49 protein-coding genes and 6 tRNA genes (1 of these 55 running past the window's edge) are annotated in these 57,671 nt (G+C 58.9%); 7 read left to right on the top strand and 48 right to left on the bottom strand.

What is annotated here, in order from left to right; genetic code table 11:
* The 20 genes from carB to aspS form a co-directional block, all read right to left on the bottom strand.
* Positions 1 to 3,012, bottom strand: partial view of a carbamoyl-phosphate synthase large subunit gene (gene carB / locus ACUY2T_RS03875; RefSeq protein ID WP_448307639.1) — the 5' portion only. Its footprint begins 354 nt before the window's first position; 3,012 of the gene's 3,366 nt are visible here — the first part of the coding sequence; the start codon lies at positions 3,010 to 3,012; its stop codon lies off the left edge, out of view.
* A 58-nt stretch (positions 3,013 to 3,070) separates the two neighbouring features.
* Positions 3,071 to 4,210: a glutamine-hydrolyzing carbamoyl-phosphate synthase small subunit gene (gene carA, locus ACUY2T_RS03870; protein ID WP_448307638.1), complete on the bottom strand. Its 1,140-nt coding sequence runs from the start codon at positions 4,208 to 4,210 to the stop codon at positions 3,071 to 3,073.
* Between the two features lie 71 nt (positions 4,211 to 4,281).
* On the bottom strand, positions 4,282 to 5,637 hold the full coding sequence (locus ACUY2T_RS03865; protein WP_448307732.1) for a dihydroorotase: 1,356 nt from the start codon (positions 5,635 to 5,637) through the stop codon (positions 4,282 to 4,284).
* Between the two features lie 78 nt (positions 5,638 to 5,715).
* Positions 5,716 to 6,651, bottom strand: coding sequence for an aspartate carbamoyltransferase catalytic subunit (locus ACUY2T_RS03860; protein ID WP_448307637.1), 936 nt, complete (start codon positions 6,649 to 6,651; stop codon positions 5,716 to 5,718).
* A 3-nt stretch (positions 6,652 to 6,654) separates the two neighbouring features.
* The gene (pyrR, locus tag ACUY2T_RS03855) at positions 6,655 to 7,242 is read right to left on the bottom strand and encodes a bifunctional pyr operon transcriptional regulator/uracil phosphoribosyltransferase PyrR (protein WP_448307636.1); all 588 of its coding nucleotides are present in this window, start codon (positions 7,240 to 7,242) and stop codon (positions 6,655 to 6,657) included.
* Positions 7,243 to 7,311: 69 nt separating this feature from the next.
* Positions 7,312 to 7,935 (bottom strand): transcription antitermination factor NusB, encoded by a 624-nt coding sequence (gene nusB / locus ACUY2T_RS03850; RefSeq protein WP_448307635.1) that lies wholly within the window; start codon positions 7,933 to 7,935, stop codon positions 7,312 to 7,314.
* Between the two features lie 21 nt (positions 7,936 to 7,956).
* On the bottom strand, positions 7,957 to 8,520 hold the full coding sequence (efp, locus tag ACUY2T_RS03845) for an elongation factor P (RefSeq protein WP_293791514.1): 564 nt from the start codon (positions 8,518 to 8,520) through the stop codon (positions 7,957 to 7,959).
* Positions 8,521 to 8,583: 63 nt separating this feature from the next.
* A complete protein-coding gene (locus tag ACUY2T_RS03840) occupies positions 8,584 to 9,672 on the bottom strand; it encodes a M24 family metallopeptidase (protein WP_293791516.1) in 1,089 nt (362 codons plus the stop codon).
* Positions 9,673 to 9,718: 46 nt separating this feature from the next.
* A complete protein-coding gene (aroQ, locus tag ACUY2T_RS03835) occupies positions 9,719 to 10,171 on the bottom strand; it encodes a type II 3-dehydroquinate dehydratase (RefSeq protein ID WP_448307634.1) in 453 nt (150 codons plus the stop codon).
* Positions 10,172 to 10,219: 48 nt separating this feature from the next.
* On the bottom strand, positions 10,220 to 11,326 hold the full coding sequence (gene aroB, locus ACUY2T_RS03830) for a 3-dehydroquinate synthase (RefSeq protein ID WP_448307633.1): 1,107 nt from the start codon (positions 11,324 to 11,326) through the stop codon (positions 10,220 to 10,222).
* Between the two features lie 63 nt (positions 11,327 to 11,389).
* Positions 11,390 to 11,950, bottom strand: a complete 561-nt coding sequence (locus ACUY2T_RS03825; protein ID WP_448307632.1) for a shikimate kinase — start codon at positions 11,948 to 11,950, stop codon at positions 11,390 to 11,392.
* Positions 11,947 to 13,206, bottom strand: a complete 1,260-nt coding sequence (gene aroC, locus ACUY2T_RS03820) for a chorismate synthase (RefSeq protein WP_448307631.1) — start codon at positions 13,204 to 13,206, stop codon at positions 11,947 to 11,949. The genes ACUY2T_RS03825 and aroC overlap by 4 nt, the downstream gene beginning before the upstream one ends.
* 54 nt (positions 13,207 to 13,260) lie before the next feature.
* Positions 13,261 to 13,746, bottom strand: a complete 486-nt coding sequence (locus ACUY2T_RS03815) for a prepilin peptidase (protein WP_448307630.1) — start codon at positions 13,744 to 13,746, stop codon at positions 13,261 to 13,263.
* Between the two features lie 100 nt (positions 13,747 to 13,846).
* Positions 13,847 to 14,731 carry a shikimate dehydrogenase gene (locus ACUY2T_RS03810; RefSeq protein WP_448307629.1) on the bottom strand — a complete coding sequence of 295 codons (885 nt, stop codon included), beginning with the start codon at positions 14,729 to 14,731 and terminating at the stop codon, positions 13,847 to 13,849.
* A 61-nt stretch (positions 14,732 to 14,792) separates the two neighbouring features.
* Positions 14,793 to 15,929, bottom strand: coding sequence for an endolytic transglycosylase MltG (mltG, locus tag ACUY2T_RS03805; protein WP_293791531.1), 1,137 nt, complete (start codon positions 15,927 to 15,929; stop codon positions 14,793 to 14,795).
* A 97-nt stretch (positions 15,930 to 16,026) separates the two neighbouring features.
* A complete protein-coding gene (gene ruvX, locus ACUY2T_RS03800) occupies positions 16,027 to 16,494 on the bottom strand; it encodes a Holliday junction resolvase RuvX (RefSeq protein ID WP_293791532.1) in 468 nt (155 codons plus the stop codon).
* Positions 16,495 to 16,514: 20 nt separating this feature from the next.
* Entirely contained in the window at positions 16,515 to 19,178 is a 2,664-nt protein-coding gene (alaS, locus tag ACUY2T_RS03795; protein ID WP_448307628.1) for an alanine--tRNA ligase, read from the bottom strand.
* Positions 19,179 to 19,256: 78 nt separating this feature from the next.
* The gene (locus ACUY2T_RS03790; protein ID WP_448307627.1) at positions 19,257 to 20,651 is read right to left on the bottom strand and encodes a replication-associated recombination protein A; all 1,395 of its coding nucleotides are present in this window, start codon (positions 20,649 to 20,651) and stop codon (positions 19,257 to 19,259) included.
* Positions 20,652 to 20,672: 21 nt separating this feature from the next.
* Entirely contained in the window at positions 20,673 to 21,935 is a 1,263-nt protein-coding gene (locus ACUY2T_RS03785; protein WP_448307626.1) for a phosphotransferase family protein, read from the bottom strand.
* Between the two features lie 10 nt (positions 21,936 to 21,945).
* Positions 21,946 to 23,748 carry an aspartate--tRNA ligase gene (aspS, locus tag ACUY2T_RS03780; protein ID WP_448307625.1) on the bottom strand — a complete coding sequence of 601 codons (1,803 nt, stop codon included), beginning with the start codon at positions 23,746 to 23,748 and terminating at the stop codon, positions 21,946 to 21,948.
* A 134-nt stretch (positions 23,749 to 23,882) separates the two neighbouring features.
* Here aspS and ypfJ point away from each other — a divergent pair, with 134 nt between their 5' ends.
* Positions 23,883 to 24,842 (top strand): KPN_02809 family neutral zinc metallopeptidase, encoded by a 960-nt coding sequence (gene ypfJ, locus ACUY2T_RS03775; RefSeq protein ID WP_448307624.1) that lies wholly within the window; start codon positions 23,883 to 23,885, stop codon positions 24,840 to 24,842.
* A gap of 29 nt (positions 24,843 to 24,871) precedes the next feature.
* On the opposite strand, the gene ACUY2T_RS03770 is transcribed toward ypfJ, so the two are convergent.
* The 4 genes from ACUY2T_RS03770 to ACUY2T_RS03755 all read right to left on the bottom strand — a co-directional run bounded on the left by ACUY2T_RS03770 (position 24,872) and on the right by ACUY2T_RS03755 (position 32,149).
* A complete protein-coding gene (locus tag ACUY2T_RS03770) occupies positions 24,872 to 27,655 on the bottom strand; it encodes an ExeM/NucH family extracellular endonuclease (protein ID WP_448307623.1) in 2,784 nt (927 codons plus the stop codon).
* Positions 27,656 to 27,739: 84 nt separating this feature from the next.
* On the bottom strand, positions 27,740 to 29,878 hold the full coding sequence (locus ACUY2T_RS03765; protein WP_448307622.1) for a bifunctional metallophosphatase/5'-nucleotidase: 2,139 nt from the start codon (positions 29,876 to 29,878) through the stop codon (positions 27,740 to 27,742).
* A 242-nt stretch (positions 29,879 to 30,120) separates the two neighbouring features.
* Positions 30,121 to 31,440, bottom strand: a complete 1,320-nt coding sequence (hisS, locus tag ACUY2T_RS03760; protein WP_448307621.1) for a histidine--tRNA ligase — start codon at positions 31,438 to 31,440, stop codon at positions 30,121 to 30,123.
* A gap of 22 nt (positions 31,441 to 31,462) precedes the next feature.
* On the bottom strand, positions 31,463 to 32,149 hold the full coding sequence (locus ACUY2T_RS03755) for an MBL fold metallo-hydrolase (RefSeq protein WP_448307620.1): 687 nt from the start codon (positions 32,147 to 32,149) through the stop codon (positions 31,463 to 31,465).
* 112 nt (positions 32,150 to 32,261) lie between these two features.
* Between ACUY2T_RS03755 and ACUY2T_RS03750 the strand changes: the two genes are divergently transcribed.
* Positions 32,262 to 33,125 carry a peptidylprolyl isomerase gene (locus tag ACUY2T_RS03750; protein WP_448307619.1) on the top strand — a complete coding sequence of 288 codons (864 nt, stop codon included), beginning with the start codon at positions 32,262 to 32,264 and terminating at the stop codon, positions 33,123 to 33,125.
* 75 nt (positions 33,126 to 33,200) lie between these two features.
* Here ACUY2T_RS03750 and ACUY2T_RS03745 read toward each other — a convergent pair whose 3' ends face one another.
* The 24 genes from ACUY2T_RS03745 to ACUY2T_RS03630 all read right to left on the bottom strand — a co-directional run bounded on the left by ACUY2T_RS03745 (position 33,201) and on the right by ACUY2T_RS03630 (position 56,847).
* Positions 33,201 to 35,468, bottom strand: coding sequence for a RelA/SpoT family protein (locus tag ACUY2T_RS03745; protein WP_448307618.1), 2,268 nt, complete (start codon positions 35,466 to 35,468; stop codon positions 33,201 to 33,203).
* 94 nt (positions 35,469 to 35,562) lie between these two features.
* The gene (locus ACUY2T_RS03740) at positions 35,563 to 36,144 is read right to left on the bottom strand and encodes an adenine phosphoribosyltransferase (RefSeq protein ID WP_448307617.1); all 582 of its coding nucleotides are present in this window, start codon (positions 36,142 to 36,144) and stop codon (positions 35,563 to 35,565) included.
* Between the two features lie 28 nt (positions 36,145 to 36,172).
* Positions 36,173 to 37,873, bottom strand: coding sequence for an ABC transporter substrate-binding protein (locus ACUY2T_RS03735; protein WP_448307616.1), 1,701 nt, complete (start codon positions 37,871 to 37,873; stop codon positions 36,173 to 36,175).
* 48 nt (positions 37,874 to 37,921) lie between these two features.
* Positions 37,922 to 39,283: a protein translocase subunit SecF gene (gene secF / locus ACUY2T_RS03730; protein WP_448307615.1), complete on the bottom strand. Its 1,362-nt coding sequence runs from the start codon at positions 39,281 to 39,283 to the stop codon at positions 37,922 to 37,924.
* Positions 39,284 to 41,242 carry a protein translocase subunit SecD gene (secD, locus tag ACUY2T_RS03725; RefSeq protein WP_293791546.1) on the bottom strand — a complete coding sequence of 653 codons (1,959 nt, stop codon included), beginning with the start codon at positions 41,240 to 41,242 and terminating at the stop codon, positions 39,284 to 39,286. It abuts the gene before it with no gap.
* Positions 41,243 to 41,395: 153 nt separating this feature from the next.
* A complete protein-coding gene (gene yajC / locus ACUY2T_RS03720; RefSeq protein ID WP_293791547.1) occupies positions 41,396 to 41,734 on the bottom strand; it encodes a preprotein translocase subunit YajC in 339 nt (112 codons plus the stop codon).
* 35 nt (positions 41,735 to 41,769) lie between these two features.
* Entirely contained in the window at positions 41,770 to 42,888 is a 1,119-nt protein-coding gene (ruvB, locus tag ACUY2T_RS03715; protein WP_293791548.1) for a Holliday junction branch migration DNA helicase RuvB, read from the bottom strand.
* 51 nt (positions 42,889 to 42,939) lie between these two features.
* Positions 42,940 to 43,575 carry a Holliday junction branch migration protein RuvA gene (ruvA, locus tag ACUY2T_RS03710; RefSeq protein ID WP_293791549.1) on the bottom strand — a complete coding sequence of 212 codons (636 nt, stop codon included), beginning with the start codon at positions 43,573 to 43,575 and terminating at the stop codon, positions 42,940 to 42,942.
* A complete protein-coding gene (gene ruvC, locus ACUY2T_RS03705; RefSeq protein ID WP_293791550.1) occupies positions 43,572 to 44,135 on the bottom strand; it encodes a crossover junction endodeoxyribonuclease RuvC in 564 nt (187 codons plus the stop codon). Before ruvC ends, ruvA begins: the two co-directional genes overlap by 4 nt.
* A 33-nt stretch (positions 44,136 to 44,168) precedes the next feature.
* A complete protein-coding gene (locus ACUY2T_RS03700) occupies positions 44,169 to 44,921 on the bottom strand; it encodes a YebC/PmpR family DNA-binding transcriptional regulator (protein ID WP_448307614.1) in 753 nt (250 codons plus the stop codon).
* A gap of 116 nt (positions 44,922 to 45,037) precedes the next feature.
* Complete coding sequence (gene pdxT, locus ACUY2T_RS03695; RefSeq protein ID WP_448307613.1) at positions 45,038 to 45,628, bottom strand: pyridoxal 5'-phosphate synthase glutaminase subunit PdxT; 591 nt, start codon at positions 45,626 to 45,628, stop codon at positions 45,038 to 45,040.
* Between the two features lie 4 nt (positions 45,629 to 45,632).
* Positions 45,633 to 46,496: an acyl-CoA thioesterase gene (locus ACUY2T_RS03690; protein WP_448307612.1), complete on the bottom strand. Its 864-nt coding sequence runs from the start codon at positions 46,494 to 46,496 to the stop codon at positions 45,633 to 45,635.
* A complete protein-coding gene (pdxS, locus tag ACUY2T_RS03685) occupies positions 46,496 to 47,398 on the bottom strand; it encodes a pyridoxal 5'-phosphate synthase lyase subunit PdxS (protein ID WP_293791554.1) in 903 nt (300 codons plus the stop codon). Before pdxS ends, ACUY2T_RS03690 begins: the two co-directional genes overlap by 1 nt.
* 85 nt (positions 47,399 to 47,483) lie before the next feature.
* The gene (locus tag ACUY2T_RS03680; protein ID WP_448307611.1) at positions 47,484 to 48,056 is read right to left on the bottom strand and encodes a hypothetical protein; all 573 of its coding nucleotides are present in this window, start codon (positions 48,054 to 48,056) and stop codon (positions 47,484 to 47,486) included.
* Positions 48,053 to 49,216, bottom strand: coding sequence for a glycosyltransferase family 4 protein (locus ACUY2T_RS03675; RefSeq protein ID WP_448307610.1), 1,164 nt, complete (start codon positions 49,214 to 49,216; stop codon positions 48,053 to 48,055). The genes ACUY2T_RS03680 and ACUY2T_RS03675 overlap by 4 nt, the downstream gene beginning before the upstream one ends.
* The gene (locus ACUY2T_RS03670) at positions 49,213 to 50,172 is read right to left on the bottom strand and encodes a phosphatidylinositol mannoside acyltransferase (protein ID WP_448307609.1); all 960 of its coding nucleotides are present in this window, start codon (positions 50,170 to 50,172) and stop codon (positions 49,213 to 49,215) included. The genes ACUY2T_RS03675 and ACUY2T_RS03670 overlap by 4 nt, the downstream gene beginning before the upstream one ends.
* Positions 50,169 to 50,837: a phosphatidylinositol phosphate synthase gene (pgsA, locus tag ACUY2T_RS03665; protein WP_293791559.1), complete on the bottom strand. Its 669-nt coding sequence runs from the start codon at positions 50,835 to 50,837 to the stop codon at positions 50,169 to 50,171. The genes ACUY2T_RS03670 and pgsA overlap by 4 nt, the downstream gene beginning before the upstream one ends.
* 35 nt (positions 50,838 to 50,872) lie before the next feature.
* A complete protein-coding gene (locus ACUY2T_RS03660) occupies positions 50,873 to 51,424 on the bottom strand; it encodes an HIT family protein (protein ID WP_293791560.1) in 552 nt (183 codons plus the stop codon).
* Between the two features lie 14 nt (positions 51,425 to 51,438).
* Complete coding sequence (gene thrS, locus ACUY2T_RS03655; protein WP_293791568.1) at positions 51,439 to 53,442, bottom strand: threonine--tRNA ligase; 2,004 nt, start codon at positions 53,440 to 53,442, stop codon at positions 51,439 to 51,441.
* 164 nt (positions 53,443 to 53,606) lie between these two features.
* On the bottom strand, positions 53,607 to 54,875 hold the full coding sequence (locus tag ACUY2T_RS03650; protein WP_448307608.1) for a Dyp-type peroxidase: 1,269 nt from the start codon (positions 54,873 to 54,875) through the stop codon (positions 53,607 to 53,609).
* Between the two features lie 5 nt (positions 54,876 to 54,880).
* A complete protein-coding gene (locus ACUY2T_RS03645; RefSeq protein ID WP_448307607.1) occupies positions 54,881 to 55,534 on the bottom strand; it encodes a copper chaperone PCu(A)C in 654 nt (217 codons plus the stop codon).
* 91 nt (positions 55,535 to 55,625) lie between these two features.
* Positions 55,626 to 55,949 (bottom strand): hypothetical protein, encoded by a 324-nt coding sequence (locus ACUY2T_RS03640; protein WP_293791563.1) that lies wholly within the window; start codon positions 55,947 to 55,949, stop codon positions 55,626 to 55,628.
* A 51-nt stretch (positions 55,950 to 56,000) separates the two neighbouring features.
* Entirely contained in the window at positions 56,001 to 56,594 is a 594-nt protein-coding gene (locus tag ACUY2T_RS03635) for a copper resistance CopC family protein (RefSeq protein ID WP_293791564.1), read from the bottom strand.
* Between the two features lie 178 nt (positions 56,595 to 56,772).
* Positions 56,773 to 56,847 (bottom strand) — tRNA-Val (locus ACUY2T_RS03630).
* Positions 56,848 to 57,100: 253 nt separating this feature from the next.
* Between ACUY2T_RS03630 and ACUY2T_RS03625 the strand changes: the two genes are divergently transcribed.
* The 5 genes from ACUY2T_RS03625 to ACUY2T_RS03605 all read left to right on the top strand — a co-directional run bounded on the left by ACUY2T_RS03625 (position 57,101) and on the right by ACUY2T_RS03605 (position 57,616).
* Positions 57,101 to 57,176 (top strand) — tRNA-Gly (locus ACUY2T_RS03625).
* Positions 57,177 to 57,214: 38 nt separating this feature from the next.
* Positions 57,215 to 57,286, top strand: a tRNA-Val gene (locus ACUY2T_RS03620).
* A gap of 36 nt (positions 57,287 to 57,322) precedes the next feature.
* Positions 57,323 to 57,398, top strand: a tRNA-Gly gene (locus ACUY2T_RS03615).
* Positions 57,399 to 57,441: 43 nt separating this feature from the next.
* Positions 57,442 to 57,516 (top strand) — tRNA-Cys (locus ACUY2T_RS03610).
* 28 nt (positions 57,517 to 57,544) lie between these two features.
* A tRNA-Val gene (locus ACUY2T_RS03605) sits at positions 57,545 to 57,616 on the top strand.
* Positions 57,617 to 57,671: the final 55 nt, after the last annotated feature.

The raw sequence follows: 57,671 nt of genomic DNA, 5'->3' as shown, positions 1-57,671 counted from the left end.
GGTGGCCAGGATCTTGAATCCAAGGGAGTACAGGCGTTGAATCGGCAGGATCAAGGTGCGTTTGTCGCGATTGGCTACCGACACGAAGACGGTACCCTCGGTCGGCAGATCACCTGTGGCCTCTTGAGTCTTTGCGAATGCAGAGCCAAAATCATCGTCCAGGCCCATGACCTCGCCGGTGGATTTCATCTCCGGGCTCAGCAGAGAGTCCAGTACGTGGCCCTCCGGGCTACGGAAGCGGTTGAACGGCATGACGGCTTCCTTCACGGCAATCGGGTGTCCCTGCGGCAGCGATCCGCCGTCGCGATCTCGTGGCAGAATGCCTTCTTCGATCAGATCCGAAATGCTGGTGCCGAGCATGATGCGTGCGGCAGCCTTAGACAGCTGCACACCCGTAGCCTTCGATACGAAAGGTACGGTGCGGGAAGCGCGGGGGTTTGCCTCGATGACGTAGAGCACGTCGTCCTTCAAAGCGAATTGGACATTCATCAGCCCCTTCACACCAATGCCATAGGCCAGCGCAGTGGTGGCCTTGCGGACCTTCTCAATGTCCTCTGCGCCCAGCGTCATCGGCGGAATTGCGCAGGCGGAGTCGCCGGAGTGAATTCCGGCCTCTTCGATGTGCTCCATCACGCCGGCCAGGTAGACATTCTCACCGTCACACAGTGCGTCCACGTCGATCTCGATAGCGGAATCCAGGAAGCGGTCGACCAGTACCGGGTGATCGCTAGTGATTTCCGTAGCACGCTGGATGTAGTCGGACAGACTGTCATCGTCGTAGACGATTTCCATGCCGCGTCCACCCAGCACGTAGGACGGGCGAACCAGTACTGGGAAGCCAATGCGGGCAGCCACGGCGTGAGCCTCTTCGACACTGGTGGCGGTGCCGAACTCCGGTGCGGGTAGAGCTGCCTTCTCTAGTACATTGCCGAACTCGCCACGGTCCTCTGCCAGGTTGATGGCCTCCGGGGAGGTGCCGACGACCGGCACGCCGGCGTCAGCCAGACGCTGTGCAAGACCCAGCGGGGTCTGGCCACCGAGCTGCACGATCACGCCAGCGATCTCACCGGACTCAGCCTCTGCATGGTAAATCTCCATGACGTCTTCAAAGGTCAAAGGTTCGAAGTACAGGCGGTCAGCGGTGTCGTAGTCGGTGGACACGGTCTCCGGGTTGCAGTTGACCATAACGGTCTCATAGCCCACGCGGGACAGTTCCAAAGCCGCGTGCACACAGGAATAGTCGAACTCGATGCCCTGGCCAATGCGGTTTGGACCAGAGCCGAGAATCAGCACCTTCTTCTTATCCCGCTGCGGAGCCACCTCAGACTCGGCGGCGGGATCCAGCTCATAGGAGCTGTAGTGGTATGGCGTCTTAGCCTCGAATTCAGCAGCACAGGTGTCAACGGTCTTAAACACCGGACGAATGCCCTGTGCCCAACGCAGGGCGCGCACGCCATCCTCGCCAGCAAGCTCCGGACGCAGCGCGGCAATCTGTGCATCCGACAGACCCAAGTACTTAGCTTCGCGGAGAAGTTCCACGTCCAAGACTGGGGCGTCCACAAGACGGGCGCGGAACTCGACCAACCCGGCGAGCTCGTGCAGGAACCAGGGGTCAATGCCAGAGGCGGCATAGACCTCATCGACAGTAGCACCCAGACGTAGCGCCAATTCCGCGTCGTACATGCGACCCTCCGTGGGGCGCTTTAGATCTTCCAGCACGGCTTCCTTGTCGGTGGCACGTTCACCGGCAAACGCCTCGTCTGGGACGGTCCAGAATCCAGCTTGCTTGGTTTCCAAGGAGCGCATCACCTTATTCAGACCAGTGACGTAGTTGCGCCCCACTGCCATGGCCTCGCCGACGGACTTCATGGTGGTGGTCAGCGTATCGTCGGCGCCGGGGAACTTCTCGAAAGCAAAGCGCGGAGCCTTGACGATCACATAGTCCAGGGTCGGCTCGAAAGCTGCAGGGGTGACCTCGGTGATGTCGTTGCGTACCTCATCCAGGGTGTAGCCAATGGCCAGCTTCGCAGCCAGCTTGGCGATCGGGAAACCAGTGGCCTTAGAGGCCAGGGCGGAAGAACGGGAAACGCGCGGGTTCATCTCGATGGTGATGATGCGTCCGTCCTTCGGGTTCACCGCGAACTGAATGTTACAACCACCGGTGTCCACGCCGACCTCGCGGAGAATGGCGATACCCTGATCGCGCATGGTCTGGAACTCGCGGTCAGTCAAGGTCATGCTGGGGGCAACAGTCATGGAGTCACCGGTGTGCACACCCAGCGCGTCCACGTTCTCGATGGAGCAAACGACCACGACATTGTCCTTGCCGTCGCGCATAAGCTCCAGCTCGTATTCCTTCCAACCGAGGATGGACTCCTCGATCAGCACGTTCGCCTCTGGGGAGGCCGCCAGGCCACCGCCGGCGATGCGCTCCAGATCGTTTTCGTTAAAGGCCAGGCCGGAGCCCAAACCACCCATGGTGAACGACGGCCGCACAACGACGGGCAGACCCAGCTCTGCGACGGTCTCGTGTACTTCCTCCATGTTGTGGCAAACACGGGAGCGCGCGGAATCGCCGCCGATCTTCTCAACGATGTCCTTGAACTTCTGGCGGTCCTCACCGCGTTCAATAGCGTCGATATCCGCGCCAATCAGCTCCACCCCGTACTTGTCGAGGATGCCCAAGCGATCCAACTGGATGGCGGCATTCAATGCGGTCTGGCCACCGAGAGTCGCAAGGACGGCGTCGACCTTGTGCCCGGCCTCCTGCTCTACCTGGAAGATCTTCTCGATGTACTTCGGGGAGATCGGCTCGATATAGGTGTGGTCGGCGAACTCCGGGTCGGTCATGATTGTCGCCGGGTTCGAGTTAATCAGCGTAACGCGCAAGCCCTCTTCTTTGAGCACGCGGCAGGCCTGGGTTCCGGAGTAGTCGAACTCACAAGCCTGGCCGATGACGATCGGGCCGGAGCCGATGACGAGTACGTGATTGATATCTTCGCGACGTGGCATTGGTGTCTTCCCTACTATCCCTGTTGCTTAAGGTTGCTGCAGTTTCTTCAGTTGCGGTTTAGTTGCTGTACTTTTCGAGGTTCTCGAAGAACTTGTCGAACAGCGGGTTTGCATCGTGCGGTCCAGCCGCGGATTCCGGGTGGTATTGGACGGAGAATGCGCTGCCATCTACCAGCGCCACTCCCTCAACCACGTCATCGTTCAGGCAGGTGTGCGTCACCTGCGCCTCGCCGAACGGGGTGTCGAAAGTCTCCAAAGCCTTGCCCTTCAGAGCGAAGCCGTGGTTCTGTGCGGTGATGTCAATCTTGCCAGTTCGGTGGTCGATCACCGGCACGTTCGTACCCCGGTGGCCGAACTTCAGCTTGTAGGTATCCATGCCAAGTGCGCGACCAAGCAGCTGGTTACCAAAGCAGATGCCGAAGAACGGAATCTTGGCTTCCAGTACCTTCTTTAGCTCCTCCACGGTTGCATCGGCGGTCGCCGGATCGCCTGGGCCGTTGGAGATGAACACGCCCGAGGCGTTGTACTCCTCCATCAGCTTCTTTACCTCGTCGAAGGTAGTCGTCGAGGGAACGACCACGCTGCGCACGCCGCGCTTGGAGAACTCGCGCGGGGTGTTGGTCTTAATACCCATGTCGTAGGCGATGATGGTGTGCTTGATTCCCCCTTCAGCCTCCACCACGTACAGCTCGTCGGTGCTTACATCACCGGACAGGTCTGCACCCGCCATTGCCGGTTGAGCCTGAACCTGGCTGATCATATCGTCGTCGGAGCTAAGGGCGTCACCGCTAAAGATGCCCGCGGCTACCGAACCCTTGTCGCGCAAGTAGCGAACGATCGCGCGCGTGTCTACGCCCTGGATACCGATGATCTCCTGCGCTTCCATCTCCTCCGGCAGGCTCCGGGTGGCACGCCAGTTGCTTACGGTGCGGGAAAGATCGCGGATTACCAGCCCGGCGACCCAGATGTTCCCGCCACGGGACTCGGAATCCTCGTCGTTCCACCCGGTGTTTCCAATGTGCGGAGCGGTCGCCACCACAATCTGACGGTGGTAAGACGGGTCGGTCATTGTCTCTTGATAACCGGTCATGGCGGTGGTGAAAACTGCCTCGCCCAGGGTGCGCCCCGTCGCGCCGAATGCGCGGCCGCGGAAGATCTTTCCGTCGGCGAGAACCAGTGCTGCTGGCGTGTAGCTCATTGTGCTTGTTTCCTTAACTCTTAGCTGTTGTGTTTGGTTCTATTTCTTAATTGACGCCCACTCGTGGATGCTTAGTGCACCGCTGAGCCATTCTTGCAGGTCACCTTGCCCCGCAACAGCGTGGTGCTCACCTTCACGGGCATGTCCATGCCCTCGTAGGGAGTGTTATTGGCCTTGGAAGCCATGTCGTGGCCGTGCGCGACCCAGGACTTATTGACATCCACAGCGCACAAGTTCGCCGGTTCCCCGACCGCGATCGGGCGACCATGTCCGGGGAGCTTGGTGATCTCGGCAGGTCGCTCGGACATCACCTTGGCTACGAAGCGCCAGTCCTGGTCGCCATCGATAACGAAGATCTTGGTGATGAGTGCCAGAGAGGTCTCGATTCCCAGCATGCCGGGGCGGGCCTTATCGAACTCGCAGCACTTGTCTTCCGAACCATGTGGCGCGTGATCGGTGGCCACGCAGTCGACGGTGCCGTCGATGAGTGCTGCACGGAGCGCCTCCACATCGCGTTGTTCGCGCAGCGGCGGGTTGACTCGGTTCACGCCGTCGTAGGTTTCCAGTCGCTCGTCGGTGAGCAGCAGGTGGTGTGGGGTTACCTCTGCGGTAAGCGGAATGTCCTGGTCTTTCGCCCAGCGCAGCAGATCCACGGTACCTTCCGTGGAGGCGTGGCAGATGTGCAGCCTTCCGCCGTAGTCGCGAGCCATGATGGCATCCCGAGCGACGATGGATTCTTCGGCGACACGCGGCCATCCGCCCAGGCCGAGACGCGCGGCGGTCTCTCCCTCGTGGGCGACAGCGCCGATGGTCAGGCGGGGCTCCTCGCAGTGCTGAGCCAGCAGCACATCCATTCCCTTGGAGTACTCGATGGCGCGACGCATTAGGCGTGGATCGTCGACGCACTTTCCGTCGTCGGAGAACATCCGCACCTTGGCATCAGAATCGGCCATCATGCCAAACTCCGTAAGCTCCTTGCCCTCTAGTCCCTTCGAGATAGAGCCGACGGGGTGAACGTCGCAGAGATTCGTGTTTTGCCCCTTGTACCACACCATTTCTGCGATAGCGGGGTTGTCCGTCACGGGAGCAGTGTTGGCCATAGTGAATACAGCCGTAAAGCCACCCTGAGCCGCTGCTGCGGAGCCGGTGGCAATGGTCTCAGTATCTTCCCGTCCCGGTTCGCGTAGGTGCACATGCATGTCCACCAGCCCCGGCAACAACACTTGTCCGTCGAGATCCAGTACCTCCGCACCCGCTGGAGCAGAGTCACCCAGGTCGCTGCCGATCTCGGAGATTACGCCATCTTGGATAAGCACATCCTGCTTGTCGCCCTCGCCGTAGATCAATACGCCGCGCAACAGGACTGCCTTGTCAGCGCCGGTCGGGTGGCTGGCCAACTCGCCGGTGGCAGGATACTCGGAGGTCATAGTGAATGCTCCTTTGTCGAAAGTCTTATTGTCTGTCTGTGCTGTGTTTGCCATGCTGAACCTCTGTACCCTTCTTCGCTATCCCTCGTCCCCGACCAAAAGGGTAAATAGGACGGCCATACGCACATGCACGCCAGCGGTCACCTGGTTAAGCACCACGGTGTTCGGCAGATCAGCCACGTCGTAGTTAATTTCCATACCCCGCAACATCGGCCCCGGGTGCATGATGATGGCGTCATCCTTCATACGTTCCGCACGTGCCTGCGAGAGCCCGTAACGGGTAGCGTACTCCCGGTGCGAGGGGAAGAACCCACCATTCATGCGCTCAGCTTGGACTCGCAGCATCATAACGACGTCGGCGTCGGCGATCTCACTGTTGAAGCAGTAGCTGACACGCACGCTGTCCGGGTATGCACCCCAGTGCTCAATACCCAGTGGAATTAGTGTCGGTGGAGCTACGAACACCACCTCCGCGCCGAGGGTCGTCAGCAGTTGGGCATTCGAGCGAGCCACGCGGGAGTGCAGGATATCGCCGACAATAATGACCTTCTTGCCACTAATGTCCCCAATGCGGTTGCGCATTGTGGTGGCGTCCAAAAGAGCTTGGGTCGGGTGCTGATTAGAACCGTCACCTGCGTTGATAATGGCCGTATCATCCAGCCACCCCGCGACCTGCCGGGCCGCACCGGAGGACGGGTGGCGCATAATAATCGCATCGGCGCCGACGGCTTTCAGCGTGAGTGCGGTATCGCGGAGGGATTCGCCCTTCTTCACTGAGGAGCTGCTGGCGGAGATGTTAATGACGTCCGCGCTCATCCATTTGCCAGCGGTTTCAAAGGAGGAACGGGTACGGGTGGAATTTTCGTAGAACATCGTGAAGATGGTGCGACCCCGCAGGGTGGGCAGCTTCTTCATTTCGCGACCATCGAGTGCCTCAGCAAAGCGATCGGCCTCATCCATTAGCCCCAGAATCTCGGACTTGTTCAGGTCAGCGATGCTAATCAGGTGCTTCATGGGCTACTTACTCTCTTCCTGTGCGCTCGACCGGCGGAACAGAATTACGTTGTCGACGTCGTCCAGCTCGGCGAGGTTTACCGTCACATCCTCATCCGCAGCTGTGGGAATGTTCTTGCCTACGTAGTCCGCTCGGATAGGCAACTTTCGGTGGCCACGGTCGATGAGGACAGCCACCTGTACGGATTCTGGTCGGCCAATGTCCGTCAGGGCGTCGAGAGCGGCGCGAATAGACCGACCGCTGTACAAAACATCGTCGACTAGCACTACGGTGGTGCCGTCAATTCCTTGCGGTGGAACCTTCGTGGGCTTCAGCGCCCGATGACTTGTGGTGCGAAGGTCGTCTCGATACAGGGTGATGTCCAAAGAACCCTGGAAGACTTCTACCCCCGTGAAATGCTCAATTTTCTCGGCTAGTCGTGCCGCGAGTGGCACTCCCCCCGATGGAATGCCTAGAAGAACCACGCGTTGGGCGTCTTCCCCGTCAAGCGCGGTCTTTTCAATAATTTGGTGCGCGATGCGCGCGACAGTACGGGAAACTTGATCTGCGTCGAGTAAGGTGACGCCGGCTTCCCCAGCCGTCGGGTTCATCGTGACCTCCTTTCCCGCCTCTCTGTGCGGTCTGTTAAAGGATGTCTACATTGTCCGACTCGCAGTCTATCACGCGTCTGCGGAATCACCGGCTTCCTTAACGGAAGCCTCCCCCTCTTCGTTTACGACGTCACCAAGCAGTGAATCCAGGTTGTCGTCGGCCTCGCTATTGGCACGCTGCGCTGCAGCTGCATCGGCGATCTGCAGGTCAGCCTGTACCTGCATGTCCTTGTTGATGCCATCCAGTACTGCGTGAATGTAGCTCGGAGCCTTGTCGTGGGAGTATTCGCTCGCTAGCTCTACCCCCTCAACTACTGCCACCTGAGAGGGGACATCATCGTTGAACTTCAGCTCCCACGCCGCGACGCGCAACACGGCGCGGTCGACGGCTGGCAGGCGATCCAAGCGCCACTCGCTGGAAAGGTGCAAAGCGATGGCTTCGTCCAGCGCATCCAGGTTCGTTGCCACTCCGGGCACAATCTGCTGGGTGTACTCCGGCACCGGCTTGACCTGGTTGGCCGCATCCTTGGCCAGGGAAATGCGCTCTTCGACGATCTCCACCGGGTCAATGTCGCGGAACTCCGCCTCAAACAGAATGTCCACTGCGCGGCGGCGCGCCTTGTAGCGGGAGCCATGGCGCTTAAACGAGGCGCCCTTGCCCGCGTTCGTCTCAGCTGTGCGTTCTTCAGTCATTGGTGAAAAGCAGTCGCTGCCTTAGTTGTTGACGCGAGATAGGTACTCGCCCGTGCGGGTATCCACCTTCAGTACGTTACCGGTCTCAATGAACAGCGGTACCTGAATCTCCGCCCCGGTCTCCAGGGTGGCGGGCTTGGTACCACCGGTGGATCGATCACCCTGCAGACCCGGATCGGTCTGCTCAACCTTCAGCTCAACGGATACCGGCAGCTCGGCGAACAGTGGCTCGCCCTCGTGGAAGGAAACCTGCACGGTGGTGTTCTCCAGCAGGAACTTAGCGCCATCACCCATGAGGTGCGGAGCCAGCTCAATCTGATCGTAGGTCTTCTCGTCCATCAGAACGAAGTTGGTGCCATCGTTGTACAGGTAGGTCATGTCGCGACGGTCAACGGTAGCGGTCTCGACCTTCACGCCGGCATTGAAGGTCTTATCGACGATCTTGCCCGAGACAACGTCCTTCAGCTTCGTGCGAACGAAAGCAGGGCCCTTGCCCGGCTTGACGTGCTGGAACTCCAGGATCTGCTGAAGCTTGTTGTCCATCTTCAGCACAAGGCCGTTCTTGAAGTCTGCGGTAGTTGCCACGAATGGTCTCCTTCTAGCGAGTAAAAAATTTTTGGCTATTGCAGTCTAGCAGCTCGCCAAACCCTAAACGACGATGAGTTCCGTCGGCGAGGCATTAAAGCTACGCGCACCATCGGCGGTAATCACATACGTGTTCTCGATGCGCAAGCCCGTTTTTTCCGGGATATAAATGCCCGGCTCTACTGTTACGGTCATGCCTTCTACAAGCTTTTCTGCGGGATCGACGCCCGCTGCCGCCCGCGGAGCCTCGTGCACATCGAGCCCCACGCCGTGCCCGGTCGAGTGCACAAAGAACTTGCCGTAACCAGCCTCGGAAATAACTTCTCGACAGGCCGCGTCGACATTACGCAGCTCCACGCCTGGGGCCAGGATCGCTTCCCCGGCCTTCTGCGCACGGTACACCACGTCGTAGAGCTCGCGGGATAGTTCATCTGGCTCCCCCACACAAACTGTGCGGGTTTGGTCGGAGGCATAGCCATTGAGGTATACGCCGAAGTCCACCGTCACTAGCCCGGGAACAATCTTCTCTCGAGATACACCCGCGTGCGGCTTAGTGGCATTCACGCCACTGGCCAAGATTGTGTCGAAGCTCAAACCATCAGCCCCGGCAGTACGAAGCTGGAACTCCAACTCTGCGGCAGCCTGAATTTCGGTGATGCCCTCGCGGATACCACCATCTTCAATAAAGGATCGCCATACGCTATCGGCCAGTTCACCAGCCTCGGCAAGAGCTTCGATCTCCAGCTCATCTTTTACAAGGCGCAGCTTTTCCACCACATCCGCCAGTACTGGCGGGTTGCCCAAGCCCTGAGCCTGGCCATAAGCCAGGCTGGATTCAACGGCGAACCTCTCCCCCGCAGTCATCTTGGCGAACTCAGCCGCACGGTCAAAAAGCTTGCTACCAATCTCAATGGCCACGTCATCAGGCTCGCCGGTTTCAATTCGGATCTGCGTGTCGTAGCGTCCGTCCGTCAGCAGCAGATGTTCGCCGTCCTCACGGATAACCAGCAATGCGTTAGAACCGGAAAAACCGGTGAGATAGCGAACATTCTTCAGGTCGCTGATAAGAAGCGCCGCATGCTCGGACTCCTGGATCAGTGCTGTGGCCTTATTGCGGCGGGTGCGGTAGGCGTCAAAAAGTTTCTTAGACATCAACACTCCTTAAAGTTATGGCGTTACGCAGAGATTTAGCTGGGCGCTATTGGGCAAAGTAGCGCAGGGCAGCGACGTAGCCATAAATTCCCAGACCCGCGATGACGCCGCTGGCCAGTGGGCTGAGATAGCTGTGGTGGCGGAACTCCTCACGCGCGTGAACATTGGAGATGTGTACCTCCACGAAACCCGCGCCGTCCGCGATCTCAGCAAGCGCATCGCGCAGAGCAACAGAGGTGTGGGTAAACCCTCCAGGGTTGATGATTACCGCGCCTTTCTCATCGGCGGCCTGGTGAATGCGATCCAGCAATTCTCCCTCATGATTCGATTGGAAGAAGTCTATCTCGATCCCCAGGGATTGTGCCTCGCGGGCTAGCAGATCCTCCACATCGGCCAGCGTGGTGGTGCCGTAGACCTCGGGCTGGCGCTTGCCCAGGCGATTAAGATTCGGCCCGTTAACAACGCACACCTTCGGCGCATGAGGTTGTGCTGGATTCATCGCTGCCTCCTAAGGCTTGGGTATACGTTTTGGGTTTTATGTTCTGGTTCACGCTTCCACGCTAGCGGCATACGCCTCGCGCAACAGCTCCTCACTCGGGCCTTCCAGGCGGGTGGGCGTGCCGATCTTTTCAAGAACAACGAAACGGATCTTGCCGCCCTTATTCTTCTTGTCTCGCCCCATCGCCGCGAGTAGCTCGTCGAGCTCAGCGCCGTTGTAGCTGGTCGCCAGCCCCACAGAGTTGAGGATATCGCGGTGACGCCGAACGTCCTCGGCACTCAACAATCCAGCGGCCTTCGCCAACTCCGCTTCGAAAATCATGCCCACGGCGACCGCCTGGCCGTGGCGCCAGCGATAATCCTCATGGTGCTCCACCGCGTGGCCGTAGGTGTGACCGTAGTTAAGAATCTCGCGCAGGCTGGACTCCTTGAGATCTACCGCCACCACGTTGGCCTTCACTTGGATAGCGCGGGCAATCAACTCCGGCAGGCTACCGTGCGGATCCAGTGCAGCCTGTGCGTCTGCTTCGTAGATGTCGAGGATTTCGGTGTCGGCGATGAAGCCCGCCTTGATGATCTCTGCTGATCCGGCGATCATCTCCTCGCGTGGGAGAGTATCGAGCACCTCCAGATCGATGATGACCGCACTTGGTTCGTGGAAGGCACCAACAAGGTTCTTCCCGGCTGGGGTGTTGATACCGGTCTTGCCGCCCACGGCCGCATCCACCATGGCCAGCAATGTGGTGGGATAGTGAACCACCTTGATGCCTCGCATCCACGTGGCGGCAATGAACCCAGCGAGGTCAGTCGCCGCGCCCCCTCCCAGGCCGATGATGGTGTCGGCACGGGTGAGGCCGACGCGCGCGCATTGATCCCAACAGGCAGCAGCGGATTCAGCTGTCTTGGCGGACTCTGCGTCTTCGATCTGATAGGTATGCGCGCTAAAGCCAGCAGAGGAAAGACGCGCAGCCAGTTCTTTCGCGCGAGCGCCCAGGGCCGGTTGGTGAATGATGAGGTAGTTGGCGGTATTCCCAGCTACGTTGAGGATCTCCTCGGAAGCGAACTCGATCCCTCGGTCAATCACCACATCGTAGGGCGACTGAGATGCCACCCGAATGCGCTTCTGTGTAGAGGTTTGGCGCGGTGCGTCAGACATTTGATGGGGATTCCTCGTCAATCAGTTGTCAATCGGTTGTTGGGGCGTGGGTTGGGATACGTGCTATCGGAAAACCGGGTCGTGGGGCTCGGAACTGCGCTCGGTGAGTCGCTCCAGGCGAATCTCTTCAATGAACCGAAGGATGTCTGTGACCACGCGGCGGGGCTCTTTTCCATCACAGCGAACCATGAAGTTGGACACTTCCTCGTAGTATGCCGAACGTTGGGCGAAAAGCTCCTCGTATTTGCTGCGGGGGTCAGCCACATTCAGAAGCGGTCGCGTCTTGGAACCGGAGGTGCGGCGAACGCCTTCAGCAATAGAAACATTGAGGTAGACCACCGTGTGATCTGCCAACAGGTCGCGGGTGCTTTCTGTGACTACGGCGCCCCCACCGAGGGAAACGATCCCATCGGTGGTCAGAGCCTCTGCGACTACAGTCGCCTCCTGCTCGCGGAAGCCCGGCTCGCCCAGTTCGGCCATGATCTGGTTGCAGGTCTTCCCTAGCTTGGCTTCGAGCAAATGGTCGGTGTCGACAAGCTGTAGGTTCAAAGCATTTGCCAAACGCTTACCGATCGTGGTTTTGCCGGAACCGGGAAGCCCAACCAGCACCGCGCGGGGACTCATCGGATGTCTCCGTCCGCCACTTCCCCATCGGCAGCGCTGTTCGCCTCAGCGGCCCAGTCAAGTCGGCTGTCCACGTACTCGAGGTAGGACTGCACATTGCGCTTCGTTTCTGCCACGGAGTCGCCACCGAACTTCCTCAGCACGGCACGCGCCAGCACAAGGGCTACCATCGTCTCGGCGACGACGCCGGCGGCCGGAACCGCACACACATCAGAACGCTGGTGAATACCCGTTGCGGCCTCACCCGTTGCCATATCCACAGTCTTCAGGGCACGCGGAACAGTGCTAATAGGCTTCATGGCGGCGCGGACGCGCAGATCTTCCCCGTTTGTCATACCGCCTTCCAGACCACCAGCCCGGTTGCTCAGGCGGCGTACTCCGCCTTCCGCACCGGCCTCCATCTCGTCATGTGCTTCGGAACCGCGGCGACGAGCTTCCTCAAAACCATCACCGATCTCCACGCCCTTGATTGCTTGGATCCCCATGAGGGCAGCTGCCAGCTGTGCGTCGAGACGCTCATCACCAGAGACATGTGAGCCCAAGCCGATCGGCAGACCCTTCACCACAACTTCGACGATGCCACCGAGTGTATCGCCGGACTTCTTTGCCGCTTTGATCTCTTCAACCATGGACTCTTCAGCCGCAGAATCGAAGGCGCGTACGGGGGAAGCATCAATAGCCTCAAGGTCAGAAAAATCCGGGCTGGGTCCCGCGTAGGGCTCGGAGCGGCCAATACTAATGACGTGCGACAGCACCTCCACTCCCAAGACCTCTCGCAGGAGCGCCCGGGCGAAAGTGCCAGCTGCGACGCGAGCAGCCGTCTCGCGGGCAGAAGAACGCTCCAAAATCGGGCGTGCTTCATCGTGGTCGTACTTCACCATGCCCGAGAAATCCGCGTGACCAGGGCGTGGGCGAGTCAGCTTTGCGCCACGTCCGCTGGACATTTCCTTAGCGACCTCCGGGTCGGATTCATCCACCGGGTCGGCCGACATGATCGTGGTCCACTTGGGCCACTCGGTGTTACCGATCATTACCGCAACCGGGCTTCCAAGAGTCTTGCCGTGGCGCACTCCACCGACAAAGGTGACCTCATCCGCCTCAAACTTCATACGCGCACCCCGGCCGTAGCCCAGGCGGCGACGTGCCAACTGATAGGAAACGTCTTCCCGGGTGACCGAGAGTCCGGACGGGAGGTTCTCAATCAAAGAAATCAGAGCCTGGCCGTGCGATTCACCTGCAGTAGTCCAACGAAGCATAAGAAGCATAATACAGGTCACGTGCAGGTCTAGCCCCAATGACGTGACGTTTTATTAACGCAGCATTAACGACGCCACCACCACTACTCCCGTTGCCATCAACATCGCAGGGCCATGTGGACTCGCCCGAGCTGAGTTTGCTGTGCATCCCCTACAACCCCACTGCGTCAAACCAGAAAATGAATGGCTGCAGAATGCAAAATAAATGCTGTGCATGAGACCGCTAAGTCCCACGGCAATAATCACGCCCGGCGGGAAGATCACAGCCGCAAGAGTTCCCGTCGTCAAAGCAAGCTTTGCATCGCCAGCTCCCGCAAACAACCGATGATGTATGAGCGGTAATCCGAATGCCAATGCCGACCAGGCCAGCCCTCCGAGAAACGCCCAAGCGTTAGCCCACGGAATCGTCCACGACAACGCTACTGCCACGGGAATGCCCGGGAGGGTAAGCCAGTTGGGCAAGCGGGAGGTGCGGGCGTCAAAAATTAGGAGAGCAACCGCCCACGGCAAAAAGAGAAGAAGAAACGAGGAGTTCGGCACGTCTCGCAGGCTAGCGAGCGGCGCGGACAGCGCCAGCCCAGAGCACCGCCGAAAGTGAGTGCCTTGTGGACAAAAGAGATTTATCCACAACGGCTATGAACTACAGTTGCCCTTTGGCCTGCAGGACGGTATCGAGCATGAGCCCCTCTGGGGCAGACTTGCCGGTGAACAAACGGAATTGCTCCTCTGCCTGGCCTGCAAGCATCCGCAGACCATCCGCATGCGGCACTGCCTTAGCCTGGGCAGCTGACAGCAATGGCGTGGGATAGGGGTCATAAATGACGTCCACGATACCCGCGGCAGCACACAACCCTGCGGAAAGTTCCGCGGCGGCATGAGCCGGGATAGTCGACACGACAACCGCTGCGTCTGCGCAGGTCTGGGCGATATCCGCTTCTTCAAAACGGGACCAAGAAAACTCCATACCCAGCGTTTCTACGACGCTTTGCAGGTTCAGAGCCCGCTCGGAGCGAGCCAGGACAGTCACATGCTCGACCCCAGCGGCGGCCAAAGCGGCGACTGCCGGACGCGCCGTCCCCCCATTTCCAACAATGACGGCGCGTGCTCCCCGCAGGCCAGCAGTATCGCCACCACCGATGTACTCCAAGCAACGAGCAACCCCGTCAACATCGGTGTTATCGGCAAGCCATTGGCCGTCGCCTTGCGGAACCAGGGTATTGGCCGATCCGATCTCTTGAGCGCGGGTGGTAGCCAAATCCGAGAGCTCCAGAGCAGCTTGCTTGCCCGGCATGGTCACGGAGAAACCACGAACCAGACCATCGGACTCTTCCATTAGCCGACGAATATCGCGAGACTCTCCTGCCTCGACCCGCACATAGTCCATGTCCAGGCCAAGGGCGCGATAACCAGCAGTGTGCAGCTGCGGGGATAGCGAATGTTCAATCGGACTGCCCAGCACTGCACAGCGCAGACTGGTCATCCCTAGAAACTCATCGACCGAGATCACGTGGCCTGCGGCGGACATAGCAATTCACCCTATTCGTGCTTCTTCGAGAAAACGTTTTCTTAAGAGTTAAAAGCTGGTGCTACCTGTTAGAGTCCAAAACACCGTTGCGGCGGGATTCCTCGATAGCACGCTCGTGCGCAGCGAAGTCGCGGTTGAAAACGGTGCGACCGTTGCGATCCACCGTAACGAAGTACAGCCAATCGCCATCAGCCGGGTTCTCAATGGCGTGCAGTGCCTGCAGGCCCGGGGAGGAAATCGGGGTCTCCGGCAGGCCCTCCTTGGCGTAGGTATTCCACGGAGTCGGACGATTACGGTCGGCGTCAGTCGTTGCGACCTCGACTTCGCTGAGGTCATAGTTCACCGTGGAGTCGAACTCCAGCTTCTGCTTCTCCGCCAAACGGTTCAGGATCACGCGGGCTACCTTATCGAAATCGCCCTCCGGTGCCTCGCGCTCCACCAGAGAGGCCGCAACCAGCATGTCGTAGGGGTTCAGGCCTACCTTCTGGGACGAAGAGACAAGCCCAGTGTCCTGGTACTCCTCCTTGGAGGTATTGAGCAAGGACTTCAGGATCTCCTCGGGGCTGCTCGTGGGATCAAAAAGGTGAACGCCTGGGGAAATCAAGCCCTCGATACGTTTCGGGTCGTCACCGCGCGCTTTGACCTTTTCCATCGCCCAATCCGCGATTTCCAGCTGCTCCGGCGGGGTCTGCGCCGCAGCCTTTTGCAAATCTTCGACGGACACGCAGGTGTGCTCATCCTGGCAGGTTTGCTGCGAAATCAGGCTGAAGATGCCCTTACGGCTTTCGCCCCCAACCACCTTCACATCGTTGAGGGTCAAACCATTGGGAATGTCGACCACGCCGCGACGGCGATCGTCACTGGACAGCCAATCGAGCGCCTTGTCTGCGGACATTTGCTCTTGCAACGGGTAGTACCCCGCCTGTAGCTCTGGTTCCTTGCGTTCGGCAGCCGACATCAGGGCACGGCGGGATCCGACCACGCCTTTGTCCACCAGCTGCTCCGCCAGGCTATCGACTGAGTCGCCGGGGCTGACCCTAACCATGACCACATTGCCATTACCTTCGCCGGCGAAGTCACGCACGGCAACGACGTCACGCTGGTACCAAACGTATACGCACGTACCGACCAACAGAACAACCAGGGCGAGAGCCAATGCGGCGGCAAGCTGGCGGCGCCGTCGAAACTTTGGCTGCATGTTGCGGGTCGATCCCATAGGTCGTGGGCCCTTTCGTCCAGAGTTCTACAACAATGATTTACAATTCAGCGGTCATTTTCTCACGAATTGATAAATTTTAGGAAAGCACGCGCCGCCGCGTGTCTAACCACCCCTGCAGGATATGCACCGCCGCTGCCTGATCGATCTTTTTTCTGCCCTTTTTACTATTGACGCCAGAGGCGTGAAAAGCCTGGGTAGCAGCCATTGTGGACATTCGCTCATCCACCATGCGCAACGGGATATCCGGCAATTCCTCTTTAACTAGCCGGGCAAACTCCTCCGCATTAATTGTGCTCTGGGTATGGTTTCCACGCAGTGCCACTGGAAGGCCGACGACTATTTCCACGACGAAGTTCTCCCGGCAGATCTCTACGACACGCTGCACATCACCATCGTCTGCGGTGGCCTGCACGGTCTCTACGGGGGTGGCCAGGATGCAGTCTGGATCTGAAATCGCCACCCCGATGCGCACGGTGCCGACGTCGAGGCCTAGCCTCCTACCACGGCCGGGATCGGTAGCTGGGTCTGGCGTTTCAGTATGCATTAAGAAACCTTCGATCCCACTTAACTGCGCAGTGCGCTCTTGACGGCCTCAATACCAGCTGGGATGCCAGCGGCGTCAGAACCAGAGCCCTGAGCCATGGCGGGCTTACCGCCACCGCGTCCAGCGACCTTCTCACCGAACGTCTTGACCAGCTCGCCAGACTTGATGCCTTGGGCCACGGCAGCGTCGTTGGCAGCGGCGACGAAAGGCACCTTGTCTCCATCAACGGAAGCAAACACCACAACAGCGGCTTCAGAGCCGAGGCGGTTCTTCGCATCCATGGCCAGGGTACGCAGATCGCCAGCTGCCACTCCCTCGGGGAGCTGTTGGGCCAGGACCTTGACATCACCCAGCGTTTCGGCCTTGTTTACCAGCTCGCCGACCTGGCTCTGCAGTTGCTGGCCACGCAGCTGCTGGATCTGCTTCTCAGCGGCCTTCAGCTTGGCGGTGAGGCTATCGATACGTTCAGGGAGTTCCTCGCTGGGAGTCTTCAAACTGGTAGCCAGACCCGCAACAAGGGACTTTTCGGTGCTCAGGAAGCGGAAGGAATCCATACCCGTATATGCCTCGATGCGGCGGATACCGGATCCGACGGAGGACTCGCCCAGCACGGCGATCGGGCCGATCTGGGAGGAGTGATCGACGTGGATACCACCGCAAAGCTCCATGGAGAATGGTCCGCCAATCTCCACAACGCGAACTTCGGAGCTGTAGTTTTCGCCGAAGAGCGCCATGGCGCCCATTGCCTTTGCCTCTTCAAGGGAGGTTTCGATGGTGTTGACCTGGTAGTCGCTGTCAACGGCACCGTTGGCGATCTCCTCGATCTGACCCAGCTGGTGCTCGGTGAGCTGCTCACCATAGTTAAAGTCAAAGCGCAGGTAGCCCGGCTTGTTCATAGAACCGGCCTGTACGGCTGTGGGGCCTAGCACCTCACGCAGTGCGGCGTGGATCAGGTGGGTACCGGAGTGCGCCTGACGGGCCTGGTGGCGCCAAGCCTTATCGACAGTGGCCTGGATCTTCTGTCCCACAGCCAGCTCACCACCGCTAACGGTCACATGGTGCACCCACACCTTCTTACCGACCTTCTGCACATCCTCGACGCGGGCGGCACCCGAGGTGGACTTCATCTCACCACGGTCGGCCATCTGACCACCGGCTTCGGCGTAGAACGGGGTGCGGTCCAGAATCACCTGGGCGGCAGCGCCCTCCGGAGCGGTCTCCACGAGCGCGCCGTCACGGATAATGCCCAGCACGGAGGCCTCGTCGGCCAGGTTCTCGTAGCCGGTGAACACAGTCGGGTGATTGTCCACGAACGGGCGGTAGATCGTCTGATCCACGTGGCCTAACTTCTTGGCATTGTTGTCGGCCTTGGCGCGGGCCTTCTGCTCCGCCATGAGGTCATGGAATCCGTCAATATCGACCTTGAGACCAGCTTCTGCGGCCATTTCCTGGGTCAAGTCGATCGGGAAGCCGTGAGTATCGTGCAGGGAGAATGCAACGTCGCCCGGCACGGTATCTTCGCCGCGTTCCTTCGCGCCACGTGCCCAATCGTCGAACATCTGAGAACCAGACTCGAGGGTCTTCAGGAAAGACTTCTCCTCGGCCAAAGCCACTGCGCGGATGCGTTCGTAGTTGTCGGCGATCTCTGGGTAGGACGGGGTCATGGTCTCCCGCACGGTATCCATGAACTTCTCCAGCGTCTCGCCCGTTGCACCCAGCAGACGGGCAGAACGGATAATGCGACGCAGCAGACGACGCAGGATGTAACCGCGCCCCTCATTACCGGGGGTCACGCCGTCGAGCATCAGCATAAGGCCAGTGCGGGAGTGGTCGGCGATGACGCGGAAGCGCACATCGTTGGTCTTATCAGCACCGTACTTCGCGCCTGTTACCTCCTGGGCGACGTCGATGACAGGGCGCAGCAGGTCGGTTTCGTAGACGTTGTCCACGTCCTGCAGGATGCAGGCCACACGCTCGATGCCGAGGCCGGTATCGATGTTCTTCTTCGGCAGCTTGCCGACGATTTCGAAGTTGCCCTTTCCAAGCCCCTCGCCACGTTCGTTCTCCATGAACACGAGGTTCCAAATCTCGATGTAACGGGTGTCGTCGACAATCGGGCCACCCTCCTTGCCATGCTCCGGGCCGCGGTCGTAGTAGATCTCGGAACACGGGCCACACGGGCCGGGGATGCCCATGGACCAGTAGTTGTCCTCCATGCCAAGGCGCTGGATCTTGTGCTCAGGCACACCGATCTTCTTGTTCCAGATCTCTGCAGCCTCGTCGTCATCGGTGTAGACGGTGACCCACAGACGCTCCGGGTCGAGTCCCAGGCCGCCCTCGTCCACTGGATTGGTCAGCAGTGTCCAGGCGTGCGTGATGGCGCCTTCCTTAAAGTAAGCACCAAAGGAGAAGTTGCCTGCCATCTGGAAGAACGTGTTGTGACGGGTGGTGATGCCAACCTCGTCGATATCGAGCGTGCGCACGCACTTCTGGATAGACGTTGCAGTGCCATTCTCGAACGGTGGGTTTTGCTGGCCTAGGAAGTAAGGCTTAAACGGCACCATGCCGGCGTTGACGAACAGCAGATTCGGGTCGTCCAGGATCAGCGATGCGCTCGGGACCTCGGTGTGCCCGGCCTTGGTGAAGTGCTCGATGAAGCGCTGGCGGATCTCATGCGTTTGCACGTTGGCTTTACCTCGTAGATTTTTAGTCGAAAGTTTTAATCGTCGGTCAGTGTAAACCGTAGATGGAACGCATACATTCTACCCCCGGGTCAAAAAGGAGCGAACGATAGCCCTCAGGCTACTCAACCGAGCTGCAATGGTCTTTTCGTGCCCATGGGTGGTTGGCCGGTAGTACACGGCATCCTTCAAATCCTCCGGCAGATATTGCTGCGGGACAACTCCCTTGGGGTCATCGTGCGGGTAGACGTACCCCACCGCATTACCTAATGCCTTAGCGCCTTGGTAATGACCATCGCGCAAATGCGCTGGCACTGCCCCGCCTCTACCTGCCTGAACATCCCCGATAGCGGAGTTAATCGCGGCGATTACTCCATTGGATTTCGGGGCGGTAGCCAGGTGGATTGTGGCCTGCGCCAGGTTCAGGCGTGCCTCCGGCATGCCAATAAAGCCCACTGCGTGGTACGCAGCGACGGCAACCTGCAGTGCTTGTGGATCCGCCATGCCGATGTCCTCGCTGGCATGAATCACTAGTCTGCGCGCGATAAACCGCGGGTCTTCCCCACCCTCTAGCATTCTCGCCAGGTAGTGCAAAGCCGCGTCAGGGTCCGACCCACGGATGGATTTGATGAAGGCACTGGTGATGTCGTAGTGCTGGTCGCCGTCGCGGTCGTAGCGCGCCACGGCCTTATTCAGGGACTTCTTTACTTGGGACGCCACCAGCTCCCCAACTTCATTTTCCCCATCGAACTGGACTCCCTCGGCTGCGGCTTCCAAGTAAGTCAAGCTGCGCCTGGCGTCTCCTGCGGACATGGCAACGAGTTGGTTTAAGGCTTCCTCCGTAACCTGCAAGCGCCCACCGTATCCTCGCTCATCGTCGAGGGCGCGTTGGAGTACGGTGCGAATGTCGGCGTCGCTAAGGGAAGACAGTTGTACGAGCAGCGACCGGGACAACAGCGGCGATACAACAGAGAAGGAGGGGTTCTCGGTCGTGGCGGCAACGAGCAGGACGGTACGGTTCTCGACTGCGGCAAGGAGGGCATCCTGCTGGGTCTTCGAAAAGCGGTGAACCTCATCGATAAACAAGACGGTGTGCTCGCCGAGGAGGAGGCGCTTGCGGGCCTGCTCGATAATGGCGCGGACTTCCTTGACACCGGAGTTCAGGGCGCTTAATGCCTCAAAGCGGCGCCCCGAGGCCTGCGAGATCAGGCTGGCGATTGTCGTCTTTCCTGTGCCGGGCGGTCCGTAAAGAATCACGGAGGTATCACCCTGGCCCTCGATCAGGCGGCGCAATGGCGAACCGGGGCCGAGAACCTTGTCCTGTCCCACTACCTCATCCAGTGTGCGCGGGCGCATACGAACGGCCAACGGCGCATGGGTGCCTGGGTGAAAGTAGGCCTCTGCGGACGCCTGATCGGCACTGCTTTCCTGCCTTTTCTTGTCGCCCTGGCCAGTGTGGGAGAAAAGATCGTCCATAGGTTTTACACCTCGTCGACGCTAGTCCTCGCGCTCGTGAGGGAAAGCCCCCAGTTGCGCCAGAACCTTCAGAAGCATACGTGCAAAAGCGCCGATAGCCTCGAAATCCTTGGAGTCGCGACGGCGAGAGAAACGCTCGATGGCCTCCACTGTCGTGGCGAGGTCTTCCAACTGCTCCTCCGACATATGACGGATGGAGCGGGAAACGTCCTGGTTTTCGGACTCTTCGCCGAAGACGAAAGAGGAATGCTTGGCCACCGAAAGGCGCCCGTAATACATCATGATCAACGACAGGAAAGCCCAGCCAATAAGGGCTGACATCACCCATTCGTGAAACACTTCGTCGTCAGAGATCGTAGGCCAAATCTGCTGAGCTTCGGCACGCCAAGCAGCCAGGAACTCAGTAGTCTCGGGTTCGTCCAGAGCGGGGGTCGTGTTGTCCTGTGGGAAGCCCGCGACTACACACGCCACATCAAATGCAGCATCCCGGAATCCCGCCCACTCGTAGTCGAGCAGCACAATGTTGTTGGTGAGCATCACATTGTCCGGGGCCAGGTCAAAGGGCGTAAAGACCTGATACTCGGACTTTGTCTGGCGCTCCGCAGCTTGGGAGGCGTAGCGGTGTACCACCGGGTCGATGGTCAAACCATTGGAGGTCATGAGCTCCACGCCAGATTGGATGAGCTCACCGACGTTGATATCCGATTCATCGATGGCCTCAGGGCTAATCTGATGACGCTGACACTGGCGTCGCATCAGCGTCGAGTAAGCCGAAGCCCCGCCGAACGTCGCGGCATGCATCTTGCCTAGCGAACGGCCGAGCTTACGCAGCGCGACACCCCTCGCTTTGGAATCGTGGAGAGTCAGCACATCAGTGAAACTCGTGCCGTCTCCAGCGTCGGACAGCACCAGTAGGCGCTGGTCAATGTCATATGCAAGCAGTACCGGACCAGGGCGAACTGTCTCGGCCAGCGTGTTCGTGTACTGATAAGCCACAACCTCGCGCAGCATGCCAAGCGCATCGGGACCGAAACTGGCACTACCACCACTGTCAGTTGGGGCGCCCTCCGTGTTGGACTCTGCACCCTGTCCGGCCTCTGGCGGCAGCTGCTTAATGACCACCGATCGCTCCTGCAGGAAAGGATCGGCAGACACCCTGCAGCGCAAAACCATCGAGGATCCACTGCCGCCCAGGTCCTGCGGGTCGCTGAGCTCTGGTGAGCCTCCGAAGCGGGTAGCCAAAAGTTGCGTGGCTGCCTCGACGGTGGACTCGATAGATTGCACTTTAAATCGCCTACTTTTCCTTCTGGCCCTGCTGGCCCTTCTTAGGCTTGAAATCGATGCCAGATTCCTTACGCTGCGCTGCGGAAATTTCGCCCGGAGCGTCGGTCAGAGGATCCACGCCACCGCCGGACTTGGGGAAGGCAATAACGTCGCGGATGGAATCGAAGCCACCCAAAAGGGAAACAATGCGATCCCAGCCGAAAGCGATGCCGCCGTGTGGCGGGGCGCCGAAGGCGAACGCATCGAGCAGGAAGCCGAACTTCTCGCGAGCCTCCTCCTCGCTGATCCCCATGACCTTGAACACGCGCTCCTGGACGTCGGGCTGGTGGATACGGATAGAACCGCCACCAATCTCGTTGCCGTTACACACGATGTCGTAGGCGTAGGCCAGGGCCTCGCCCGGGTTCTCGTCGAAGTTGTCCAGGTATTCCGGCTTCGGGGAGGTAAAGGCGTGGTGCACGGCGGTCCAAGCGGAGTTGCCCAGAGCCACGTCGCCGGAGGCTGTGGCGTCTGCAGCCGGTTCGAACAGAGGGGCGTCCACGACCCAGGTGAAGGCCCAGTCGCCTTCCTTGATCAGCCCCAGCTTGTTGGCGATCTCACCGCGGGCAGCACCCAGCAGGGCACGGGACGGCTTGGTCTCGCCAGCTGCGAAGAAGATGCAGTCGCCCGGCTTCGCGCCGACGTGCTCGGCGATGCCTGCGCGCTCTTCGGCGGTGATGTTCTTGGCCACCGGACCGGACAGCTCGCCGTCCTCGCCCACCAGGATGTACGCCAGGCCCTTGGCACCGCGCTGCTTGGCCCACTCCTGCCAGGCATCCAGCTGGCGGCGGGGCTGGTCAGCGCCACCGTCCATGACCACGGCGCCGACGTACTCGTTCTGGAACACGCGGAAGGTGGTGTTCTTGAAGAAGTCAGTGCACTCGGTGATTCGGATGTCGAAGCGCAGGTCCGGCTTGTCGGAGCCGTAGTACTTCATCGCATCGGCGTAGGTCATGCGCGGGATCGGAGTGGAGATCTCGTAGCCGATCTCCTTCCAAATGGCTACCAGGATCTCCTCTGCCAGCGAGATCACGTCTTCCTGGTCCACGAAGGACATCTCGACGTCCAGCTGGGTGAACTCCGGCTGGCGATCGGCGCGGAAGTCCTCGTCGCGGTAACAACGCGCGATCTGGTAGTAGCGCTCCATACCAGCGACCATCAGCAGCTGCTTAAACAGCTGCGGGGACTGAGGCAGCGCGTAGAACGTGCCCGGGCGCAGGCGTGCAGGCACGAGGAAGTCACGGGCGCCCTCCGGGGTGGAGCGCGTCAGCGTCGGGGTCTCGATTTCCGTGAAGTCGTGGTTGGCCAGCACACCGCGGGCGGCCTGGTTCACGCGAGAACGTAGACGCAGAGCATCACCTTGGGACTTGCGACGCAGGTCAAGGTAGCGGTACTTCAGGCGAGTCTCCTCGCCCACCTCACCGGAGGTGGAAGGATCGTCAATCTGGAACGGTAGTGCAGCCGAGGCGTTCAGAACTTCCAGCTCGGAAACGTTGACCTCGATGCCGCCGGAAGCCAGGTTTGGGTTCTCCGATCCTTCAGGTCGGGCTTCGACCACGCCGGTGACCTTTAGGCAGTATTCGCTGCGCAGGTCGTGCGCGCGCTCGGCTACCTCGGACTCGCGGAAAACGACCTGTGCCACGCCGGTACGGTCGCGCAGGTCGATGAAGATGACGCCACCGTGGTCGCGTCGACGACCGACCCAGCCAGTTAAGGTCACTTCATCGCCGATGTTTTCTGGGCGCAGCTCGCCCGCAAGGTGTGTGCGCAGCACGTTCCTCAGAGTCCTTCCTCGTTATTGTTCGCGTAAGTGTTAGCTAGTGTTAGCTTTTGAGCCTTTTTCGACCTTACAGCTTACCTTGTCCATATAAGGCTGTATATGTCACCTAGGTATGGCACGATTCACTTGTGACTTTCAACAACAATCTGAACAACTATTCCGATCGTGGCCAGCGCGGAGGATCCGGTTCTGGCGGTGGCGGTTTCGGCCTCGGGGGCGGGGGTGGCAACCAAGGTGGGGGCGGCGGCCTGTTTACCGGCCTACTTTTTGGCGCCCTCGCTCGCCGCTTCGGCATTCCGGGAATCATCGTTGCCGCCATTCTGGTGTTCCTCTTTAACGGCGGACTCGGAATGTTGGGTGGGAACAATGCCTCCGACCAGCGTGCGGGCGTCAGTAATAGTAGGCAGGGTGAAGGCTTCGAGCACTGCAAGACCGCCGATGACGCGAATAAGGACGACGACTGCCGAATCCTGGCGACCGCGACTTCCGTCGACGATTTCTGGGGCCGAGCACTTCCCGAGGAAGCCGGGATCGATTACACCAAGCCTGGGCTTGTGATTGCCGAAGGCCAAACCAGTACCAGGTGCGGATCGGCAAACCTCGCCAACACAGGGCCTTTCTACTGCCCAGGCGACGAGACGGTGTACATGTCCACGCCCTTCTTTAAGGAGCTAAAAAAGATGGGCGGTTCCGATGGACCGTTCGCACAGATGTACGTCACTGCCCACGAGTTCGGCCACCACATTCAGCAGCTGGAAGGGAACCTGGGGCTAAGCGACTACGACAATCCAGGCGAGGACTCCAATGCGGTGAAAATGGAAGTCCAAGCCGACTGCTACGCCGGTGTGTGGGCCCAGAACGCAGATAAGGGCGAGGGAGCTCTCTTGGAGCCCCTCACCCAGGAGCAGGTCGAGCAGGCAATTAAGACCGCCCGTGCCATTGGTGATGACGCCATCCAGTCCAGCGCCGGGCAGGAAGTTAACCCTGACAAATGGACCCACGGATCCTCAAAGATGCGCGTGGACTGGTTTATGCGCGGCTACCAGGGTGGCACTATGAAGTCCTGCCACCAGGACTTCCAGCGCTAAACGCCCTGGATAGTGGCCTAGATACTGCCCTAGCGCTGCGGAGGAAGGAAAGGCCGCAGCCAGCTTGGCACAGCGTGGGCTGGAATCAGGTGGTTGATCCAACCCCATACGCCGGCGCTGCCAGCGCCCAGGGCGATAATGCCCAGGATGATCGTGGTGATGATGCCATCCTTGGCAGAGCCACTGATTTCGCCCTTCTGGTTATCGCTAGAACCCGAAGATCCTGTGGAACCAGGGGTATCCGAGGAGCCAGAAGATCCACCCGGCTTGTCGGGAGTACCGGGCTTACCGGGGTCGCCCGGCTTCGGGTCAGCCCCCGGAGCATTGAAGCCCACCTTGATCGGATCGTGGTCCGACGCGCGGAACACATTCGGCTCATAGAAGTCCACCACGTTGTAGTTCCGGCGCGAATACTCAAACGCCACCGACTCGTCGGCGTTGATGTCCCAGACATCCGCACCGGTGGCCAGTTGCGTTGCTTTTTCATTGGCTAGGACGTGATCCAGGGATCCCAAGCGTCCGCCGAACTGGTAGGAGTGACCCGCCTCGTACTTATCTTCGAGGTTGGTGTAGCCCGCCTCTTCGATGATGCTGATTGCTTCCTCTTTCGCATAAGCATTGAAGTCTCCTAGCACGAACTGCGGCTTGTCCTTGAGATCAGGATCCTCGCGCAACCACTTCACCAGCTCACGGGACATGTCGGCGCGCAGACGGGCGTTGTTGCCCTGGCCATCGCCGGTGTCAGCGTCTCCCCTGGCTACGCTCCCCTTGGACTTGTAGTGGTTGACAACCGCTACGAATGCCTGGTCATCAGCCGCGCCCTTGTTCTTGAACTGCTGCGCCAGTGGCTGACGGGCGATCTCGTCGAAGGCGTTAACGTCGAGAATCTTGGACTCCCCGACCGGTTCTACCTTGTCCGGTTGGTAGATAAACGCCGTGCGAATCACGTCCTCGTTCTTCGCTACCTTGCTCGGGCTTGGCACGTACTTCCAATTTCCGCCAGCTTTGTTGAGCTCATCAACGAGGTGCTTCAGTGCTGCATCGCGGTCCTGGCCGAAGCCAGCGGAGTTCTCAATCTCTTCCAGCCCCAAAACGGAGACGTCGAGGGTGTTGATTGCCTTGACGATCTTGGACTGCTGGTCCTTGAATGCCTGCTCCGAGTAGGCTCCACGGACATTGCAGGAGTCAGTAGCTACGGGGTTGCCTTCGCGATCGTTGTAAGCCTTGCAGCCGGCCTCGCCTTGGCCCAAGTCGGTGAAGTAGTTCAACACATTGAAGCTGGCAATGGAATGGCTACCGCCGACGGCCTCCGGACCCTTTTCCTCTGCCGGACGTGAATCCTCCCAGCTGATCGGCAGGTCAGCCTGGGCAGTGTCACCCGTGATCTGACGTGTCGGCTGCAATCCCCACGTTTTGAAATTGTAGGAAAGCACCACCGGGTTGGCGAAGCTTACCTGATCCCCGGAGCGCAGCGACTTGATACCCTCCGCCGTCTTCAGGTACGGCTGTGGTGTATTTTGCGCATCCTTGTTGCGGAAGTAATTCAGCGTCGCGCCATCGTCCAGGGTAACGACGCGCTTGGCATTACCGGCCTCATAAGCTTGAGCTTCCGCACCGGGCGCCACCATGGCAGTCGCCTGGTACAGGGGCTTGTCACCTTCCACCAGGTCTACAGTGCCGTACTGGTTCAGGTTGTAGTTGTTGGTGACGGTGTACGTCGCAGATGGCTTGAACAGCATGTGCTCATTTGCCTCGCGAGTCTCCTCGTCTAGAGGGATCGAATCAGAGATTGGTTCTGGCTTTTCGCCACAGTCTTCGGCAGGGTTGGTGGATTCGGTGTACTTTGCATAACCGATCTGCGTAGATTCGGCGTGCTCTCCTACCTTGCCCGTAACAACGACGCACTTACCCAGGTCGGCTGGGGTGCCATTCTTGCCGGTGTAGACGAACACAGCTTGGGAGGCCTCTCCCGGCTTGTGCAGCTTGGCTTTGCCTCCCTCCTGAATCGTGAAGCCATCGAATCCCCCGGAAGGGTAGCTAGCGGTTACCCAGCCTGCGGTCTTTACTTCTTTGTCCACTAGCGGGGACACTGCACCCGTGCCCTGGATCTCGGAGATCTTCTTCTGCTCTGCTTCGCCCGGTTGTTCCGGTTTAGTGGGATTTTCCGGCTGTTCCGGTGCCGTCGCATTGGGATCAAGAGCATTACCACCGCTGAAACGTGGAGCTGGAGCGCCGACGGTGAAGTCGACGCTATTGTCGTCGGTATCCTTGCCATCGGCAGCACGAGCTGCTGCCTTGGTGGAGCTCAGAGTCCCAGTACCGGCAATCTCATTCAGCTGCGCATTGCCGTAGCCCACAATGTCGATCGCGGGGTTACCTGCAGCCCATTTGTCGGCGGTGTCGCTCAACACGACGGTGCCATTGGAACCGCTCAGATCCAGGTTGTCCCCGGTGGCGTCCGAAACAAAGTCCTGGGTACCGCCATTACGCGCAGCGCCCTTGATCAGGTAGAACGACTTCGGCTGAATCGTGCCGGATAGGGCAACGGGGTGGCCATTGTTACCTCCCTTTGCGGAAAGATATTGGACGGTCCAGCCGTCCAGGCTGATGGGCTTATCGGTTGGGTTGAAAAGCTCCACATAGTCATTCTTCAAGGTGGCACCGGAGTTTCCGCCACCACCGTAAACAGCGCTGATGACGACGTTATCTCCAGCGGGGGTTGCTCCTACGGTTGGAACAGAAAGGACATTGGCGCCGAGTGCCAAAGCACTGAACGTTGCGACGGAGGTGATGGTCTTGAAACGAGCCTTCATATTTCTTCAAGCTTTCTGGTGAAAACAGCCCCCGCATTAAAGGTGCGAGAGCTGAAATGGTGAATCAGTGTTGATGTCAGGTGATTAGATGTGGAGCAGGTCGCGAGCCCACTTCGGCAGGATATGGGTCGGGATGCCACCGTGGTTCTGCACCCAAGCGATGGCAGTTGCGCCACCGATGATCACGGCGAGGATGCCCAGGATGGTGCCGATGATGCCGCCGGTGGAGGAACCGGACAGGGAGCCTTCTGCACCCGGCTTCTCGTCCGACGTTGCACCGCAGCCACGATCGACATCGAGCTTGCCTTCGACGGAGATCGGGTAGTTCAGCTTAGAGCCAGCATCGGTGGTGATCTGCAGGAACGCAGCCTCTTCTGGAACGGTAAGGTTGACGGTAGCCTTGCCGGTTTCGTCGCGGGAGTCGGTGACCGTGTTGTCCATGTCCGCGGAAGCTTCGCCGACGGTGATGGCCTTCTTGCCCTCGCAGCGCAGGAACTTCGCGGTCGCCGTCTTCGGCTTTGCCTCAGGACCCGTGTAGCTCAGGGAGCTGAGCTTAACGGTCACGTCCTTGTTCGGAGCCAGGATGGTCCCGCGCAGCGCCTCGTCGGTCACCTCAGCCTTGTCCACGCCAGCGCCGGACAGCTGCACGCCCACGGAGGTCTGGTTCGGGCGAATCGAGATATCCGAGTTGTCGTTCAGGTAGAGGTTGAATACATCAACATCGATCTGCCCTGCGTCCTGGAACTTTCCCTTCGCGAAGGAATCGAAACCATCGCCACCGGTGAGCAAGAAGCTGGAGCCCGCCACGCGGTAGGTCTTCGTCGGATCCAGGGGCTTACCGTCGATGGTGACGTAGGAGATGCGCTTACCCTGCTCAGCGTCCGGGTTGTAGGCATACTGCACGTTCTTGGACAGACCCAGCGACAGCATCGGGCGCTTGCCACCCGGCTGCCACTGCTGCTCGAGAGCATTCTTCAGGTCCTCACCAGTGATCTCCACAACGCCCAGGGAGTTGCCGAACGGCTGGACGGCGAATGCCTCAGCGAAGGTCACCTCGCCGGATGCCAGGTCCTCACGCACACCACCTGCGTTCATAACACCGATGTCGGCGTTCAGGTCGGTCAGCTTGTTTACACCGTACAGGGTGGCGTCCGCGATCATGGAGTTCAGGGAGGACTCGGTGCCGCGGTTGGTGCCAGTCTCAGCACCGGCGTCTGCACCACGGTAGAAATCGTTCTTCAGGTTCGTGACAACCTTCTCCCCCTCGATCTCCGAGTTTTTCTTCGCTGCGGTGACGATCTCCGCCACTTCTTCATCCGGCGTGGAGCCACAGCGGTCCATCATGTCTTTAGCGGTGCGGTTGGTGGCGGTAACAGACACGACCTTCTTGGCGGCCTTGTCATAGACGATGTCAATGTCAGCCAGATCCATTCCGTAATTGGCCGGCTGCACCAGAACCGGCTTGCCGTCCAGCTTGCGCAGAACATGAGTGTGGCCAGCGATTACTGCATCCACCTTGTCAGAGAATCCGGTGTTGTCCATGCCCTCGTGAACCAGACCCACGATAACGTCAGCCTCTCCACTCTCCTTCAGGCGCTGTGCCTCTGCATTAGTGGCGGCCACTGGGTCGGTAAAGCTAATGCCCTTGATGCCGTCTGGAGAAACGAGCTCAGAGGTCGTGTCAGTCACGGTACCGACATACCCGATCTTCACGCCGTCCTTTTCGATGACCTTAGAAGGGGCGAGCTGTGCGCCCTTAACGTTCGCGCCCAAGTAGGGGAACTTTGCCAACTTGTCGCCGTTCACACCAACCCGGCCTTCGAGGTCATCCCACCCCTTGTCGAACTCGTGGTTACCTACTGCGGAGGTCTCCAGCCCCATCTTGTTCAGTGCCTCAATGGTGGGCTCGTCCTTCAAAATTGAGGACTCGAAGGGAGAGCCACCGATGTTGTCACCCGCAGAAACAAAGCTGGTGTTCGGGTTCTCCTCGCGCTCCTTGTTGATGTAGCAGGCCATCACTGCCGCGCCGGGTTCCGAGATTTTCCCCTCGCGGTCCTTTGCCTGGGACAGGTGACCGTGGAAGTCGGTAACACCGAGGATGTTGAGACTGACTTGGTCGGACTCAGCTGCATACGCGGGGACATTCAGGCCCGCGAGGGCAAGGGTGGGCGCCATGGCGAAAGTCACGACGGCGCGGGAACTGCGGCGGGACAACTTAAACACTTGGGGCTTTCTCCTCGTTGGAAATCGTCAATCGCAAACAATTGCGTAAAAAGAAGGTGTTACAACGAATGAGAGCTAACCATCGTTACGCGCCTTTGTCCGTGCACTATCCCGAGTCGATACGAACCTGAACTGCAACTTCACGTTAGGTAACAATTCTATTAATCTTTAATTCACCAAAAATACCCCCGCGTGGTGTTACGCGGGGGCAATGGTGTGAACTGTGTGAATTCGACGCCGATTTAAGCCTCGGCTGTCTTTTCCGCCAGCAGTTCCACAACTGCTGCCAGGTCTACCTCGTGTTGCTCGTGGGCTGCGAGATCCTTCACCGTCACGGTCCCCTCGGCCAACTCCTTATCACCCAGCACCAGGGCATACAGAGCGCCAGCGCGATCCGCTCCCTTCATCGCGCCCTTGAGCCCGCGATCGCCATAGGACATATCGGCCGGAATGCCACGGCCACGGAGGTCATTAACGATGTTGACCATGCGGCGCTTAGCCTCTGCGCCCAGTGCCACGCCGTAAACGTCGACCCTCCTGCCTGTGGACGCCTGCTTCTCCTCCGCTTCCAGCGCCAGCAAAGCTCGATCGACGCCCAGCCCAAAGCCGATTCCCGAAAGATCCTGCCCGCCCAGCTGTGCCATCAGGCCGTCGTAGCGTCCGCCGCCACCGATGCCGGACTGTGCACCCAGGCCGTCGTGCACGAACTCGAAGCAGGTCTTTGTGTAGTAGTCGAGTCCGCGCACCATGCGCGGGTTGATGGTGTAATCAACTCCCAAATCATCAAGCAGCCCGGTCACGGTCTCGAAATGCTCGCGGGAGGAGTCACTGAGATGATCCAGCATTAAGGGAGCCTCGGTCAGCATCTCCTGCATCTCTGGACGCTTATCATCGAGCACCCGCAGCGGGTTCAACTGCGCACGGCGTTGAGTCTCCTCATCCAGGGGCAAGGTTGCCAGGAAGTCCTGCAGCTTTTGTCGGTATGCAGGACGGTCATCCCAGTCGCCCAAGCTGGTTAGCTCCAGGCGGAAGCCGGTGAGGCCTATGGAGGTAAAACAGCGGTTAGCCAGCGCGATGACTTCGGCATCTAGCGCGGGATCGTCCACACCAATGGCCTCCACGCCGACCTGCTGGAGCTGACGGTAGCGGCCGGCCTGCGGGCGTTCGTAGCGGAAGAACGGGCCATTGTAGACCAGTTTGACGGGTAGCTGTCCACGATCCAGATTGTGCTCAATAACGGAGCGCATGACGCCCGCAGTGCCCTCTGGCCGCAAGGTCACCGACCGACCGCCCCGGTCGGCAAAGGTATACATTTCCTTCGATACGACATCGGTGGATTCACCTACACCGCGAGCGAACAGTGAGGTCTCCTCAAAGATCGGCAACTCCACGTGCTCGTAACCTGCCGTGTGCGCCGCGGAGGTGAAGGCGTCCTTAACCGCCTTGAACTCCGCCGACGTCGGCGGAAAATAATCTGGCACGCCCTTTGGCGCGCTCAGGGCCTTAAACTTCTGGGGCTTAGGCTTCTGAGCCTTCTGTTGCTTCTTGTCGCTCTCAGTCACAAAGAAACAGTCTACTAAACCGCTACTTTACGGCTGCCAGGAAGCTATTCGTCCGCTTCTCTTCGCCGATGGTGGTGTGCGGTCCGTGCCCCGGCAAGACGATGTCTTCGTCCGCAAAATCCGTAGTCAGCTTCTTCAAGCTCAGCATCATGTCCTCCGGCGAGCAACCAGGCAGATCGGAGCGCCCTACTCCCCCGCGGAAAAGGACATCGCCGCCGATAATCAGCCCATCCACGCGGAACATCACATGGCCTGGGGAATGACCGGGCATGTGGTGGATCTCGAACTCCGTGCCGCCAATGCTTATCGAGTCCTCAAGGAGATGAATATCCTCAATAGCTGGCATATTGGCCACGTCGAAAGGTACCGCGAGCGGGCTGGCTGCCTGATCCATCTCCAACATGAAACGATCCAGCTCGTGAACGAACACCGGCACGCCAAAGGCACCCGCGTCTCGGATGTGGTCAATGTGGCCGTGAGTCAGCACCACTTTCTCTACCTTGAAGTTGTGTTCGGCGGCGAGACCTTGAATATGCTCGTACGCACCTAGCCCAGGATCGATAACGACCGCCGGGAAGTTTTCCCCCGAAGTGGCGTCAGAACCATCAATCAACACATAGCAATTGGTCTCGAAAGGTCCGGCGGCGAAGCTCAAGATCTGCGTGGTCTCCGGCAGGGCTACGGGACGGTCGGAGTAATTGGTGCTCATGCCACTACACCCTAGCGAAAGCTCATCGAGGGGCGTGCCCTTGTGCCCGATTCGTGCTCTCCATAAGGCATAATGGATCACCGTATCTAGCAGAAGAAAGGCTCTAGAAAACGTGTCTGAAAAGAACTACCCGAACGAGGCCAAGCGCGACGAGGCGCTAAAGGAGCTGGAAAAGGCTCTGAAGTCTCGTGAACGCAAGGACAAGATCGCTCCTCTGGGCGTGGTTTTCGCCACCCTCGCCGTGCTGGTCCTTATCGTAGGTGGCATCTGGTTCGCTTCCACCTATAGTTCCGATAAAGATGAGGATCAGGTCGCCGAAAGCAACGAGCAGACCTCCGAGCCGGAAGTGGAAACCGCAGCACTCCCCGAGGGGCCTCTGAAGCCCTACGGCAATAGCGTCAAGTGCGAGTACAAGAAGGATCCGAAGGGCAAGCTCAGCGAGGCTGGTCTGCCGGACGGCAATGACGTTTCTGCACAGGGCACCCAGAAGGTGACTCTCACCATAAACGGCGAGAAGGTTGGTCTGGAGCTGGCAAACGATAAATCTCCGTGCTCGACGAATTCCTTCGCGCATCTGGTGCAGAAGAAGTTCTACGATTCCACCAAGTGCCACCGTTCCGTCAAGTCTGACTCCATGACCATCCTGCAGTGCGGTGACCCGGAGGGCACCGGTGCAGGCGGCCCGGGCTACTCGTTCCCGGATGAGTACCCGACGAACGGAGTTAAGAAGGACAAGGCTGAAACTCCCGTCAACTACAAGCGCGGAACCCTGGCCATGGCCAACAGCGGTCCGAACACGAACGGAAGTCAGTTCTTCCTGGTAACGGGAGATACCACCCTGCCGCCGAAGTACAACATCTTCGGCACTATCGACGAAGAGGGTCTCAAGGCACTCGACAAGCTGATGGAGAAGGCACCGGAGGGTGATGCAGCCCCGACCGAGGACATCAAGATCGAGTCCGCGGTACTGGGTTAACTCCCACCGCGCTAAATCCGACCGCGTTAAGTCCCACTGCGCAAGATGCAACGTGACCGGAGGGGCTAGATCCTTCTAGCCGCCGGTCGTCACGCGGTAGACGTCATAGACACCCTCGACATTGCGCAACTGGTTCATCATGTAGCCCAGCTGCTTCGTGTCCGACACCTCGAAAGTAAAGCGGATCGTTGCCACCCGGTCGCCCGCTGTGTGCGAATTCGTGGCAATAATCGGCACCTTCTGCTCCGATACAACGCGTGTGACCTCGGAGAGCAATCCATTGCGATCCAGTCCTTCGATCTGGATCGTCACCATAAACACCGCGTTGTGGAAGCTGCTTGCCCACGAAACCTCGATGATGCGCTGTGGCTCTTGATGTAGTTTCTCGGCGTTAGTGCAGTCGGTGCGGTGGACACTAACTCCCCCGCCCTTCGTGATGAAGCCGAAGATCTTATCGCCTGGCACTGGAGTACAGCACTTTGCCAGCTTGGCAGAGAAATCCGACTCACCTTGAACTAGGATGCCGGAGCCATCTCCCCGCCCTTCCTGTGGCGTGTTGGCAATCTTCGATGTGGCGGGGCGAGAATGTAAAACGTCATCCGCCTCGGATTCCGGCTCCACCCCGTCAACCAGGCGGTGGCATACGTTCCCCGCTGTGATCTCTCCCCGCCCAATGGCCGTATATAGTGCCTCGACGTCAGAGTAGTTAAGTTCGCTGGCCAGCAATCGCAGCGATTCGTGCGTAAACAAACGGTGCACCGCAAGGCCACCGCGTTGTGCCTCCGCGGCCAGCATATCGCGGCCTTTTTCTGCAGCTTCTTCACGGCGTTCCTTGGCGAACCATTGACGGATCTTCGCCTTCGCCCGTGGGGAGACGACAATGTTCATCCAGTCCTTCGACGGGCCGGAGTTTTGATCCTTGGAGGTGAATACCTCTACTTTGTCGCCCGTCTTAAGCTTGGATTCCAGCGCCACTAACTTGCCGTTGACTTTCGCGCCAATGCAGCGATGCCCAATCTCCGTGTGCACCGCATAAGCGAAGTCGATCGGTGTGGAGCCGTTCGGCAGCGTAATCGCATCTCCCTTTGGAGTGAATACGAAGATCTGGTTGGTGGATAGGTCATAACGAAGCGAATCCAGGAACTCGTTCGGATCCGCTGCTTCCTTCTGCCAATCCAGCAACTGGCGCATCCACGCCATCTGGTCTACTTCCTGCGACTCGCTATTGTTATTGCCGCGAGTTTCCTTGTAGCGCCAATGCGCCGCGATGCCGTATTCGGCATTATGGTGCATTTCATGGGTGCGGATCTGCACCTCCAGTGGCTTGGTATCGGGTCCAATCACTGTGGTGTGCAGCGATTGGTACACACCAAAACGGGGCGAGGAGATGTAGTCCTTAAAACGTCCCGGCATTGGCTGATATAGCGTATGGATCCCACCAACCGCGGCATAACAGTCCTTCACGCTATCCACGAGGATGCGTACCCCGACCAGGTCAAAGATCTCGTCGAAGTCGCGGCCGCGGACAATCATTTTCTGGTAGATCGACCAGTAGTGCTTCGGTCGGCCTTCCACGGTGGCATGCAGAGAGCTGCGAGACATTGCCAACTCGATCTCCTGCTTGACCTTGGCCAGGTACTGGTCACGCTTCGGAGCCCGGTCGGCAACGAGCCGCACGATCTCGTCGTACTTCTTCGGGTACAAAATGGCGAAGGCGAGATCTTCTAGCTCCCACTTCACCGTCGCCATGCCCAGGCGGTGCGCTAGCGGAGCGATCACCTCAAGGGTTTCGCGGGCCTTTTTAGCCTGCTTTTCTGGTGGCAGGAAGCGCATCGTGCGCATGTTGTGGAGCCGATCCGACACCTTGATCACCAGTACGCGCGGATCCTCGGACATGGCGACGATCATCTTGCGGATCGTTTCTGCCTCCGCCGCGGACCCCAGCACTACCTTGTCGAGCTTAGTGACGCCATCTACAAGACGTGCGACCTCTGTGCCGAAATCGCGGGAAAGATCCTCCAGCGAGTAATCCGTATCCTCCACCGTGTCATGTAGTAGTGCTGCGACCACCGTGGTGGTATCCATACCTATCTCGGCGGCAATAGTTGCCACGGCGAGCGGATGGGTAATGTACGGCTCACCCGACTTGCGCTTAACGCCCTCGTGCAGCTTTTCGGCCGTCGTATATGCGCGGTTGAGCAGAGCCAGATCGGCACGCGGATGAAAGCGTCGGTGCACAGAAATGAGTGGCCCCAGAACCGGATTAATCTTCGGTTTCCCGGTGCCGGTGAGGCTGCGCGCGATGCGGGCCGCCATCCATAGCGAACCCTTTTCGTTGCTCATTACCGCTTACATCCTGCCTATGTTTCTCTAGCTTGTTCTATGTAGTTGTGGGTCTTTTGTGGACGCCACCTACGTCTCAAAGCAGCCGAGCGGGTCAGCCAGCGTGATCGACCACATAAAGTGGCAGATCCTTGAGGCGATCGCGGCCGTCCAACGCAGCCACTTCTAGCACCACGCCCAGTCCGCAGACATTCGCCCCTGCTTTTTCCAGCAGTTCCCGAGACGCGCTCAGCGTTCCGCCCGTGGCCAAAACGTCGTCGATGAGGAACACATTCTTGCCTTGCAGCGGAATGGCATTACCGGCGGGGATCTCCAGGGCGGCCGTGCCGTACTCCAAAGCGTAGTCGACGTGGTGGACAGGAGGTGGCAGTTTACCGCCTTTTCGAACTGCTAGAATGCCCACCCCCAGTTCGTAAGCGACGGCGCTGCCGAGGAGGAAACCGCGCGCATCCAAACCACCAATGAGGTCAATGTCGTAGTTGCGGCAGTGATTTGCCAGATCCTTCACCAGGGCTTTGAACGCTGCGGGATCAGCCAGTACTGGAGTGAGATCCTCAAAGACGATTCCGCGCGAGGGGAAGTCCGGAACGATCCTGATGAGTCGGCGGAGTGCTTTGGCGGCAGACTCCGGTTGTTCGGTGCTTGTTGCGGTGGCTGTTTCTTTGGCAGTAGTCAAGCTCTCGGGTCCTCTTCTCTTGTGGCGCTTAGCCGTGCTGCTCGGTTTCGTGGTGCTCACCAGGGTTGGCAGGTTCCGTGGCTTCGGTTCCTACGGCTCCATCATCGTGCTGGTCAGAAGCCCGGCCAGTAGCCACCGGCTCGTCGGATTCGATCCAGCGGTCCATATTCCAGCTCACTCCCGAATCAGAGGTGCTGTCCAACACGTTCGCGGCATGAATCTCAGCCAGGATGGTGCGTGGTTCGGTCACTAGTGGCAGGGTGATGGCTTGCTCGGCAAGAACTGCTTCCGCGGCGCGGATCCCCTTCAACGGAGAAGCCTGGGTGGAGTTCACCTCGGAATTGCGGCCTAATGCCGAGCGGGTATCCAATGCCACGTCGTAATCTACGCCAAGTAGCCCATAGTTTTCAGACTTGCGGGGCACGGCCTCGATCTTTACGCCCGCCTTGGCACACTGAGAAGACAGGGCGTCGACAATCTTTTTATACCGCGGAACGCTATCGAGGAAACCAATCCGAATGGTCTGTCCGTTCAGCAACGTCCGCGCTTGTTCAATGTCGACGGCGGTGTTTGCATCGTTAATGTCGTTGAGGTATCCCCGCAGAGGGTGACCGGGTCTGATGACGCGCAGTCCGGTGGGTTGCACCGCCGCGCCGGTCTCCTTTTCCACTTCCCCGGCCAAAACCTTGCGGTCGATGCAGGCATTGAATGCGCGACGAGCCGCGGGATCCTGCAATACGCCCAAACCGGAAAGGCGGAGTGTATCTGTGCGTTCCGCGTTGGTTTCAACGACGCGGAAATCGTCACTATTCAGCCCTAGGTCGCTTGCTACCTTGCCTGGCTTATCGCCAGCCCCTTGCTCGGTATCTACGACAGAAAGTTGTTTATTGTCCGCAAGCTTCTTAACGTCCGCATCACGCGGCCACAAGTACAACGGAGTCTGGGCGGGCTCCACGCCCTTCCACTCGGGGTTCTTCTCCAGCTTCAGCGACCCATTTTCCTCCTTGCCGCTGATCTTGTACGGCCCCGAAGTCGGCACGTCGGCCGGGTTAGTCTTGTCGAAAGAGAAGACGTCTTGCCACGCCCGACCCAGATCAGTGAGGGTCTGCTCATCGGAAGAATTAAGTGCAGTGACGATATCGTCTACCCCTGCCTTCTTCGCCACGGTATGGGACGGCAAAACCGTGCCGGGGCCAAAGAGTTCGCGGTAGCGCTCTCCGCGCTTATCCGCAAAATGCACGCTAAACTTCTTTGCCCCTGCGGCACATTCCACTTGCTCTACCTGACCGAACAATGGCATATCGGAGCCGAAGAGATCGGGGCGAGTACTGGCCTTGTACGCCAGCAAGAAATCATCGCAAACTACCGGCTTAGCATCGGAGTAGGTCGCTTTCTCATTGATGGTGTAGTCCACGCGCCGCGGGTTGCCCGGCGCAGGCTTTGCAGTGACTAAGTCGCCATTGGGCAGAATCTGACCACGTGGCCCGGAAATGAATGCTCCCGGGTATAGACGGGCGGATACTTTCGCTGCGTCCGTTGCCACGCCAACACCTGTGCCCGCATTGGAGGTGACCAGGTCGCTCGACAGGACATAGCCGAACTGCTCGGGAGTGTTAGCAACACCAGCGTCTTTGCCGCAGCCGGCAAGACCCGCAGCTGCCAGAGCGGCGGATAGAGCCAGCACCATGGTCGCTTTCGTCGACCCGCCTGTGTGCCGTTTGCGGTTCACTGGTCGCCTCCCCGTAGACAAGTTGTGGATGATTGAGGTCAGTGCTAACTACATGCCCGGACGCCAAGATCGCCCGGCGTCCTCGTTCCCGGCTTCGCGCTTGTAGTCCTCCATGGAGTCCTCAGCGCTGTGCGAGCTGCGACGTGCGGACTCCATTCGAGCGTTCGGGCTGGAAACCCCACGCTTGGCAGAACCACTGATCCTTTCGCTGGAGCTAACTGCAGTTGCCGCTGCGGCGTCATCATCTACCGTATCGTGAGCGCTCTCCTTGTCCATGGCGCTTTCAGCTTCCCCAGCTTCTTCGGCAACCACAGCGTCGTCTTCCTCCGCTGCAAGGGAACGAGCGCGCTCCACGCGAGCCTCGTGCTGCTTGTACTTCTTCTGACGCATCTTGAAGGTAACCAACAAAGGTGCGGCGAAGAAGATCGAGCTAAGCGTACCCGCGATCACGCCGATGAATTGCACCAATGCCAGATCCTTTAGCGTACCCACGCCCATGATTCCCACAGCTACGACCAGCAGAGAGGCGATCGGAACCAGCGAGAAGATGGAGGTATTGATGGAGCGCATAATGGTCTGGTTGATCGCCAGGTTTGTTTCCTCGGCATAAGTCGCACGGGTCGAGCCGAATAGTCCGGAAGTATTTTCCTGCACCTTGTCGAACACGACGACCGTGTCATATAGCGAGTAAGCCAGAATCGTCAGCAGGCCGATCACCGTAGCCGGCGATACTTCGAAGCCGATCAGTGCGTAAATGCCGGACACGACCGTAAGGTCAATCAGCAGACAGAGGATCGCGGAGATCGCCATGTCGCGCTCCATGCGCACGGCAATGTACAGGAAGACCACCAGCAAGAACACGCCCAGTGCAATGAGCATCTTCTTGGTAATGCTGTCGCCCCACGACTCGGAGACGGTGGAATCGCTAATTGCGTCCTGGGTTACCTCTCCGGCGTTGTTCTTCGGGTGATACTCGTTGAACAGTGCAGAACGAGCCTCGCGGATCTGCTCTTCGGACAGGCGCTCCGAGGTGATTTCGATGGATTCAGCGTCGCCGCTACCCACGGTTTGAGTAGCCTGCGGGGCAATTCCCGTGGCCTGTTCAAAAACTTCGGCCACGCTGGATTCGGTGGCGCCACCAGCCGGTGGCATGGTCATGCGCGTGCCGCCTTCGAAGTCGATGCCCAGGCTGAAGCCGCGCACCACAATCGAAACCAGACAGGCTACGAGAACCGCAACGAGTACGCCATAGAGGCGCCCGCGGTTTTGTACGATACGGAATCCGCCGTTGCCGTTGTATAGCTTTTCGAAGAAACCACCGGCGTTTGCATCGGGAGCGTCTACTGGTTTGGTCTCTGTGGCGGAAAGCTCCGGGGCATTTTTAGCGCTCAAGGTGTCAGCCTTACTCATTTACTTCCCCTCCTTCTTCTTGGAGGTCGGGGTAACCTTCTCGTCGCTGTCTTTATCTGGTGACGCCTTTACGTCTGTCTCGTCGGCCTTTTCAGCCTCTGTTCGAGTGTCTTCCTGACTGTCCTGCTCGGCGTCCTCATCAGCGGAAGTCTCAGAGGATTTGCTCGAGGTCTTTGCGGCTTTGGAACGGAGAGCGTGTTCGTGCGGCTTGCGGCCGTATTTTCGCTCCGCCGCGCGGTAGGCGGCACCGAGGCCATTGAGCTTCGGCGAGGCGAAGAAACGTCGACGGGACATCAGGATCAGCAGCGGCGCAGTCAACAGGAATGCGACCAAGAGGTCGAACAAGGTCGTCAGTCCCAGGGTGAATGCGAAGCCCTTAACATCGCCGATCGCCAGGAAGTACAGGATCACAGCGGCAATCAGGGAGACGATATTACCGGTAACAATGGTGCTCCGGGCCCGCTGCCAGGCGCGTGGCACAGCCGAACGGAAGGTCGATCCGTTGCGGATCTCGTCCTTGATCCTTTCGAAGTAGATGACGAAGGAGTCCGCGGTGGTACCGAGGCCGATGATCAGACCAGCGATGCCCGAAAGATCCAGGCTATAGCCGATCCAGCGGCCGAGCAGGACGATAAATCCGTACACCAGAGAGAAAGCGGCAATCAGCGAGAGAATTGCGACAAAGCCCAGGCCGCGGTAGTAAGCCAGGGCGTACAACCCCACGAGCACTAGTCCGACCAGGCCAGCGATCACGCCAGCCTTCAGCGATGCCGCACCCAGTGAAGGCGAGATCGTAGTGGTGGTACCACCTGGCTCGCCGTTTTCACCGACGAAGCTCAACGGAAGCGCACCGTAGCGCAGGTTGTTGGCGAGGTCTTGAGCTTCCTTTTCAGAGAAGCTACCGGTGATCTGGGAGACCTCCCCCGGAGGTGTTGGCGACTGGATCTGTGGTGCGGAGATGACCTTGGAGTCCAGGGTAATAGCCACGCGCTTGCCCATCATCTGCTGACCAAGTGCGTACCAGGTCTCGCCACCCGGGGTCTGGTCACCGGTCTTGAATTTGAAGGTGATGGCCATCTGTGCCGAGTTCGGCTGCAGGCCGCCAGTAATCTGCGAGTTCGTATCAATCATTTCGCCGGTCAGGCGCTCACCGTTCTTCTCGTCGGTTTCGCCCTTCAGTAGCGGCGCCGGCCCCAGAACCATCGGTCCCTGGTCACTACACGTAACCAACGGCTTGGCCGGGTCATCGGAGCCTGCCATCGGATCGTTTTTCTCGCAGTCCATCAGGGATCCGGCGGCCTGCTGCTTGTTGCCATCCGTGCTCTGGCGGTCTGCCTTGAGAATTTCTACCTGCTTATCGCGGCGTTCCTGCTCTTCGACGGAATCTTTTGGTTCCGGCAGGGGCTTGGACGTTACCTTCATCTTCTTAGGTGCATCCTTCAGCCCCAGCTGCGGGAAAGCCTTCACCATGCGATCCAGGCGCTCGTTGGCAAGATCCTCACTAATGATGCCTTGCTGCACCCAAGAGTTAGCCATCTTCTGCAGAACCTTCGGGAAGTCCTTGGTTGGTGCACCTGGCTGGGACTCCGGGCGGAACAGCAGCTGTGACGTCTTACCCAAAGTGCGGGCTTCACCCGCATCCTCGCCCGGCACGGTAATGACTAGGTTATTGCCGTCGGTCACCACCGAAGCGCCGGAAACGCCCATGCCGTTCACACGGTTTTCCAAAATGGTTCGCGCTTGATTCAGTTGCTCCGGGGTGGGCGTACCTCCCTGCGGAACCAGTGTCACGCGGGTGCCGCCCTGCAGGTCAATGCCCAGCTTGGGGCCGAAAGACTTATTGCCCGTGAACATGATTAAGCCCAGCACGATGAGGACGATCACCACAAACGCGGCAATCGCCCGCTTCGGCCACGCGAATCCGCTCCGCGCTGCTGTTCTCTTTTTCTTCTTTGCCACCGCTAAATTACTCCTGCAATCCGGCCGCGCATGGGGTGCCGCCGGTGTAGTAAAACATCCAACCCCGTGATACTAGCGCCTTGCCAGGGGTGTTTTAAACACCAGACACTGCTTAAAGCGCCAACTCTTGGGGGATTTTTGCCACGAATTTCCTTAGTCGTCGGTGTGGTTATCCGACTTTTCTACGTGGCGGTCAGTCAATTGAGTTTCCTGCTGGGAACCGGGTTCCACAGCATCCACGGTTTCCAGGATCGAGATCTTTTCCCAGGTGGTCACAACTCCCTTGGCGATCTCCAGATCAACCGTGGTCTCCCCCACGTGCGCTACGCGACCGTGCAAACCCGAAGTCGTCTTTACAACCATGCCCGGGCCCAGCTGCTCTTGGAAGTCACGAACCTGCTGTAGCCGCTTGTTCTGCTTGCGGATCTGAATCAGCGGCAAGCCGACAAAGACCAGTAGGACGAGGACAATAAGAATAATGTCATTTGGCATAGTGACAATCTTGCCATATCGCCCTACTCGTTCGACTACAGCCCGATGGTGCCCTCCGGCGGTTCTAATCCAATGTGTCGCCATGCCGCCGCAGTAGCCACTCGCCCTCGTGGGGTACGGCTCACCATGCCTGCCCTCACAAGGTAGGGTTCGCACACTTCTTCGACCGTGGACGGTTCTTCCCCTACCGCTAGGGCTAGGGTGTTGACGCCCACCGGCCCGCCACCATGGCCCTTCACCAGGGCTTCGATGACGGCTCGGTCGAGTCTATCCAGTCCGGACTCGTCAACGTCGAACACCAGCAAGGCAGCTCGCGCCACCTCCAGGGTGATCTTTCCGTCCGCATTTACGTCCGCGAAGTCGCGCACTCGGCGTAGCAAGCGGTTGGCAATTCGCGGCGTTCCGCGGGAACGCGAGGCAATCTCTGCTGCGGCGTCACCGTTAATATCAACGCCGAGGATCCCCGCGGCACGTGTGACAACACGGGTGAGATCCGCGACGTCGTAAAACTCCATCTGGGCAGTGAAGCCGAACCGATCTCGTAGCGGCCCGGTCAGCATACCCGCGCGGGTTGTTGCGCCGACCAGGGTAAACGGGGCGATCTCAATGGGAATAGAAGTTGCTCCTGGCCCCTTGCCCACGATCACGTCGATGCGGAAGTCTTCCATCGCCATGTACAGCATCTCTTCGGCGGGACGAGCCATGCGGTGAATCTCATCGATAAAGAGAACATCGCCCTCCATGAGGTTAGAAAGCATGGCGGCCAGATCGCCCGCGCGTTCCAATGCCGGACCAGAGGTCATGCGCAGGGAGGTGCCAAGTTCCTGGGCAATAATCATCGCCATCGTGGTTTTGCCAAGACCGGGCGGCCCGGCCAGCAGCACATGATCCGGTGTGACTCCGCGAGAGCGGGCGCCGCCGAGCACCAGATCCAGCTGAGTGCGCACCTTCGGCTGACCGATGAACTCGTCCAAAGACTTAGGTCGTAGCGAGGTATCGATATCGGTGTCCCCAGAGGTTTCCTGGGGGTTCAGATCGGCGTTTTGAACGAAGCCACCTTGTGCTGCGGCTGAATTTCCCGATGCATTTCCGGGGGCTGAGCTCATGCCAATACCTGGCGGTAGTTTGAATTCTGTCCGCTCGATGTCGCTCATGATTCTTTGATGCCTTCCCTATTGTCGGGCTTGTCCAGCTTGTCCGGCTGCCTATTTGATAGCTGCCAGTGAGGCTCGTAGAAGTGCGGAGGCATCCGGAGCCGACTGTTCTGGCCACTGCGCCAATACGTTCTCGACGGTACTCTGCGCCTTCGATTCGGTGAAGCCTAAGCCCGTGAGCGCCTCGATGACCTGCTCACGTACGCCGAAGGAAACCGCTTGCACATCAGCGGCAGCCCCGGTAGCCCCGGCAATACCCGCAGCAATGCCGTCGGCAATCTCACCGAGATCTGCAACCTTGCCCTTGAGATCCACCGCCATGCGCTCTGCCAAGCGCTTGCCCACGCCAGGAGCTTTTTGCAACGTCTTGTGGTCACCATTGGAAACAGCCAAAGCTAGTTCCTGTGGCGAAATCACCGACAAAATGGCCAATGCGAGCCGTGCTCCCACGCCGGAGACGGACTGCAACGTAGCAAAGGCACGTTTTTCGTCGCGATCTTTAAACACGTAGAGGGTTTGGGAATCCTCGCGCACCACCATAGCGGTGGTCACAAACACCTCCTCACCGCGTGGCAAGTCGCCAATGGTTGTGGCCGTGCCCATGCACTCATAGCCCACACCGCCACACTCGATGACTACAAAATCGAGACCTTTGTCAATGACGGTTCCGCGCAGCGATGCGATCATGGTTTCCCCTTTACTAGATGGTTCAACGGTGCCCTCCAGCAGTGGCATACGGCCAGTGCCAATGCATCCGCCGCGTCCGGTGGCTTTGGCGGTTCACTGAGCCCCAGGATGCGGGTAATCATGCGCGTCATCTGCCCCTTATCCGCCCGCCCATTGCCGCTGATGGACTTCTTCACCTCACTAGGTGTGTACATGTGCACTTCTACCCCACGCTTGGCCGCCGCCAGCATCAACACTCCGGAGGCGTGGGCAGTATTCATCACCGTAGACACATTCGACCGTTCAAACACGCGCTCTAGTGCTACAACGTGTGGTTGGTAGTCGTCGAACCATTGTTCTACCGCCTCAAAAAGCTTGTGCAGGCGCCGCTCCAGCGGCATGTCCGCTGGAGTGCGCACCACCCCCACAGCTACGGGATACACAGCCCGCCCCTTCCCCGCTTGCACTACGGAAAGTCCGCAGCGGGTCAGCCCAGGGTCAATCCCCATAACCCGCAGCCCCGCCAGCGAAGTCGGACCGCCGGCGGGACTACCCCAGGCTGAATTGTTTGGAATACTCATCGTGCTACCAAGAATAGCACAGGTGTTCCAAAACTAGTCGTTGAGCTCCGCTAGGACCTCTTCGCTCAAATCCATATTGGTGAACACATTTTGTACATCGTCGGAATCTTCCAGAGCATCAATCAGGTTAAATACCTTCTTTGCGGTGGACGCATCCGCCGGAACCTCCATGGAGGCACGGAAGTCGAGCTCAACCGAGTCGTAATCGATTTTTGCTGCCTTTAGCGCGTCGCGCACCGCGTTCATATCGCTGGATTCACACACGACTTCGAACTTGTCGCCAATGTCGTTAACCTCTTCCGCCCCGGCATCCAGCACGGCCATCAGAATATCGTCCTCGCTGTACTCGCCCTTTTCGAGCACGGCCACACCCTTGCGCGTAAACAAGTAGGACACCGAGCCCGCATCGGCCATGTTGCCGCCGTTTTTATTCATAGCGGTACGTACATCGGTTGCAGCGCGGTTGCGGTTATCAGTCAGACACTCGATCAGCATCGCTACACCATTGGGTCCATAACCTTCGTACATGACGGTTTCCCAGTTCGCGCCACCGGACTCTTCACCGGAACCACGCTTACGGGCACGCTCAATGTTGTCGTTGGGTACCGAGGACTTCTTGGCCTTCGTGATTGCGTCCTGCAGCGTTGGGTTCGCGCTGGGATCGCCACCACCGGTGCGAGCCGCCACTTCGATGTTCTTAATCAGCTTGGCAAATTCCTTACCACGCTTCGCGTCGTTGGCAGCCTTCTTGTGCTTAGTTGTTGCCCATTTGGAGTGGCCGGACATGTTCCTCTTTCGGTAGTCGGGTTTGTCTTTATCGAGTCCATACTAGACCCCTTCCGCACCGGCACTGTCACACGCATCGTATTTTTTGGTGATGTCCCCTCACCGCACCACCACAGTTAGCCTGCTGCGCGGTGTTCCTCGACCATCCGCACAAAGTAGCTGTGCACCCGGTCATCCTCGGAAAGTTCCGGGTGGAAGCTGCATCCCAGTACATGCCCCTGGCGTACGCCGACAATCGTTCCATCTGGCAAGGAGGACACAACCTCGACACTATCGCCCACTTCCTCCACCTTGGGAGCGCGAATAAACACGGCCTCCACGGGCGTGTCGATATCTCCGAACGGCAGCTGCGTCTCAAAGGAATCCACCTGCCGACCGAACGCGTTGCGTCTGACTGAGATGTCCATTGCGTGCAGACTATGGGCGTCAGCACGAATATCAAGAACCCGGTCGGCCAAAAGAATCAATCCAGCACAAGTACCGAACACCGGCAGGCCGTCGGCAATCGCGGCGCGCAGCGGCTCCAGCATTCCACCGAGCTCTAGCAGTTTGGACATGGTGGTGGATTCGCCGCCGGGAAGGATTAGACCATCCAGCCCCTCTAAGTGTTCGGTGCGACGCACAGCGCGAGCCTCATGACCCAAACGTTCAATACTGCGCATATGCTCAACGAAGCCGCCCTGAACGCTTAGCACGCCAATAATCAATGTTCTATTGCTCCTTTAACGGAACCGACTGGGCACCTTCGCGCAGACTGCGGGTCAGACCCTCCTGGGTCACCACAGCCACAAGGTCACCCTGCTGGTTAAAGATTCTTCCGTGGGTTAGTGCTCGTCCGCCGTGTGCGGACGGGGAAATCTGGTCGTACAACAGCCATTCATCAGCGCGGAAAGGCCGCAGGAACCACATGGCGTGATCCAGCGAGGCCTCTTGGAACTCCGCCGGACGGTGCGGTACCAGCGCCGAGGACAACAACGTCATATCCGACATGTAGGCCAGGGTGCACACGTGCAAGGTGTCCACATCCGGCAACCGGGTTTTAGTACGGAACCACACCACCTGCTGGGAAGCCGTGTACTTGTTGTGCTCGTAGTCTTCCGGAGGAACGATGCGAACATCCCAATCAGCCCACTCGTCGCGGAAGAGGCGCTGCACTCGACTCAGAGAATCGGTATCCACCACAATGGACTCCGGATCTGGCACTGCCCGCATCTCGTCGGAGTGCTGCGGACCATGATCGTTCCGGATGTGGAAGCTGGCCTGCATAATGAAAATTGCCTTACCGTCCTGCAACACCTTGACAGAACGGGAGACAAAAGAGCGACCGTCGCGTACGCGGTCAACCAACATCACCGTCGGCACGTCGGGATTACCAGGACCTACAAAGTAGCCATGCAGTGAATGCACGCTGAACTCGTCACTCACTGTGCGAGTAGCCGCAACCAGAGCCTGCGCGGCAACCTGTCCACCATAGGTACGTGCCAACTTCGACGGCAGTGGACTGCCGCGGAAGATGTCACGGTCGATGCGCTCCAGATCCAGGACATCCAGGATCTTCGGACGGTGCGGGCTCATTACCAGCCGCGCTCTGCCAGTCGGTGCGGCTGCGGGATCTCGTCGACATTAATGCCCACCATAGCCTCACCCAATCCACGAGATACCTTGGCAATCGTTGCCGGGTCGTCGTAGTTCTGGGTGGCCTGCACAATAGCGCGAGCACGCTGCTCCGGGTTGCCGGACTTAAAGATGCCAGAGCCAACGAATACGCCCTCTGCGCCTAGCTGCATCATCATCGCTGCGTCGGCTGGGGTGGCGATGCCGCCAGCGGTGAACAGTACTACCGGAAGCTTGCCATTTGCGGCGACCTCGCGAACCAGCTCATAAGGAGCCTGCAGTTCCTTGGCTGCAACGTACAGTTCATCTTCAGCCATGGAGGTAAGGCGGTTAATCTCCGCGCGGATGGTGCGCATGTGTGTCACAGCGTTGGACACGTCTCCGGTGCCAGCTTCGCCCTTGGAACGAATCATCGCTGCGCCCTCGTTAATGCGACGCAGAGCCTCGCCCAGGTTCGTAGCACCGCAGACAAAAGGAACCTCGAAGTCGAACTTGTCGATGTGGTTCTTGTAGTCGGCGGGGGTCAGTACCTCGGACTCATCGATGAAATCGACGCCCAGGGACTGCAGAACCTGTGCCTCGACGAAGTGACCGATGCGTGCTTTAGCCATTACCGGGATCGAAACGGCGTTAATGATTCCTTCGATCATGTCCGGGTCGGACATACGAGAAACGCCACCCTCAGCGCGGATATCGGCGGGCACGCGCTCCAACGCCATGACGGCGGTTGCGCCGGCATCCTCGGCGATCTTTGCCTGCTCTGGGGTAACGACGTCCATAATGACGCCGCCCTTGAGCATGTCAGCCAGGCCACGCTTCACGCGAGCGGTGCCGGTGTTCGCAACAGGAGAATTAGTAGTCACGATGCTTAATGTCCCATCTTTGAAGAGTGTTAGATCCGTTCTAGTCTAACCTGTCTAGTTCCCGATCCCGCTATTGGGGATTGGCTTATTGGCCTTCCCTACCGCCAGTCTCTTTCGAAGCATCCTGAGAAGCGTCTTGTGAAGAGCCCCGTGAAGAGCCTTGCGAAGACGAACCTTGGGAGGGCGCAGGACTAGAGAGTAATGCCTCGTAGTACTCCGGAAGCGGCGCACGACCTGCCAACCGAAGTCCACGCACCAAAGGACGCGTACGCACGCTTAGGGTGTCAGATACTGCGTCATTGTAGAAACGCGCGGCCAGGTCTACCTTTGCGGAGGCCTCCAGAAAACTGGGGTTGGACCATACCTCCTGCTTGAGCACGCCAAGTAGTTCGTTTTCCACCTCACTGCGTGCCCCCATATCGGTAGCTCGCAGAGCCACCCGGTTCACCTTTGCTACTTCTTGCCCCAGTTCCGGCTGCAACGCAGCGATAACGCTAGAACGAGAGTGCAGCGCGCCCTCCAGGCTGACGCGAGCCGAGTCTGTGCGAATGTGCAATCGATTCAGCCTGCTAGCCATTCCGGATGCCCAAATAGCGATGCAGACAACCAAGATCAGCACCAGCGCGGCGATAAATGCCCACACGGGGAGAGTGATCATGCCAAAGTCACCTTTCTGCCTTTGACGGTCACAGTGTCATAGACCTGTTCCACCTGATCGGTCACCGTCTGCCAGTCGAAATCCACCGCTCGCGTCGAACCCGCAGCCACCAACGAATTCCGGGCGGCGTCATCGCGCAGCAACCCCACGGCCTTGTCTGCCAGATCAGCTGCCGAACCATTACTAAATAAGCGCGCGGAAACACCGTGCTGCCCCACGGCTTCAAAAGCGGGGATATCACTGGCAAGCACCGCGGCTCCGGCTGCCATACCTTCAACAAGGACGATTCCAAAGCTCTCACCGCCGGTGTTCGGCGCCACATAAACATCGCTGGCGCTGAGCGCACTGGCTTTGTCTGCGTCACTCACACGCCCGAGCACCCGCACGTGGGCGTCACTAGGCCCAAGCCCTACGGTGGCCGACAGCCCCAAATCCCTCACACGCTCCACCAGGGCATCCATATCTCCACCACCTGCGATTATCAGCTCTACCTGCGGAACTTCCGCAACGATGCGTGGCATCGCTTCAAGCAAAATCTGCAGTCCCTTACGGGGCTCTTCAAAGCGGCCGAGGAACATCAGACGCGGGCGGTGCTCCCCCGGCGAATCCAAACCGGCCAGAGGTTGTGCGCCGCGGTAAACACTGGTTTCCACCCCATTGGGAATAAGCACCGGGTCGCCAGCCAGGTTTTCGACCTGCCAGCGCCGTGCCTCCTCAGACACCGCAATGCCACCGTGGATACGTTCCAGATACGGGCGCAAAAACGGCAGAGCCATTTTAAGAACCTTCGACTCACTGGCCGACGCATGATACGTCGCTACGATAGGCCCTTCGGCCACTGCCATAGCGATCATCGAATAAGACGGTGAATTCGGCTCGTGGATGTGCAGCAAATCAAACTGATTGTCACGGATCCACTGCTTTAGATGTTTCTTTGTACGCGGCCCGAAACTCAAACGCGCAACGGAACCGTTATAGCGGATAGGAATACTGGAACCGCCCAGTTCCACGAAATCCGGCAATCCATCAGCTGACTTACCCGGCCCGATCAGACTTACCTCGTGGCCGCGCTTCCGCAGCTCAGTGCAAAGGTCAATGGCGTGAATCTGCACGCCGCCCGGTTCGTCAAAGGAGTACGGGCACACCATCCCGATTCTCATGCGTCCTCCCCTGGTGCCTCTTCCAACCCGAGACGCTGTCGCCGAGACTGTGAGAGATCCGCAAACCACAGTGGCTGTAGCAGGTGCCAATCCTGCGGATCCTGGGCGATTCCGCGAGCAAAATTATCGGCCATTTCCTGCACTATCTGCTGCAGAGTCTGCCCTTCTACTGCCACCGGTGTAACCTCGTGCTCCCAGGTTTCGGGGCCACCGCGCCGTACAGGAGTGGGATCCGTCGAGCCCCCGCGGAAGGCAACTCGAGCAGTGAACAGATTCGCCCCGGTGCGCTGTGCCAACAATGCAGCACCAGCTGGCATGGAGGTCTTTTCCCCAAAGAACTCCACTTCCACCCCGCGCCCAGTCAGATCCCGTTCCCCCATGAGGCACACCGTCCCACCGCCGCGCAAGACTTCCTCCATCTGCTCCAGCGGCGGCACCGCCGATCCGGTCAGCGCAATGATCTTAAACCCAAGAGATTCGCGGTACTCCACAAATGCCTCGAAGAGGCTCTCCGGCTTCAGCCGTTCTGCCACGGTTGTGAAGGTGCCATAGTGGTGGACCAGCCATACTCCGGCCATATCCCAGTTACCGGCGTGTGGCAGTGCGATCACCGTCCCGCGTCCCGATTGCGCGCTGGCATGCAATAGTTCAAGGGACCCCGGAACGAAGTTGCGGTTGAGTTCCTCGGCCAGCTCGCGCCCCGCCATCGCAGGCAATTGGAAGGCTTCGCGCCAATAGCGCATATAACTGCGCATGGAGCGGCGAACGAGGTCGCGCGTCACGTTTTCTGGTCCGACGACGCGGGCGAGGTTGCGGCGGAGTTGTTCTGGCCCCTTGCCTTTTTTGGACGCCACGTCTGCGCCCCATTCAAACAAAACTTTCGCCAATGGCTTCGGCAACCTGGAGGTCACCTTCCAACCCGCGATATATGCCGCGGCAGTGAGCTTCTCCTTCACTTGTTTCCACCCCCATCCGACGGAAACTCTCGGGCTCCCTCGGGTGCGGCGATGGTCTGAGATGCGGCGTCGGAACGAGCCACGATAACCAAACGCTCGATGACCGTATACAGCGAGCCGGCAGCTAGGATCCACAGTCCCCACGCCAATACATGGGGTATCCCTAGCCCGCCGAGGCCCACGGCCACCAACGAGATGATGAGGCGTTCCGGCCTCTCAACAAGGCCGCCAACAACCTTGATCCCGGAGGCTTCGGCGCGCGCCTTTACATAGCTGGTGACTTGGCTGGCAACGAGGATCACCAGACAGACAGCCATCATGACCTCGTTGGTGGGATCCTGCAGGCCAAACCACAGCACCAGTGCACCGAAGATGGCGCCGTCGCTAAGACGGTCACAAGTGGCATCGAGGGTAGCGCCGAAGCGGGTACCTCCCCCGCGCATGCGCGCCATAGTGCCGTCCACCATATCCGTGGCGACGGTGAGCCCGATCAGAACCGCGGCCGCGAAGTGGTGATCCGTTGGGATGAGCCAGAGTGCGAAACCAATCGCCAAGAGGGTTCCGAAGATTGTCACTGCATTTGGGGAGATCCCCAGCTTGTGCAGCGTCCGGGCGATCGGTTCAATGATGACCGCGGCGGGACCGCGGCCGTGCACACTAAGCATCGCTGAAGTTTTTCTCCCTTAAAAATCGTGACACGCTAGTCGGCGGAACGAGTGATTCTTTCCCAAGCCTCGGCCAACAGTGCGCGCGTCTCCCGCAGCGTCTGCGGCAGCACTTTGGCACCCGTCATGACTGTCATGAAATTAGCATCACCGACCCACCTGGGCACTATATGTTGGTGCAGGTGTGTCGGAATTGAGCCGCCGGAAGCTTTGCCCAGATTGAGTCCGACATTCACTGCATCGGGCTTCGATACAGCTCGCAGAGCCTTAAGCGCAGTTTTCGTAAACTCCGCTAGCTCCGCGGTTTCTTCATCCGTTAGCTCGGTGTAGTCGGCAACCTGGCGATAAGGAACCACCAGCATGTGCCCGGGGTTATAGGGGTACAGATTCAAAACGCAGTACACCGACTGACCACGGGCGACGATCAGGGCGTCCTCATCCGACTGCTCGGGCAGCGTCGAAAAAGGATCCGCAGAGCGTGTCGTCTTCGCAATGTACTGGGAGCGGTACGGCGCCCACAGCCGCTCCAAGCCGCCTTGCAGGTCCGGTTGAGAGCCAGCGCCCTCGTCGATGTACGCGTCTGCCACTGCGGCCTTCCTCCTTATGCCTCCGCCAACGGCTGAACCAGTTCCGCGCTGGGCTGATCGTTGCGACGTTCGCTGATCCAGGTGGAGATGATGCGCAACGCAACATCGCGCGGAACGCCGTTGACCTGAGTGCCGTCCAGGAAGCGGAAGCTCACTGCTCCCGCCTCTACGTCCCGGCCACCGACCAGCAACATGAAAGGAACCTTGCCGGTGGTGTGGTTACGGATCTTCTTCTGCATGCGATCATCGGAGGTATCAACCTCGGCGCGAATGCCCTTCGCACGCAGCTCGGCGGAGAAGTCCTCGAGATACTCGTTGAACTCGTCCGCGACGGGAATGCCCACAACCTGGTGTGGGGCGAGCCAGGCCGGGAAAGCACCTGCGTAGTGCTCCAGCAGCACGCCAAAGAAACGCTCAATGGAGCCGAAGAGGGCACGGTGAATCATGATCGGGCGTTGCTTAGAACCATCCGGGGCGGTGTACTCGAGGTTGAAACGCTCCGGTAGGTTGAAGTCCAACTGTACGGTGGACATCTGCCAGGTACGTCCGATGGCGTCGCGAGCCTGTACAGAAATCTTCGGGCCGTAGAAGGCTGCACCTGCCGGGTCCGGAACCAGCTCCAGACCCGACTTGGTGGCCACACGCTCCAGGATCTCGGTGGAGCGCTCCCAGATCTCATCACTGCCAACGAATTTGTTCGGGTCCTTAGTGGATAGCTCTAGGTAAAAGTCGTCCAGGCCGTAGTCGCGAAGCAGGGAAATGATGAACTCCAGCACCGTGGTCAGCTCTTGCTCTAGCTGATCTTCAGTGCAGTAGATGTGGGCGTCATCCTGAGTAAAACCACGAGCGCGAGTCAGGCCATGGATCACGCCGGACTTTTCGTAGCGATACACAGTGCCGAACTCGAACAAACGCAATGGCAGCTCTCGGTAGGAGCGACCGCGTGAGGCGAAGATCAGGTTGTGCATCGGGCAGTTCATCGGCTTGGCGTAATAATCCTGCGCCGGCTTGGTGACATTGCCCTCCTCGTCGGTTTCCCCGTCCAGCTGCATGGGTGGGAACATACCGTCGGCGTAGAAGTCCAAGTGGCCGGACTTCTTAAACAAGTCGCCCTTGGTGATGTGCGGGGTATTAACGAAGCTATAGCCGGAGGCAATGTGGCGCTTTCGGGAGTGCTCCTCCATCTCCAGACGCACAATTCCGCCAGCTGGGTGGAATACCGGGAAGCCCGATCCGATCTCATCCGGGAAGCTGAATAGATCCAATTCCTGGCCCAGGCGACGGTGATCGCGCTTTTCTGCCTCGGCCATCATCGTCTGGTAGTCGGCCAGCGCTTCCTTCGATTCCCACGCGGTGCCGTAGATACGTTGCAGACCGGCCTTGGACTGGTCACCTCGCCAGTAGGCAGCGGAGGAACGCGTCAATGCAAAGGCCGGGATGTAACGAGTGGTGGGCACGTGCGGGCCACGGCAGAGGTCGTACCACTCAACCTCGCCGGTGCGCGGGTTGACGTTGCTGTACGCGGTCAGCTCACCAGACCCGACCTCGACGGCTTCGTCGGAATCCGGATCCACATTGCCCTTATCGGCAATCAGCTCGGTCTTAAAAGGCTCTTCCGTGTATTCGGCACGGGCCTGCTCGACATCTCCATATGCCTTACGTTCGAACTTCTGGCCAGACTTGATGATCTTCTTCATCGTCTTTTCCAGCTTGTTCAAATCCTCCGGAGTGAAGGGCTCTGGAACCTGGAAGTCGTAGTAGAAGCCGTTGTCGATGGCAGGGCCGATACCTAACTTGGCACCAGGGAACTCCTTTTGCACAGCCTGCGCCAAAACGTGGGCGCAAGAGTGGCGAATGACCCCTCGCCCCTCGTCGGTGTTGGCTGGAACGGCAGTAACCTCAATGTCCTGCTCCGGGGCCCACGAAAGGTCGCGCAACTGGCCCGCGTTGTCCCCCTCAGCTTCCTTGACACAGACAATGGCCTCTGGCCCCTTGTTCGGCAACCCCAGCTCGCGCATTGCGGCGCCGGCGGGTGTGCCGGCTGGCACTCGGAAGGTAACGGGTGCTTGATTCGCTTCGGCGGCTGGGTTGTTTGCGGGGGTACTCACTTGTAGATCGCGCTCCTTCTCGGGCTTTCAGTGACGGTCACATACCTGGTGACAGTCCTCAACGACCGTAGATTCTACCCCTCTAGGAACTGCTGGCCCCAGTACGCCCCGTTTTGGGTGCCAGGTAGTACCCAGAACACCGCCGAGCCCACGTGAGTAATCCACTTATTCAGGCGATCCTTCTCCGCCAACCGCTTCTGCAGCGGCGTAAAAGCTTCGTCGGGATCGGCCTGGAAGCAGATGAAAATCAATCCGCTGTTGCCCAGAGGGGTGATCTCGTTGTCCCAGTTGTAGGCGCGACGTCGGATACGCGTCCCCTCACCGGCACTGATTCCGACGTGGCTGCGCTCGTCAATCAACGGCAGGCCGTCTTCACCAGTCTTGTTGAGGTCCACTGGGTCGAATTCATCTTTGCCTCCCAGGGGTGCGCCGGTATCCACGTGGCGTCCAAAGACGATCTCGCGCGACTGGCGATCCAGCATCTCCCATGCGGGCATATCGAAGACAATGCGACGTACCACCATGGCGCTGCCGCCCTGGTCGTCCCAGATGGATTCGTCGTATTCCTTGTCTGTTCGGGGGATGGCAGTGCCGTCCTTGAATCCCAACAGATTGCGGGGGGTTTCGCCGGTAGGCGAATCGACAAATCCGCGCTGGGTCCACTTCGGCGTCGCATAATCGCGTCCGCCGCGAGTAAGTACGCGCGCTGCATGGCTGACCGCCGTTAAGTCGTCACCGCAGATCTGCAGTACGACGTCGGCGGCACCAAAATCCTCATTGAGCTTGTCGCCCTTGAATTTGGGAAGCCCGTTGAGGTTCTTCTTCACCCAGGAAGGCGCCTCACCCATCAAGCCTGCATCCTTGATCAGCTTCGGCCCCCACCCCATTGTCACCGTTAGGTTCTGCGGGGCGACGGTCAGCTCATGCTCAAGATCTGCCAGAGCGGTCTCGCCCTGCGTCATTGAGCGCGCATCACCAGTCCAAATCCGCATCAAGCGATTCAAGTTTTTCTTGAGTCCGCCGTTCGGCAAGCCCTCCCTCTTGAGATCGAAGGCCACAACCAGTGCGTGGGTCTGCGAATCTTCCTGGATGCCTGCTTGGTGCGGGCCGTCGAAGGTGATCTTTCTTATTGACGCCTTGTCTCCAGCGGAATCACTTCCAGTCGAAGCATTGGAGTTATCCGTAGTGTTGCAGGCTGCCAGTACCGATGCGGCGCCGGTGGCTCCCAGCCCTGCAAAGAAGCCCCGTCGGGAGAGCTTATGGCTCGTGGCGGGCTTAGAGGCTGTGGGCTCGGGATTCCAAGCGTCAAAGTAATTAGAGCGCGAATGTACGGGGTCAGGCATGGCGATTAGTGATTGTGCTCGTGCATGTGCTCGTGATCATGCATGCCGTCCATTTCGCCACTCTTCTCGGCGCTCTTCTCGCCACCACTGTGGTCGTAGTGCTCGTGGGTGGACTGCTGGACGCGGACCGGAATGTTATCGAGCTTGTATTCCTTGCCGTCTTTGTCCACGAGGGTCAGATTTAGAGAGTCACCGGCGGAGAGTTCTTCCTTGACCTCCATGATCATGATGTGGTCGCCACCTGGCTCGAGCACCTTGTCCTCGCCAGCTGGAACAACGAACTCGGAGACCTGCTTCATCTTGCCGTCCTTATCGACGGTGTGCAGTTGATAGTCGGCTCCTTCGATGTCACCCTTTACCTCGGAAATCGAGATGTCCTTGTCGCTGCCATTGTGCAGGGTGCCGAAGGCTGCGGTCATCGACTTCTCAGTGCTCTTAGCGGTGACGTACGCATCGCTAATCTTTAGCTCTTGATTATCATTCGCTTCACTCGCACCGTCCTTAGCTGCGGAGGACTCAGCCGCTGAAGTCGCTGTAGAGGGATCCTTCTTGTCTTCCCCACTATCGGAGCATGCGGACAAAACCAAAGCACCACTTAGTGCGATGGCAACCATGGATGCAGCGCGCTTCTTGGAAGCGTTGAGGGAGGTCAGAGACATAACGAACCTTTCGTTCAAAAAGGCGTTGGGAGCCTGCCACCATCACTCCCCGACCCGGGGTACGCCCCGGGACGGACAAGTTGTGCGAACCCTAGTGGTTCGCGTGCTGGTTGGCAGCACCCGACGCGGATGCTGCGCCGGAGGCGGTTGCCTCGGCGGAATCGGTGGCCATACCGTTCATCTCAGACTCTTCAGTCTGGAGATCAGACTCAGAAGCAGACTCCGTAGCGGACTCAGATTCATTGGAGTCCGTCGCTGCTTCCTGTGTGGACTGAATGCTCGGGGTGGCCGGGCCGGTGGTTGCGGTGTCCTCGCGCGTGCCGCCATCGTTCTCATGCGGAGGGGTGCAGGCGGAAAGTGCAAGGGCAGTAGTCAGAGCCAGTGCGGCGGCGGTTGCAGAGCGGAACTTCTTCACGGGAATTCTCCTGATCAGGTAATCGTCAACTATTCATGAGGCAAAGAACTTCTAGTCTTTCTTCACATCACGAAAGCGTGCGATGGCGATTGCCAAAGCACCTACAATTACGACGATACCGCCCAGGGGCAATAACCAGGAAGGAACACTCGGGGACTGCTCCCCCTGTGCCCCCTCCTTTGATTCACTCCCCGTATCGGAATTGTTGTCGCCACCTTCAGCCTGGAGAGTGAACTCCACGCTGCCGCGGGTCGAGTGACCATCGGAGCTAGTGATCTGGTAGCCCACGATGTACTTCCCGTTTTCCTTCTCAGCCTGCAGGTCCTGCGGGACGTCCAGGCTCAGCTCGCGACCATCCGCTTTCGGCTCTCCACGGAACAGCACCTCACCATCGCGGGACAACGCGAGGGTGTTGAAACCGTCCTGCGGTTCGCCAGAAAACTCCAAAACGAGTTTTTCCGGCAGATGGTCAACCGTGGAGTTGGCCTCCGGGGTGGACTTCAGCACCACATCATGGGCCAAAGCTGGAGAGCTGACCCCAACGGAAGCGACTGCGACCGCACCTGAAACTGCGAGGGCGCGGGCGAGCGGGCGTCCAAAAGAAGAAACACGGCGAGGCATGTAAACGGTGAACCTTTCTGTCACGACACTGCTTACACCTTAGCGCCGAAGCCTGAAACCCTTTTGCCGGGCACACGCTTCGATCGCTGGAGAGGTAGTCGTGTGTGTAACCGCAACGGTTCCCAAGCATGCACGCATGGGGGCGAATGCTGGGGGTAGGAATGCAAAAACCGCCCAGCGATATTGCGCTAGGCGGTGTGCATGGTGGTCCCAACTGGGTTCGAACCAGCGACCTTTCCGGTGTGAACGGAATGCTCTTCCACTGAGCTATGGAACCTTTAGGCTATGTAACCTTAAGCGACCTTGCTGACCGCTGGGAATGAAAGTTACCACCAGCGAACCGCCAAGACCAAAAGCAGTTCGGCCGTAAATTTCAACTATGTAGTTCTAGAGCACCTAGTATGCCTCCTAAACCTCCACCAGAGGGCTTATCTACCTGGTGATTTGTGAACTGCAAGACTAACAGGCTAGTGTTTGTTGTCGCAGCAACGATGCATTGCTCTTGAATGCAAAGCAGAGTGACTGTGAATGCGGATGTAGCGCAGTTGGTAGCGCATCACCTTGCCAAGGTGAGGGTCGCGAGTTCGAGTCTCGTCATCCGCTCCACGCTCAAGCCCTTTCAGGCGGCTTGGGTTGTCGTTTTAGCGCGTTTAGCTCAGCGGGAGAGCGCTTCCCTGACACGGAAGAGGTCACTGGTTCGATCCCAGTATCGCGCACGAGCAGTCGCCGTACTGTTACGGTGGTTGATCAATGCGGATGTAGCGCAGTTGGTAGCGCATCACCTTGCCAAGGTGAGGGTCGCGAGTTCGAGTCTCGTCATCCGCTCCACGGTTCACTAAAGTGGGCCACGAGCAAGATTCTTTCTTGTCGCGGTGGAATGGCTGAGTGGCTTAGGCAACGGTCTGCAAAACCGTGTACACGGGTTCGATTCCCGTTTCCACCTCCACATTCTTTACACATAGTGAACTTTAAAGGCGCGTTTAGCTCAGCGGGAGAGCGCTTCCCTGACACGGAAGAGGTCACTGGTTCGATCCCAGTATCGCGCACGAGCAGTCGCCGTACTGTTACGGTGGTTGATCAATGCGGATGTAGCGCAGTTGG

Source organism: Corynebacterium sp. 22-2729 (assembly GCF_053479475.1).
Note: the sequence above shows the minus strand (reverse complement) of the source record. Positions and strands in the feature narration are given on the sequence as shown.

Coding starts and splice junctions, on each gene's coding strand:
- ACUY2T_RS03690 (WP_448307612.1), bottom strand. CDS start 46,496: ATGAGCCCGCACCGTCCGAAGATCCTGGATGTCCTGGATCTGGAGCGC.
- aroB (WP_448307633.1), bottom strand. CDS start 11,326: ATGTCTGACGCACCGCGCCAAACCTCTACACAGAAGCGCATTCGGGTG.
- pyrR (WP_448307636.1), bottom strand. CDS start 7,242: ATGAACCCGACGGCTGGGGAAGCCGGCGTCACCTTACTCGACGCAGAT.
- ACUY2T_RS03865 (WP_448307732.1), bottom strand. CDS start 5,637: ATGACCTCCGAGTATCCTGCCACCGGCGAGTTGGCCAGCCACCCGACC.
- ruvB (WP_293791548.1), bottom strand. CDS start 42,888: ATGAGCGACATCGAGCGGACAGAATTCAAACTACCGCCAGGTATTGGC.
- ruvX (WP_293791532.1), bottom strand. CDS start 16,494: ATGCATACTGAAACGCCAGACCCAGCTACCGATCCCGGCCGTGGTAGG.
- ACUY2T_RS03790 (WP_448307627.1), bottom strand. CDS start 20,651: ATGGACGATCTTTTCTCCCACACTGGCCAGGGCGACAAGAAAAGGCAG.
- ACUY2T_RS03825 (WP_448307632.1), bottom strand. CDS start 11,950: ATGAGTCCCCGCGCGGTGCTGGTTGGGCTTCCCGGTTCCGGCAAAACC.
- ACUY2T_RS03700 (WP_448307614.1), bottom strand. CDS start 44,921: ATGTCCGGCCACTCCAAATGGGCAACAACTAAGCACAAGAAGGCTGCC.
- aroC (WP_448307631.1), bottom strand. CDS start 13,206: ATGCTTCGTTGGACTACTGCAGGTGAATCGCACGGCCAGGCTCTGATT.
- yajC (WP_293791547.1), bottom strand. CDS start 41,734: ATGCCAAATGACATTATTCTTATTGTCCTCGTCCTACTGGTCTTTGTC.
- ruvA (WP_293791549.1), bottom strand. CDS start 43,575: ATGATCGCATCGCTGCGCGGAACCGTCATTGACAAAGGTCTCGATTTT.
- ACUY2T_RS03755 (WP_448307620.1), bottom strand. CDS start 32,149: ATGAGCACCAATTACTCCGACCGTCCCGTAGCCCTGCCGGAGACCACG.
- carA (WP_448307638.1), bottom strand. CDS start 4,210: ATGAGCTACACGCCAGCAGCACTGGTTCTCGCCGACGGAAAGATCTTC.
- ACUY2T_RS03770 (WP_448307623.1), bottom strand. CDS start 27,655: ATGAAGGCTCGTTTCAAGACCATCACCTCCGTCGCAACGTTCAGTGCT.
- ACUY2T_RS03745 (WP_448307618.1), bottom strand. CDS start 35,468: ATGAGCAACGAAAAGGGTTCGCTATGGATGGCGGCCCGCATCGCGCGC.
- ACUY2T_RS03650 (WP_448307608.1), bottom strand. CDS start 54,875: ATGCCTGACCCCGTACATTCGCGCTCTAATTACTTTGACGCTTGGAAT.
- ruvC (WP_293791550.1), bottom strand. CDS start 44,135: ATGAGTATTCCAAACAATTCAGCCTGGGGTAGTCCCGCCGGCGGTCCG.
- ACUY2T_RS03675 (WP_448307610.1), bottom strand. CDS start 49,216: ATGAGAATCGGGATGGTGTGCCCGTACTCCTTTGACGAACCGGGCGGC.
- secF (WP_448307615.1), bottom strand. CDS start 39,283: ATGAGTAAGGCTGACACCTTGAGCGCTAAAAATGCCCCGGAGCTTTCC.
- thrS (WP_293791568.1), bottom strand. CDS start 53,442: ATGCGCGAGCTGGGGTTGCCGAACAAGGGGCCAGAGGCCATTGTCTGT.
- ACUY2T_RS03645 (WP_448307607.1), bottom strand. CDS start 55,534: ATGTCTCTGACCTCCCTCAACGCTTCCAAGAAGCGCGCTGCATCCATG.
- ACUY2T_RS03840 (WP_293791516.1), bottom strand. CDS start 9,672: ATGTCTAAGAAACTTTTTGACGCCTACCGCACCCGCCGCAATAAGGCC.
- ACUY2T_RS03810 (WP_448307629.1), bottom strand. CDS start 14,731: ATGTCCGCCGCAGGCCACGTGATCTCGGTCGATGAGTTTCTAGGGATG.
- pgsA (WP_293791559.1), bottom strand. CDS start 50,837: ATGCTTAGTGTGCACGGCCGCGGTCCCGCCGCGGTCATCATTGAACCG.
- ACUY2T_RS03860 (WP_448307637.1), bottom strand. CDS start 6,651: ATGAAGCACCTGATTAGCATCGCTGACCTGAACAAGTCCGAGATTCTG.
- aroQ (WP_448307634.1), bottom strand. CDS start 10,171: ATGAATCCAGCACAACCTCATGCGCCGAAGGTGTGCGTTGTTAACGGG.
- mltG (WP_293791531.1), bottom strand. CDS start 15,929: ATGCAGCCAAAGTTTCGACGGCGCCGCCAGCTTGCCGCCGCATTGGCT.
- nusB (WP_448307635.1), bottom strand. CDS start 7,935: ATGACTGAAGAACGCACAGCTGAGACGAACGCGGGCAAGGGCGCCTCG.
- ACUY2T_RS03680 (WP_448307611.1), bottom strand. CDS start 48,056: ATGATCACTCTCCCCGTGTGGGCATTTATCGCCGCGCTGGTGCTGATC.